This is a genomic window from Paenibacillus brevis, from assembly GCF_018919145.1.
Lineage (GTDB): Bacteria > Bacillota > Bacilli > Paenibacillales > Paenibacillaceae > Fontibacillus > Fontibacillus brevis.
Genome location: NZ_JAHLQJ010000006.1, coordinates 230,487 through 273,198 on the forward strand (window position 1 = coordinate 230,487; position 42,712 = coordinate 273,198).

Genomic DNA, 42,712 nt, shown 5'->3' on the forward strand with positions numbered 1-42,712 from the left:
GTCCGGTACTCATGTAGGTTTTGCCTACACTCCGTTCCTCCTTCGTCGGGTTCTCACAACCTTCTCGGTGCTGAAAAGCTGACTTTTTGAACACGTACTTTAATAAGAATTTCTCAGCACTCATTCGCTTTTATCTCCTTTTTAATTGTTTTTAAGGTATGTTTAAGGTTTATAGTACAAAATAAGATCAAGAAAACAAGTTACCCCTGTAGGAATCAGGGGAAGGAGGGCAAGCGACATGAATGATGAGAAATACAAATCCGGTCAACCTTTCGGGGACGACAGTCAACATAACGATGTGAACGAGCAAGCAGAACCCCAGAAAGAATCGCAAAGCTCCTACTATTACTCCTACGGTCCCTTCCAATCCTACGGAAGCGAGAAGCGTGAAAATCCGCTGGATTCGATTCTTGAACAGCAGCGGGAAGCAGAGGATGTAGAGATCACTAGACCGCAACCGGTTCGTCCGATTCCTTCTATGCAAGAGGAGGTTCGCCGGACAGACGGGCTGGGCAGCTTCGGTAGTCAGGGAGGCGGAAGCAGCAGCACTCCTCCTGCGAAGCATTCGGGAAATTGGCAGTTCAATGCAAAGGCTCCGAAGAAGACATCCTTTAAATCTATTGCGGCAAGCGTGCTTGCCGGTATGTTGATCATGACCGGCGGTATGATCTATGCAGATCGAACGAATCTGTTCACCGGTGATCAGGCTTCAGTTCCGGCGTCGGCAGTGCAGTCTACAGCACAAAGCGCAGGAAGCGGAAGCTCATCCTCTTCGCAAGCAACACAAGCTTCTTATGCGATCACTAATCCTGGCGATGTTACGAATGTAGTGAACCAGGCTGGTCCAGCGGTAGTGAAAATCGAGACCTTGGTAAGCTCCAGCAAGCAGAGCTCAAGCACCAGCCCGTATGGCAGCAACGATCCGTTCTACCGTTTCTTCTTCGGGGACGATTACTACGGAGGCAGTCAGGACAATGGCTCAGGCAGCCAAGGCAACGGCTCGGGAAGCCAGGGCGGCTCTTCCGATCAACTGGTGCCGACAGGGATTGGATCCGGCTTTATTTTTGAAAATACCGGCTATATTTTAACCAACGAACATGTGGTTCATAATGCGGATGTAGTGCAGGTTACCGTACAGGGAACCGAAAAGCCTTATGAAGCCAAGGTGCTCGGCACGAGCTATGAATTGGACCTGGCCGTGTTGAAGATTGAAGGAGAAAGTAATTTCCCTTCGATTCCGCTAGCTAATTCTGATGATGCTTCGGTGGGCGAATGGCTGGTTGCGATCGGGAACCCGCAGGGCTTTGATCATACGGTTACTACCGGGGTGCTTAGCGCCAAGGAACGCAGCATTACGATCTCAGGAGAAAATGGCGAGAAGGATCGTGAATATGAACATCTGCTGCAAACCGATGCTTCGATTAACCCAGGGAACTCGGGTGGTCCGCTGCTGAATCTGAATGGCGAAGTCGTCGGCATTAATGTGGCTGTCAGCTCGGATTCTCAAGGGATCGGCTTCGCTATTCCTACCAGCACCATTTCTGAAGTATTGGACAAATTGAAGAATAACGAAGAGATTCCGCAAAAACCGGTACCGTTCATTGGAGCAACGCTGATGACGATGACGGATGAGGTTGCGAGACAAATGGGAACCGATGTGAAGGAAGGCTCTGTCGTATCGGATATCGTCTACAAATCGCCAGCTTATCTTGCGGATCTGCGTCCTTACGACATTATTACGGGAGCAGACGGTAAGAGCTTTGCTACCAAGGAATCTCTGATTGAATATATTCAGAGTCAAGAGGTTGGCACCGAGGTCACGTTCAATATTGTGAGAGATGACCGCAAACTGGATTTGAAGATTACGATCGGTAACAAGAATGATTTTAACCTGGAGTAATGAAAAGGATTAAACGGGCGGCAGGCGGAAGCCTGCCGCTTTTAAAGGTTGTTCAAAAAGTCATCTTTTGATCACGAAGTGTTCCAAGGGGTTGACTCGACGTCGAATCTTGCGTTCACCCTCGAAGTCCGGTACTCATGTAGGTTCTGCCTACACTCCGTTCCTCCTTCTTCAGGTTCTCGCAACCTTCTTGGCGCTGAAAAGCTGACTTTTTGAACACGCACTTTTAGCGATGATCTGATAAAATAATTGTATTGAACATGAGGACGAAGGGGAGATAAGCATGAGATCATCCATTCTGGTCATAGATGATGATGAAAAGATTACCTCCATGCTGCGGCGCGGGCTAGCATTTGAGGGTTATGACGTACATACGGCCCGTAATGGAGCGGAGGGCTTATCCACGGTCATGGCGGCAGATCCGGATCTGATTATTCTGGATGTCATGATGCCGCAGATGGATGGCTTCGAGGTATGCCGCAGGCTGCGTGAAGGGGGGAGTACCGTGCCTGTCCTGATGCTGACGGCCAAGGATGAAGTGGAGAACCGGGTAAAGGGCTTGGATACCGGGGCGGACGATTATCTCGTCAAGCCGTTTGCGCTAGAGGAGCTTCTGGCCCGGGTGCGTGCGCTGCTGCGGCGTAAGGAGACGAAGCCGGATGAGACCGCCGGACAGCGTCTCACCTTCGAAGATATCATTATGGACATGGATTCACGGGAAGTGCTGAGAGGCGGTCAGCGCCTGGAATTGACGGCGAAGGAGTTCGACCTGCTGCATCTGTTCATGCAGAATCCAAAGCGTCTTTTGACCCGGGATTTGATTATGGATAAAATATGGGGCTACGATTATAGCGGCGAGTCGAATGTGTTGGAGGTTTATATTGCCATGCTGCGGCAGAAGACAGAGGAATATGGCGGCAAGCGCCTTATTCAGACAATCCGCGGCGCGGGTTATATTTTGAGAGGGGATTCCTAGGCATGTCTATAAAATGGCGGCTGACCGCATGGTATACGAGTATTCTAGCCGTTATGCTGGTGTTGTTTGGAGCTTCAATCTACGGCTTTGTCCGTTTTTATACGTATGGAGAGGTAAAGAATCGGTTGGTTGAACAGGCGGAACGCATTGTGAACTCGCAGAACTTCAGCCTAACTCAGGGACTTGACTTTTACCTTGAGCCCTCCCAAGCTCAGCGGCTTGAGGATGCGCAGTTGTATGTCCAGATTCATAATTATACGAAGGGGAATTCACGATTCTCACGCAATATGCTGGACCGGGAGCTGGTGTTCCCTGTTCCAGATGTGAGCTCGGCTTCTAATAGCAACGGCTTTCAGAATATGACGATAAGCGGCTACTCCTTTATCCTGTACCAGGTCCCGATTCATTTGAACGGTAACGTCATCGGTCTTGTGCAACTGGGTGCCTATACCGGGGCGGAGGACCGGCTGCTGGAGCGGATGAAATCAATTCTGTTTATTGGCGGAACAATCTCGGTTGTGCTGGCCAGTACATTCGGGTTGTTCCTTGCCCGCAAATCCATGGAACCGATCGGCAAGGTGATCGAAGCGGCAAACGGCATTCAGACCGGCAACGATCTTAGTGTGCGTATTGATTATGAGGGGCCTCATGATGAGATCGGGGGCCTGATTGGGACGGTCAATTCGATGCTGGGACGGATGGAGGGCTTCTATAATAATTTGGATGAGGCTTATTCCACGCAGCGCAGATTTGTCTCGGATGCTTCCCATGAATTGAGAACCCCCTTGACCACGATTCGCGGCAATGTGGATCTGCTCAAAAAGATATGGAAATCCGAGGAAGATGAGACGTCGGGAATGGATGCTCAGGCCATTCGGAAGCTGTCGCTCGAAGCGGTTACCGATATTGCCGGGGAATCGGAGCGAATGAGCAGATTGGTCAATGATATGCTGTCACTGGCGCGGGCGGATGCCGGGCAAATTATGGCGAAGGAAATGCTGCCGCTTGAGCCGCTCGTGGAGGAAGTGATTCGGCGTGCTCAGTTCCTCCCAAGGAATGCAACCTGGATTCAGGGCGATATGAGCATGCTTGGGTCCGTCTCGGTGAACGGAAACAAGGATTATTTGCAGCAAATGTTATTTATTTTTATAGAGAATGCCTTTAAGTATACACCTTCCGGTAGCGTAACGATGGATGTGATCCGGGCAGATGAACAGATAGGCCTGCGGATTTCGGATACAGGCATCGGCATGGACCGAAGCGAGGTGCCGCATATCTTTGAACGCTTCTATCGGGCGGATCCTTCCCGCGGAGTAACTCCGGGCACGGGCCTGGGATTGTCGATTGCCAAATGGATTATTGACGAGCATGAGGGCTCCGTGGAAGTGCTTACCCGCCTTGGTGAAGGCACGACATTTGTGATCTGGCTTCCGGCCGTCTTTCACGCTCTTCCAGAATAAGCTATAATGGAGAGGCTTCAAGGCCTCTCTCTTTTATTATGGAGAAGAAGGTACAATAAGCAAGGAGGTTAGGAATCATGGAAGTCTTAAAAATCTCGCCGCGCGGCTATTGTTACGGAGTTGTCGATGCTATGGTGCTCGCCAGACAAGCAGCCAAGAATCTCGACTTGCCGCGCCCGATCTATATACTCGGCATGATTGTGCACAATAGTCATGTCACCCAGTCCTTCGAGGATGAAGGCATTATTACGCTGGATGGCCCGAATCGGATGGAAATTCTAAGTCAGGTTACCAAGGGGACGGTAATCTTTACCGCGCATGGGGTATCGCCTGAAGTGCGCAAGCTGGCACGGGATAAAGGCCTGACTACCGTTGATGCAACTTGTCCCGATGTGACCAAGACGCATGTGCTGATCGAAGAGAAGGTAGCCGACGGATACGAGATCATTTATATCGGCAAAAAGGGCCACCCCGAGCCGGAAGGCGCAGTAGGAGCCGCTCCTGGAAAGGTGCACTTGATCGAGAAGGAAGAAGAAATCGAGAGTCTGGAGGTTCATGCGGACCGGATTGTTATTACGAACCAGACCACGATGAGTCAGTGGGATATCAAGCATATTATGAAAAAGCTGCTTGAAAAATTTCCGAGCGCCGAAGTGCATAACGAAATTTGCATGGCAACTCAGGTTCGTCAAGAGGCGGTAGCGGAGCAGGCAGGACAGGCGGACCTGGTCATTGTGGTCGGGGACCCGCGAAGCAATAACTCCAATCGGCTGGCTCAGGTATCCGAGGAGATTGCTGGTGTCAAAGCTTACCGGATTGCAGATGTTACCGAGCTGAAGCTGGAGTGGCTCCAAGGCATCGAGAAAGTGGCAGTTACCTCGGGTGCTTCGACACCCACACCTATCACGAAGGAAGTGATTACGTTTCTGGAGCAATATGATCCAAATGATTCAGCAACCTGGGAGATCGTGCGGACCGTAAATATGTCGAAGCTCCTGCCGCCAGTAAAAGCAACTACGAAGAAAGAATAGCGGAATTGAACTATGCTTGTACGCTAAGGGCAACGTGTAAAGTGTCCTTACGATCACTGTTGTTCGTTGATTTCTCCGATTGAACCGAGCCGTATATGGTGGGAATTTGCTCACAGAAGACGAATGCTTACGAGCTTATGCTCTTCTACTAGGTATTTTAGTTCAACTTATAAATCATAGCCGTCCTGTCCTTGTCGCAGGGCGGCTTTCTTTTTCCAGAATTTAAGGGGCTTGTTTCTCTCTCTGATCATGTTATACTAGGAAAGAAGAAAAAGTTACAGATTTGTAACTAATCAGCACTTTCAAGGAGATGACATGATGAGAAGAACAGGAATGAAGAAATACTTGCTTACTGGCGGTTTGTCGGCCATTCTGACGGCTAGTCTTGTCCTGCCAGCTTCGGCGGCACCGGATCATAGAGATACCTCCAACAGATCGAATGAGAATCGGGCAGCGGCTTGTTACTCCATAACGTGGTCAAAGGATGCAAAGCAATCCATAGATTGGGGCAGCAATGGGGACAAGCAATCTATTCAAAAGGCATCCCTCAAGATTCAATCTAACACGGGCGGCTTCGCTAAATGGTGGAACTGGAATTTGGGAGACTCCGGTAACTCTGGTAATACAAATAACTCGGGTAACACGAATAACCCTGGTGATACTAATAACACGAATAACTCCGGAAATTCAGGTAATTCCGATAACTCGGGTACAACGAATCAGGACAATTCTGGAACGACTGCTGCAGATAAATCGCAATTTGCTTCAGAGGTCATTAAGCTTGTAAATCAGGAGCGCGCCAAACAAGGATTGCAGTCGCTCACGGGAGATTCGGCACTGAACAACATGGCATTAGTGAAGGCCAAGGATATGAACGATAATAATTATTTTAGCCACACTTCACCAACCTACGGTTCTCCGTTTGAAATGATGAAGTCGTTCGATATCAGCTATAGATATGCAGGCGAGAACATTGCCATGGGTCAGAAGACGCCTACGGACGTTGTGAATGCCTGGATGAACAGTGAAGGCCACCGTGCTAATATTCTGAGCGCCAATTTTACACTAATCGGTGTTGGATACTATAATGGCTACTGGGTGCAGGAGTTTGTAGGTAGATAACAATAAATAGGTGAAATAGTTTACGAGTTTTACTTATATGGTATATAATGGAATAGGTGAAGCACACCCTTATGTTCGCGTTAGTGAATGATAGAGGTGTGCTTTTTTATATGAAATAAGAATTGGGTCCACAATGATTGATTGCGAGGAGGGGGGATGAATAATGGCAATGGATACTTAGGTAAAAGTGTTAAAAGGGCATACATACTAAAGGTGTAAGAATAGGCGAATGAATTGTTACTCTCAAATGAAAGGACAAGTGATAGTTTTGAAAAAAATGGTTGTATCTCTTTTGATTGTTGCTCTAATGTTACCTGGATTAAAGACTGTTTCGGCTGCTCAAGGCTTTGATAAAAATATTGTGGGTAGTCCAAAACTTGCTGTACTCGTGGATGGTAAGAAAATCATATTTCAAGGTGGCGACCCTTTCCCCGAAAATGGACGTGTTCAGGTTCCTCTACGAGGAGTAGGGGAAGCCCTTGGTGCTGAAGTCGATTATGACGGAGTCGGTAAAAAGGTGAAGTATATTAGAGATAAAAAGTCTATTGAACTCACCCTTGGTAGCAAGGAAGCTATTGTGGATGGACATGTTGTTAAGATGGATACGGCAGCTAAAGCTATACAAGGACGTACTTTTGTTCCACTTCGTTTTGTAAGCGAAAATCTGGGCAAAACGGTGAAATGGGATGCGGTGGGGAATTGGGTTTGGATTGGGAGTCAGGAGATTCCGGATATTACCGAAGTTACAGAACTTGAGGACATCAAGCCTTATCGACATTATTACCAAGGATACGAATATATGTCGCAAGTTGATGGCAAAGATCTTGACTTTGCAAGAGTTATTGACGGTAATGCAACACCTGTTCAGTTGAGAAAACTCACAATTATGGATATATGGATGGTATCAGATGGAAAAAATGATGGAATTCGGGTGAGATACAGAGGGCCTGATAAGCTTACTATCTTTTTTCTTCAGGGTAATGGGGATATCCGAAGACGTGATGCTTTTGTTGTCGATCAAGGGGACGGCACTTATATAGGCCAATTCCCAATAGTAAGTTCACCAGATAATCACTATAAATATGGTGGTGATTGGAAAAATTTTAAGATTAAAGATATCAACTACTTTTTTTTTCAAGTAACAAGTGATCCGGACGATAGTATTCGTCTATTTTCTAATCCGTTTAAGTAAGTTTCAATAACTCGGAATGAAAGGAATGGGTGTGTGTTTTTCTTTCAAAAAAGACGGCTCCTTTGTATTTTGGTAGGAATTATTTTACTTGGATTTTTTAACGAAGGTATTGTCGAAGCAGCAGCTGGGGTACAAGGACCAGTAGTATTGCAGCCTTCAAAGAGTGGGCAAAACGAAAACATCATATACTCTGTTGGATTAGGACGTGTAGATACTTGGACTAACTCAGCTGGAGATTATATTGCAGATCCATATCTAGGGGCTGTAGTTAAACCAGGAACTGTTTACCCAGAAGCACACTATGATTGGGAGTACCAGTTCGTTTATCCTGGAAGGAAAATTAAATCTATCGAGGCTGCGACATTGAATACTTTAGATATTCCAGGTGAAACTCTCCCGTGGGCAAAGGCCATGTTCGAAACGGCAAGATATGGTCAAACATGGGACTATTATTATCCAATGTTTGCAACAGTCATAAGCGTTGATACAAAAAGCAAGAAAGGCCTTGGGACAGATACGGCATCCATAACTATCAACGAGAGCTTTGTTATTCCCACAACAGGTAAAACGCCAGAGCGCCTAGATACTAGTGGGTTAGCAAATGGTGTTGTAGGAGAGAGATACTACTTTCCAATTCTATTTAAGGCCGAACTTGAGCCGCTTGGTGGAAAAGCAATCGTTAAGCATTTTAAGACAGACAACACCTCTTTGAATGGTAGTGCTGGTTTCAAAGACTACGAGGTGGCTTTGGAGCTTAGTAAGGCTTACTCCTTTCCTCCCTCACCTGATACTGCGAATTACAAGTACAAGTATTACAAAAAGAAAGTCGATGGCGATCCTTCTTCTGAAAACATAACATATGGTGATCCGATGGCGATTATATACGATGGCAAGTATGGCACGTACAATATTAATTTATACTATGAAGGCTCTGGGGGGACACCGACAGACCCACCACCTCCAGGGGGGGATTGTACCGCCCCCACTCCAACAGGACAAGTCATTGAGATGCCATTAACCTCGCCAGATACCAGCGCAGTAATCAAGGCGGATAGCCGCGGCAGTGAGCGTTTCAATGTCTCGGACGGGATTCCTACTACAGAGAGTCTATATGGAAATGTGCTTTCCAAGAGTTACTTACATAAAAACAAATTTGTCCAGTATAGCGGAAAGTGTACTTTTAATATTCAGGTAAACCGGGAATTTACCTTAAAATGGGATCCAGGAAAGGAAGAGCTTGGGCCAGACGGTAAGACGGAAATTACGGTTCCCGATCCGCAAGAGGAGACAGAGACGCTCACTCAAACGCACACGATTGAAAGGGAATATTCGTTCTGGACCATTGAGAACCTTGAGGTTTACAAGATTGATGAGGCCAAGCTCTGGAATTATGCTTTTAATGGCGGTGGCATCACCATATCACCAAGCGGGTATTTACCTCCTGTGTTTTCAAGCTCAGAGACACATGGATTTACGCCGCCAAGTCCACCTGCTTCGATAGACGCTCCGTCTGGATCTAAGTCAGGAGGGAAGGATCGTCCTGATTTGTCCGGCGAGGATTTAAAATCATTTGCGGAAGCGGAGGTCGATCCTGTTAAGGTGAGGAATGATACTCTTACCTTCAATGGCAGCACCATTATGAATGGTTCAGAAACTGCTCGAGCCGGTCCAACGCCGTCACAAATTCCAACCTCCCCGGCTATTGGTGAGAATGTCCTGTATAGCCCTAGAAATGTGATACCTACAAGTAAAACGAATAAGGCGAGTCAGTCGAGCACGGGAACGATCTATTACGGTTTGATGAGCGGAAATATTAACGGCGGTTCGGATCAGAGCTATCCGATTTACGGAATCAACTCGATCACGGTTCATACCCCGGTGGTGATGTACGCGAGCATCTCTGATGATGCGGAGCACAATCAGAAGACGGTGCCTGCGGCGGGAAGATCCGCACTTATTCTGGAGCGCTCCTTCACGGTATCATTACCGAATAGCGGACAGCATCAAAGCTATTTGGGATACGGCTACAATAACTATCTGAAGTACATAGGCAGTAAGCAGATCCGCTTTCCATTTGATGTGTATGGAGGCGTGAATCAGCAGCAATTTATTCCAAAGAACACTTGGATCGAGGTTGAAAAGGAGAAGGAGAGCTTCGTGTTCTATCTTCCGGTATGGGTAGATGAAGGTTTCTATGAGGTTGAGATGCGGACGATCGCCCATAATGCCCCCACTGGAGCGACTGCTCAGAGCAAGGCCAATCTGGATGTGCAGCACCACATTGCGGAGGACCGCGTTGCTGTTGATGTCGTCGGTCGTCTGTATGATCTCCGGATTACGGATATCGCAGACTATAACTGGGAAAGTGTATTCAGACAGAGTGCAGGCTCGGCGCTTCCCACAGGAGTATCCTACTGGGTCGGTATGAATGGAATCGATGGGGCCTCCCGAGGGCTTGGACAGAAATATACACTTCCTATTGCCCCTGGCAGCCATCCAATCTACAGAAATGTGACCGTAAAGACCGGGTATCATTTCAAATTCGAGTTGAAGACCAAAGGCAATATGTTTGGACTGCAGGACCGGATTCGAATCACTCCCAGTTTCTATTTTGTGAACAGCAAGAGTGGACAGCGACAGCCTGTTGATCTTTACTATCATGCGGGAAATAACCGTTTCGTGAAAGTTGGTTCCTCTGCTGATCAGCTTCAGCGATATGTCGTCCTGAATGATCGTTTGCGCAATGTGCCGGTTCAGGAGCTTACGGATACAGCTTTGTACAAATATGATCATGACTATACATTTGCCCAGATTTCCGGAATTAGCCGCCTGAAATATATTGAGAACTACATCAACAAATACAGTATGCAAAAGACTCAGGTAGGCAGTCTCAGTCTGATAGAGTTGAATGAGCGTATCCGCACTTACATCGGACCTAAGAGCGCAATTCCAGCGGGCGTGGACGCTGCCCGGGCGAATGCTTCGATTCAGAAGTGGTATGGAGAATACAGTCTTCCCGCTACCGTATACGCCGTAGCTAAAGGCGTTACTCCCGCAGAGTATGGAAGAACGCATCAAGGCCTGACAGATAGTTCGCCGATTTTTTTAAAGGAGGGCCATATCGTTGTGAACTTCAATCTGGAGACAATCCGGGAGGGAAATAGCAGTCAGCCCCATTTGCAATACATCCGTGCGCCTCTGATGAACCAATGGACACAGATGGAAGGATTTCTGAGAACTACCCAGGATTCCTATGGCCGTTCCTTTGCAGTGATGGACGGGGATGTAATATTTTATGAAGCGGGTCAATCCAGTCAGGATGATTTCCGCTCAATGGTCATTCATTAAGGATAAGCCCGGAGCAACCCGATATTTAGCGGTTTGTTCCGGGTCTTTTTGCTGAATAGGCTTGACGAAACAGGAATAAATCGCTATAGTTACTTTAGTAATTAAAAGCTTGAAAGCGAACAAGCGTCTAAGTACAACAGTTATGAATTGCATAAATAGATGCCACCAAGTCAAATGGAGAGGATGAGTAAAATGATCGTTATTACATCGAATCAGACACCGGAGGAACGCGTACAGGAGATTATTTCCGTAATTGAAAAAGAGGGACTGCAAGTACATGTGTCCAGAGGAACCGACCGGACGGTAATCGGCTTGATCGGATCCATTCAGCCACAGCTTGCAGAGCACCTGCGCCAGATGAAGGGCGTTGAAAATGTCATTAAAATTACGAAATCCTATAAGCTGGCTAGCCGGGACTTCCATCCGGAGAATACGGTCATTCAAATCGGCGATGTTCGCATTGGCGGCGGAGATCTCGTCGTTATGGGCGGTCCGTGTGCTGTAGAATCGCCAGAGCAGATCGATGAGATTGCAAGACTGGTTAAGGCGGCAGGCGGACAGGTATTGCGCGGAGGTGCCTTCAAGCCTCGTACGGGTCCGTACAGCTTCCAGGGAATTGGTGTTGAAGGTCTTGTGATGATGGCGGAAGCCGGTAAAAAGCATGGGCTGCTGACGATTACCGAGGTCATGACGCCAGAGTATGTGGATGTCTGTGCCGAGTATGCGGATATTCTGCAGGTGGGCACACGCAACATGCAGAACTTTGATCTGCTTCGCAAGCTGGGAGAGTGCGGGAAGCCGGTGTTGCTCAAGCGCGGTTTCAGCGCAACCTATGATGAGTTCCTGAATGCAGCCGAGTACATCCTGGCCGGCGGGAATCCGAATGTGATGCTCTGTGAACGGGGAATCCGAACCTTTGAGACATATACTCGTAATACGCTGGATTTATCGGCAATTCCGGTACTTCAAAGCTTGAGCCACCTTCCTGTCATCTCTGACCCGAGCCATGGCACGGGGCGCCGGGAATTGGTCGAACCGATGACCAAGGCTTCTGTTGCGGCAGGAGCAGATGGGCTTATCATTGAAATGCATACCGATCCGGATAATTCCATGACAGGGGATGGTGTCCAGTCGCTATTCCCGGATCAATTTGCAGGTCTGTTGCGTGATCTTGAGAAGCTGGCGCCAATCGTTGGCAAGCGTTTCGAGACGCCTAAGGAGACTGTTCAAATCTAACCAAAATACCAATGTTTTCAAGCCCCTTCGGCTTTGCCGCGAAGGGGCTTTATACTTTTTGTGCACAAGTTTGTACTGTGTGTTATAAAACCTAACATAACGTATAAAAATACCTTACATGACTATTGACGGTTTTTTCTCCCGGTTCTATAATGACGACAGATTAAACAAAAAAGGATGAACGTTAAACCGGAAGTGAAGATTTAATGTTCGTGATTTGGGGAGGAATACAGTATGTCATTAGAGTTGGTAATGAAAACAATTCAAGAAAAGCAAATTGAATGGGTCGATTTTCGGTTTGTTGACTTGTCCGGTCGCGCACACCACATAACCGTTCCGGCGAAAGAAGTTGACGAAGATACATTTGTGAATGGTGTAGCCTTTGACGGCTCCTCAATTCCGGGATTCCGTGGAATTGAAGAATCCGATATGGTCATGATGCCGGATCATGGTGCTGTATTCGTAGATCCATTTACCGCACATCCGACATTGAACGTGTTCTGTGATATTTTTACACCGGACGGAGACAGATATGAGAGAGATCCGCGGAGCGTAGCGGTACGTGCCGAAGAATACCTCAAAGCAAGCGGAGTAGGTACAGCAGCGTACTTTGCACCGGAGTCTGAATTCTTCATCTTTGACGACGTTCGATATGACAGCAAAATAAATACTACCTTCTACTCAGTCGATTCCGAAGAAGCGATCTGGAATACGGGCCGTACCGAGGAAGGCGGCAATCTTGGCAACAAAATTCCTGTAAAGGGCGGTTATGTACCGGTTGCTCCAATGGACAAACAGCAGGACATCCGCAGCGAAATGTGCCGCTTGCTTGATGAAGCGGGCATCCGCGTGGAGCGTCACCACCACGAAGTAGCAACTGCGGGTCAGGCTGAGATTAACTTCCGTTTCGACACATTGCTAAAAACGGCAGACAATCTGCTGGTCTATAAATATATCGTGCATAACACGGCCGCCCAGTTCGGCAAGACGGCAACCTTCATGCCTAAGCCGTTGTTCGGAGACAATGGCAGCGGGATGCATGTGCACCAATCGATCTTCAACGGGGACATTCCATTGTTCTACGAGAAAGGTGCTTATGCCAATCTGAGTGAAACCGCACTGCATTATATCGGCGGAATTCTCCATCATGCTCCGGCGATCATTGCTTTTACTAACCCGAGCACCAATTCTTACAAGCGTCTGGTTCCTGGATATGAGGCTCCGGTCAACCTGGTATTCTCCAAGGGGAACCGTTCTGCAGCAATCCGGATTCCGGTTGCGGCAGTAACTCCTAAGGGCTGCCGCATCGAGTTCCGTACGCCGGACTCCACGGCAAACCCATACCTCGCCTTCTCCGCTATGCTGATGGCTGGCTTGGATGGGATCAAGAAGAAGATCGATCCGAGAAAAGAAGGCTACGGCCCTTACGATAAGAACATTTACGAATTGTCCCGGGCCGAGAAAGCCGAAATCCGCAGTGTGCCGGGCTCCCTGGATGAAGCGCTTGATGCGCTCGAAGCGGATTGTGAATTTTTGACAGAAGGCGGCGTATTCACGAAGGCATTTATCGATAACTTTATTGAAATGAAACGCGGTGAAGCAAGAGCGGTAGGCATCCGCGTCCATCCTTACGAATTCGGTCTTTACTACGATCTGTAGGCCGGTATATACACCAAGGGATTTTCATAACAGCAGGCTAGCCTGTTGAACAAGGAGAAATAGCCGTGTCAGGGAGTGCTCCCTGCACGGCTATTTCGTTGTACAGAGCAGTTCAAGAGACGGCTCCAGGTATATCTGTAGTAATCGGGTAATCAGGTTCTGTATAATGAGAGGATAAATTCAAGCTACGGATCAGGTTGCCGTACGGCTGTTGGAGCCTATTCGATAGGATTTGATGGGCGGACGGGCATCTACAGGAGGTCAAGGTATGATTTTGGAGGTTATTGCAACCTGTGCGGAGGATGCGGTAGTAGCGGAAGCGCATGGCGCGGATCGGCTGGAATTGGTGACGGCCATAACGGAGGGCGGGTTGACGCCGGGTATTGGCCTAGTGCGTGAGGTTGTGAAATCGGTAAAGATTCCGGTTCATGTGATGGTCCGGCCGCATAGCCGCTCCTTCCTGTACAATGAGGGGGATGTACGGACGATGGAGGAAGAGGCGCGAGCAATAGAAGATGCGGGAGCAGCGGGTATTGTCTTTGGAGCTCTAACAGCAGATCGCAAGATCGATGAGGCTGCCTTGGCAAGAATATTAGCAGTATCGGGGGATATGAATGTAACGTTCCACCGTGCCTTTGACGAGCTGAGCAGCCTCCCGGAAGGCCTGAGCACCCTATTGCGGTACCCCCGGGTGAATCGGGTATTGACCTCAGGCGGACCTTTACCTGCACCTCAAGCGGCTTCCGAAATCCGGCAACTGGTGGAACTGGCTTGCGGCAGTTCGCTTGTGATCTTGGCGGGTTATGGGCTGACCTTGGAAACGGTGGACCGCTTTATTGCGGAAACGAAGGTATCCGAAGTTCATTTCGGTTCAGATATTCGCTTCGGGAGAAAAGGGTTGTCTCCTATCGACCCGGACAGGCTGAGCGCGTTGTCCAGCCGCTTGAAACTTTACTATTAGTGCGTGTTCAAAAAGTCACCCGCCGCAAGATTCCCGGATGACAATCTCCGGCTCCACCATAATACTGCCTGTCTCAGCTTCGGTATGAATAAAATCATAGAGCAGGGCTGCCGCCAGCTTGCCGATCTTATCCTTATTTTGGCGGACCGTGGACAGGCTGGGGGTGGTGTACTTACATGCTTCAATATCATCACAGCCCATGATCGCAACATCGTGCGGAATTTGGTAATGATACTCCTTCAACGCCTGCATAGCCCCGATTGCCAGTAAATCTGAAGCGGCGAACAAAGCCTGTGGCACGCTGCCGGCTTGGATCATGGCCTTCATCACCTGATATCCGCTCTCCTCATAGAAGCTATCTCCGTTCACGAACCAGCTTTTATTCACGGCCAGGCCGAAGCTTTCAAGCGCATCGGTATACCCCTTTTCCCGCAAATTAGAGATTTTAGATGTCATTGTGCTCCCGATATATCCAAATTCACGGTATCCCAGCAAGTAAAAATGCTCGACCGCTTTATAAGACATTTTATAGTTATCCGACATGATATAACCTGATCTCTTTCCCTGTAGTTCAAGATCGATGCCCATGCATGGAATTTCACTTCGATCCAGCTCATCAATCGCAGGCTCTACATCCTGTCCGGATATGATCAGGCAGCCGTCGATCTGATACTGGCGGCACCGGGTCAGATAATCTCCGTGGGAGGAGTCCGAGTTCTCGTTCGTCAGGAACAGGAGGTCATAGCCCAGGAATCCGATCTGGCGTTTGAATGAGGACAGTACTTCTGCAAAGAAAGGGTGGCTGAAGTCAATATTTTGTCTGCCTGCGAAAATAACGCCAATCAATCTGGAGGAGGAACGCTCCTGCAGCTTAGCTGATTTGGTTGGCACATACCCGGTATCCCGAATGATTTGAAGGACCCTGCTCTTGGTTTCGTCCGAAATATCGCTATAGTTGTTCAGGATCTTGGATACGGTCGAGACAGAGACGCCGGCTATTTCGGCAATCGTTTTGATATTCATAGCTCATCCACCAATTTTAGAATTTACGAAAATATTTTCGTTAATTTCAGTGTAGATCATAATACCAACTACGTCAAATACATAGTTCGAAGTTGTCAAATAGTATTTACAAGCTGCCGCAATTAATGCCATAATAAAACTGGGCGAAACCGATTTCGGAAATGAGCTAAATTAGCATGCGTTTTATTAAAACAACGAAAATATTTCGAAAACGGATTGAGAGGAGTCTAACAATGAAGAATCGGGAATGGTTTTTTCAAGGAGACCAAGGAGAGTTTGCGCTGGAGCAGCCTGAGCGGAATACGGGCTTGTATTTTCCGTTGGTGAATGAGGCGGGAATGATGTCGGCCATCACACCGAACCTGCACGGGCAAGTCACTTCAGGGCATAATACATTTTTGACCGAGCCGGTATCTGTAATGGATCTGCATAATTCGAAAGCATCACGGAATTTCTGGGTGTACATCCAAGGGGAAGGAGCCTGGTCTGTCAGCGGGTATTCAGCCAAGCAGCAAAGCAATTTATATGCCGAAGAAAAGGAGGCTAGCTCCGTAGAAGCCGGTTTTCTGTGGCATAAGGTAACCCGTGAGCATCGTACAATTGGACTTAAGGCAGAGACGATCAACTTTGTTCCGATGACAGACGACAAGGTGGAGTTGATGAAGGTCACGCTGACCAACCAGGGCAAAGAGCCGCTAACACTGACCCCCACGGGGGCGATCCCGATCTATGGGCGTTCAGCGGATGATCTGCGCGACCATCGCCATGTCACCTCCCTGCTGCACAGGCTGTTTGTATCGGAGTTTGGTCTCGAAGTACAGCCTGCACTTTCTTTTGATGAACGCGGGCACCGGGTGAATAAAGTGACTTATAGCGTGCTGGGCGCAGAGGCTTCCGGCAGAGCTCCTATCGGACTATTTCCGGAAACAGAGAGCTTTATTGGTGAAGGAGGAGCCCTGGACTGGCCGGAGTCGGTGGTAGCTAATGCCCAGCCGGCTTCAGTTGCGGGCAATCAATTGGAAGGATATGAAGCTATCGGGGCGATTCGCTTCAACACGATAAAGCTGGAGCCGGGGCAATCGGCGGCTTATGTCATGGCTATGCTGATCACAGACGATCGTCTTGATGTCCCGAGAATCGCGGCAGATTACTTGTCCGGCCAGGCGTTTGACACTTTATTGGAACAAAATCGGAGCTACTGGCAGGAGAAGCTGGGCACGCTTGCTTTCAACTCCGGGGACGAAAGTCATGATCTGTGGATGAAATGGGTCACGCTCCAGCCGGTACTCCGCAGATTGTATGGCAATTCCTTCTTGCCCTATCACGATTATGGCCGCGGCGGCCGGGGCTGGCGGGATCTGTGGCAGGATTGCCTTGCCTTGATGGTGATGGAGCCGGAGGAAGTTCGGGATCTCCTGCTGAACAACTATGCAGGGGTGCGTATCGACGGCAGTAATGCGACGATTATCGGAAGCAAGCCCGGCGAATTTGTGGCAGACCGGAACAATATTCCGCGCGTCTGGATGGATCATGGGGCATGGCCTTTATTGACAACACTGCTATACATCCACCAAAGCGGTGATGTGGAGCTTCTGCTGCAGCCGCAGACCTACTTCCGTGATCTATTCGTGAAGCGTTGCAAGGATCGGGATACAAGCTGGACCCCAGAGCAGGGCAACAAGCTGCTGACCCGCGATGGACAAATTTATGAGGGAAGCTTGCTGGAGCATATTTTGCTGCAGAATATGACGACCTTCTTCCATGTTGGCGAACACGGTAATATCCTGCTTGAAGGGGCGGATTGGAACGACGGTCTGGATATGGCGACCAAGCGCGGTGAGAGCGTAGCGTTCACGGCCTTCTATGCGAGCAACCTGCTTGAAATATCTGAGCTGCTGCTTGCACTGCAAGCACGCGGACAGGAAACCATTGAGATTGCGGAAGAAATGCTGGTATTATTCGACTCGATCACGGATGAGGCTGTATCGTATGATAGCATCTCCGAGAAGCGTTCCTTGCTGGACCGGTATTATGAACGTGTGGTACCATCGATATCAGGCAAGAAGGTTAGCTTGAGTATTAGCGAAGCCGCCGCCGACCTGAAGCGTAAAGCCGCTTGGCTTACCGATCATCTTCGCGGGAATGAATGGATTCATAACCAGGAAGGCCATGAATGGTTTAACGGCTATTATAATAATGACGGAGAGCGCGTGGAAGGGGATCATCCGGAAGGAGTCCGCATGACTCTGACCGGGCAGGTATTCCCTGTCATGGGAGGCATCGCGACAGATGATCAGGTTGGGAAGATCGTTCGAGCCGTAGACCGCTATTTGAAGGATGCGAATATCGGATACCGGCTGAATTCCCGCTTTGGCGGGATCCAGCAAAATCTGGGGCGGGCATTCGGTTTTGCCTTCGGACATAAGGAGAACGGCGCCATGTTCAGTCATATGACCGTCATGTACGCTAATGCACTCTATAAGCGGGGCTTCGTCAAGGAAGGCTATGAGGTGCTGAATTCGATCTATACCCTGTCCAGTGATTTTGAGAAGAGCCGGATGTATCCTGGGGTGCCTGAATATATCAATGAAAAAGGCCGCGGAATGTATACGTATCTGACGGGTTCTGCGAGCTGGCTGCTGTTGACTCAGCTCACCGAAGTCTTCGGCGTTAAGGGGCATTATGGTGATTTGGTTCTGGAGCCGAAGCTTGTTGCTTCCCAATTTGATGAATCCGGACGTGCTGCCGTGGAGACTTTATTTGCAGGCGTACTGTTGAAGGTGAGCTACATCAATAAGACGAATGCAGATTACGGTGACTATAAGATTGGTTCAGTAACCTTGAACCGCAACGCTGTCCATTATGAAGGTGCAGAGGGCCGGGTTTCGGTCGCACGCTCGCTGCTTGCATCGCTTCCTGCGGGGCAAGTGCATGAAATTGAAGTGACATTAGTCTAAAATCTATTATCCCTTACAGGAAACCCTGGCGGCTTTTGATGGCTTCCGGGGTTTCTATTCTGATAAGAAAGAAGGAGACCTCAGAAATGGCGTACCAATTAACGAATGGAATTCTCACTGTCGATATTGCCAAGCCCGGGGAAGGCTATCGCGAGACTCGTTTTGAATGGAATGGATTGATTACGGACATCACCCTGCTTGATGGAGGACACAGCTTCTGTACCTCGGAGAATCCGACCCAAGGGCAAGGCGGGGGAATGGGGCTTTGCCATGAATTTGGTATCAAGGAGGCTATTGGGTACCAGGACACGAAGCCAGGGGAGCAATTTCCCAAGCTGGGCGTGGGGCTGCTGACGCGTACGGATGAAGGGCCGTATTTATTTTATAAAGATTATCCGGTTCAGCCCTTTAAAGTTGAGATCGTACGGGAAAGTCCGGAAGAGATGATCTTCAGAACCCTGCCGGAGGAATGCGGAGGATATGCAGCGTTATTGGAGAAGAAAATTTCCATCGACGGGCAAAGGCTGTCCATAGAGTACAGTCTGCACAATACAGGCCAGAAGAAGCTGTCTACAGAGGAGTATTGCCACAACTTTCTGAATATTAACGGTTACTCCATGGGGCCCGATTATAGGCTGGAGTTTCCGGTAAACCTACAGCCTGAGGCCGACGATAATAAGACGCTTCAGGAATTGATGTTCGATGCAGGAAAGGTGATATGGGGGAAAATACCCGAGCGTGAATTCTATTTCCGGACAGGGGGATATGATGGAACTCGGGAACCCTATTTGTGGGAGCTATCCCATCTTCCTAGCGGGGCAGGGGTAAGGGAGATCAGCCGACTGGAGGTATCTTATGCAGCGGTGTGGGGGCGGCGCTATGTTGTCTCGCCGGAAATCTTCTACAGGGTTGAAGCGGAACCGGGAGAATGCATCAAGTGGACCAGAACGTATGAATTTTTCTCCGAAAATACAAAATAGCCCATTCGCTGTGTTAAAATAAAGCGTTAATGTGTCAATTCTGCAAATTATTGATGTTCTAGAGAAATATCGTCTTGCTGGAAAAAAGAATAGTTGCTATGATAATCCTAAAACTTTGACCAGGCTTGACACGGAAGAGAAGGGATGGGAGCAATGACAAAGAGAGCTTACAATTTCAATGCGGGACCGGCTGCCCTGCCGCTTGCAGTACTTGAGCGTGCACAGGCACAGTTTGTTGATTTCAAGGAGACAGGCATGTCTATTATGGAGATGTCTCACCGAGGCAAAGTATATGAAGAGGTACATCATGAGGCGTCCAGCCGTTTGCTTGGGTTGCTGGGTAATCCGAAAGGCTACAAAGTATTGTTCCTCCAAGGCGGAGCGACTACCCAATTTGCGATGATCCCGATGAATCTATTGTCTGAAGGAAAGACAGCTGGCTATGTGAAAACCGGCAGTTGGGCAAACAAGGCAATCAAAGAAGCTAAACTGATTGGAAGCACGTTCATTGCAGCCTCCTCCGAAGAGGACAAGTATATGTCCACTCCGGATGTCAGCAAGCTGAACTTGCCGGATAATACAGCTTACTTGCACCTTACTTCCAATGAGACCATTGAAGGGACCCAGTTCCGTCAGTTCCCGGATACAGGCAGTGTTCCGTTGATTGCGGATATGTCTAGCGATATCCTGTGTCGTCCGTTTGACCTGAATCAATTTGGACTCGTCTATGCCGGTGCTCAGAAAAACCTGGGTCCTTCCGGTGTGACCGTGGTCATTGCCCGTGAGGAGCTGCTGCAGAATTCTCCGGCTCATTTGCCAACCTACTTCCGTTATGACACCCATGCGGAGAATGACTCGCTCTATAACACGCCGCCTTCCTTCGGAATCTACATGGTGAACGAAGTGCTTAAGTGGATTGAAGAGCAAGGAGCACTTGCAGGAATTGAAGCGAAGAATCAGACTAAGGCTGACCTGCTGTACGGAACGATCGATCAAAGCGGCGGTTTCTACCGGGGATGTGCAAATCCGAAGGACCGTTCGATCATGAACGTAACCTTCCGTCTCGGCTCGGAGGAGCTGGAGAAGCAATTCATCAAGCAGTCGGAAGCAGAAGGCTTCGTAGGACTTAAGGGCCACCGCAGTGTAGGGGGCTTGCGTGCTTCTATCTATAATGCGGTTCCTTATGAGAGTGTAAAGGCTCTGACCGACTTTATGGCTGAGTTCCAGAAACAGCATGGTTAAGGTATAATAAGAGAATGACCGAAGCGGCAGCAGAAGGCTTCCTTCAGGGCTGCCGCTTTTATTTTGGAGCTTCTCCAAGACGGGAAATACATTCTCCGAGGTGTTGATCAGCATGGCATTGCATATTGTACTTGTAGAACCTGAAATCCCGGCTAACACCGGTAATATTGCGCGAACCTGTGCGGCAACAGGAATCCATTTGCATCTGGTACGGCCGCTTGGCTTTCGGACAGATGACGCGACCTTGAAGCGTGCGGGATTGGATTACTGGTATGCGGTTCATATCGAATATCACGATTCCTTCCGTGAAGTGGAGGAGAAATATGCCGGAAGCCGTTTCTTCTTTGCGACGACCAAAGCGAAGAAGCGGTTTACGGATTTTGAATTTCAGGACGGCGACTTTTTTGTGTTCGGCAAGGAGACCAAGGGGCTTCCTCCGGAAATTTTGGCTGCACATCCTGACACGCTGATGCGGATGCCGATGACGGATAAGGTGAGATCGTTGAATCTGTCCAATTCCGCGGCAATCATTGTGTACGAGGCGTTAAGACAGCTGGATTATCCGGGAATGGAATAAAATCTGTCGATTGTTAGCGAAGAAGCAGGAATCCTGTAAAATGTATCGAATTGATAGTATAGAAGATAGGTATTTTGCTCTATTTTTACATAACTTATGTTACAGGAGAGGTGTTACACTGTATGAAGCCTGCTGGTGTGGTTCGTAAAGTGGACCAACTGGGAAGAATCGTCTTACCCAAATCGCTGCGAAAGAGATATCAAATGAATGAAGGGGATCCTGTAGAAATTCTGGTACAAGGTGACCACATCATATTGGAAAGATACCGTCCGAAGTGTGTTTTCTGTGGATCCATGGAGCAGGTCGCTGAATTCAAGGAGCGCTCCATTTGCACACAATGCTTGCACGAAATGAATCAGCTTGCTTAGGACTGATGAGGTCCTAGGAAATAAATAAGCTTCCCGCCAAGGGAAGCTTATTTATATTCATAGAGATCTTTTGGAACTACTTCGTATAGTCCGTGTTCAAAAAGTCAGCTTTTCAGCACCGAGAAGGTTGCGAGAACCCGAAGAAGGAGGAACGGAGTGTAGGCAGAACCTACATGAGTACCGGACTTCTAGGGTGAACGCAAGATTCGATGTCGAATCAACCACTTGATTTACTTCGTGATCAAAAGATGACTTTTTGAACCACCTCTCATAGACCTTTTGTTTTATCGTCGTTGTAGGAAGAGGTTAAAATACCGCATAGAAACAAAGCAAGAACTAGTGTGATAATCCAAAATGTTAGCGAGAAAGACACGGTCACACACCTCCGAAATAATCCGACATTCCTTCCCTTATTATACCCTCGATTATTTAAAAAATAAATCAATTATTGATATATATCACAATCGTCTTTAAATCTTTAGTTCCAATCCCCTACTTGAAGAACAGAAAATGGGTAGGGACCGGACGAAGCTGCCCGTCGGAAGGCTTGTTGACAACCTTTCCGTTGACGACAAGCGAAGACGAGCCTCCGCCATCCAGATTATAGGCATCCTGGACACCCAGATTAAACAGCTTGGCTTGTACCTCCTCAAGCGTAGCTCCGGAGCTTCCTTTCTCATCCCGTCCGTCAATGACAAGGATGAGCAGCTGCTCATCCTTATAATTGCCAATGACCGTACGCGGCGCTCGAAGCGGGGACTTCTTCCACTTGTCAGGTATCGTTACCTTTACACCATTATTCAGGAGAATAGGTACAAAGGTTGCGCCGAACAGCGGCTGAAGCTTATCCAGCTCCTCCTTCTGCTTGAACTTGCCTCCGATTAATTGTCCGGAGTGGTTCATGCCTACGAAGAACAAATCCTTGAAGGTTGGTTGAAAGCCGCTCAAATAGTTGCCGTCAAGCATAGTCGTGCTCATAGGATAACGCTTGCCGTCAGAATCGGCAAAGCCCCCCGCATTGATTCCGGCTACGGCACCGTACCGCTTGGCGGCCTGCAGCGTGGTCTCTGCTCCTCCAAACACATCCTTCCCGAGTGTCATCTTCATCGCATCGGGGGATTTTAGCTTTACTTTCATCACGTAGCCCTTGTAGGTTCCGGGGTTGATCTTATAGAGCTCGATTCTTAAATTATCGCTTTGAATGGTCTGATAAGGCGTGCCCAGCTTGGCAGTAATCCGTTTATTATAGATCACTTCCGGGCGATCCGCTGTATAAGCAGCAGTCTTCTTGATGGATGCCATCGTTTCGGTTGTCTTATGATACAGCTCAGCGGTCTCCTTCAAGGAAGAAGCCGTCAGCTTGGCAGCCTCCTCCGCTTGGGCGAGGTCTTTGCCGATAATGCTAGTTACCTCAGGAATGTTTGTATCCTGTGTAAGTCCCTCTACGTCTGTTGTCCAATCTATGCCGGCTCCTCCAATCAGCAAGGCAAGCACCAGCCCGAGCAGCGGCCCTGTTGCCAGCAGGAAGAAGCGATTAATTCGTTTGGTATCCGCCATCATTTAAGCAGGTCCATCTTCTTCTGAAGTTCAGCAAGCTGCTTTTGTACCTGACTTAGCTGGGTATACAGCTGGTTGCTGTTATCCGTCTTGCTCGTAGTGTTATCTTTGGTGAATTCCAGCAATTCATTGAAGCTCTGGACCTGGGATTCAAGCTCGTCCACTTCCTTAGCAAGCTCGTCCAGCTGTGCCGAATACTCGGTTCTCATCGCTTCGGTACGTGCAGCCATGGCCGCATCCAATTCTAGCAGCATCGTTTCTTTTAAATGGTTGCTATACATATACGCGCCGGTTCCCCCTGCTCCGATCAAAATGATCCAGATCAGGATTACGGCAAGCGGAGAAATTCGTTTTTTCTTGCTTCGGGAAAGGGTCTCGGCGCTGTCACTCGGGTTGTAAGACATGAGATCACCTCTGGGTTGTTATTTCCAGTCTACATTCTATCATGCACCTTCTCTCAGTGCAAAAGGATTGCAAGTTTCATAGAATAGAAGCATTTCAAGTACAATTTGTAAGGACAAATTATACTCAGGTACAATCGTTGTAATGATCATAGACGGGAGGAAGCGACATGGAGCAATGGCTGGAGGAATTCATGTCCGGCTGGCCAGCTGAACAGAGACGTGAAGTGGCGGAGCATCTGGAAGAGGGGCGTTTTATCTCATTCACGGATGGAAGAAGCTCTATCAGCACTGAGGAGAATATTCTGGATTGGGCTCCCGCATGGGAAAAGGAGGATGAACGCAGATTATTGTTATTAAAGGATGAGGCGGAGAGAAAATCATTACCGGCAGTAAGGCTGAAGCTGCCGTCGGGCCTTCAACCATCAGTTCTTCGGAAGGCGGTGCTGCTTAGAGGGGTGGCCGTAGGGAGTGAGTCAGAGCGAGAGGATGTAATCTTACTCCAATTCGAGAGTCTTAGCCCGGAGCAAATTGCCGAAGGGCTGGAACGCCTTGAGGAAGAAATCAACTCGTTCACAGCCCGTTACGAATCATGACCCTTCCTCGGACTTGGCTGTGGCAATCAAGCTCAGCCCCTCAAGGACTTCCGCATATTGAGACAGCGCGTCGATGCCGGAAGGCGTTAGGGCGTATTGCCCGTGGCTGACGCGAATGAACCATCCATAATAATTGCTGCGCAGGATGCTCGCAGCATTCCCGACACCGCTGGCATCCCTAACCTCGCGTGGCGCAATTCCCTGATGATCCCGCATGACAAGCGCCATCCGAAGAGCCTTTTCCCGATAGGCGGTTACGAGCTTCGTGCCGTGGCTCCCGCCAACATTGTAATCCCCGCTTCGTTCATGAAACTCGTTGAGCAGACGCTCGGAGCGCCGCTTGATTACCTTGGCAGCCGGTACAATAACCTGATCGCCGGGGGAGCAGAGAATTTCGATAAACGGAGGCTTTGTCTTGTAATGGGTAACAGCTATCAATCCCAGCCCGAGCCGGCGGCATAGCAGGGTGATCTCGTTCCACCGCTGATTATGGGCTCCGCGTTTGCTCCGGTTACGTTCTACGGCCAGATAGACTTCGCTGCTAAGCTTCTGGCGCTCCAGCCCCTGCAGCAAAAGAGGCAAATTGAAGGTCTTTTTTATTTCGACGATCAGGAGCTCCGGACGCTCCGGATGAACACCTACCAGGTCACAGTGCTTAACTTCACTCTTAATCGAATACCCCTTCTGCTCAAAAAATGCCTTCAGAGGAGCATATAATTCGGTTTCGTACTGGACTGCCATTTGTACCCAACTTCCTTTTATCCTTTTCTATGGAGCAACTGTATAAGTTGAGCTAAAGAGCTACGTAGAAAGGGCATAAGTGTGAAGTGTGCTGTAGAAGCGTAAGCGTTCGCCTTTGTGAGCGGATTTCTACTATGTGATGGCTTAGTTCAATCATAGAAATCCGCGAACAACAGCGATCGTAAGAACACTTCACACGTTGCCTCCAGCGTAGAATCATTAGTTCAACTTCCATTGCACTAGAAAATTATATCATATCCCAAGGTCAACTTATCCGCTCCCTTTGCATAGGATTGTATTACTTGAGACATAAGCCCGGCTTCATCAGCCGCCAGATCACTTGAGGATAGATGCTAACCACACCTAGCGGAGTACAGGAGGTAGCGAGCATGGAAATTTTTGAACGCATATCAGCTTATCGGGCGGAAAGTGAATCGTTGACATGGAACGGTACATTCAAGGACTATATCGAGTTGCTGGTCAAGGATCCATCCCCTGCCATGACGGCACATGCCCGGGTGTATGCCATGATTGAATCCTACGGGGTGGAGGAAAGGGATGGCCGCAAGCAGTATAAATTTTTTGAACAGGAAATATTCGGACTGGATCGTGCGGTTGAAAAGCTGGTCGAGGAATACTTCCATTCCGCGGCGCGAAGGCTGGACGTACGCAAACGGATTCTGCTGCTTATGGGACCGGTCAGCGGCGGTAAATCAACAATTGTTACCTTGCTAAAACGTGGGCTGGAGAAGTTCTCGCGCACGGAAAAGGGAGCGGTCTATGCGATATCCGGCTGCCCGATGCATGAAGATCCGCTTCATTTGGTTCCCCATGAGCTTCGGCCTGAGGTGGAACAGGCGCTGGGGGTTCGGATCGAAGGTAATTTATGCCCGGTATGCCAGCTCCGCTTGAGAAACGAGTACAAAAACGACATCGAGCAGGTGGCGGTAGAACGAGTGCTGCTATCCGAAGACAACCGGGTTGGGATCGGGACCTTTAGCCCGTCGGATCCGAAGTCCCAGGATATTGCCGATCTGACGGGAAGCATTGATTTCTCCACGATTACAGAGTATGGATCCGAGTCAGACCCCCGTGCATACCGGTTTGATGGCGAATTGAACAAAGCGAATCGCGGACTGATGGAATTTCAGGAAATGCTGAAATGCGACGAGAAATTTCTGTGGAACCTGCTCTCACTGACCCAGGAAGGGAACTTCAAGGCCGGCAGATTTGCTCTTATTTCGGCCGACGAGCTGATCATCGCTCATACGAACGAATCGGAGTACAAAGCGTTTATTGCCAACAAAAAAAATGAGGCGCTGCAATCCCGCATGATTGTTATGCCGATTCCATATAATCTCAAGGTCTCTGAGGAGGAGAAGATTTACGCCAAGCTGATTGGGCAGAGCGATATGAATCACGTGCATATTGCCCCGCATGCGCTACGCGCGGCAGCTATTTTCTCTATCCTTACTCGCCTGAAAGAGACGAAAAAGCAAGGCGTCGATCTCGTAAAGAAGATGCGGCTTTATGACGGTGAAGAGGTAGAGGGGTATAAGGATGCAGACTTGAAGGAACTGCAAAGCGAGTACCTGGAAGAGGGAATGTCCGGGGTAGATCCCCGTTATGTGATTAACCGGATTTCCAGCGCGCTGATCAAGCAGGATTTGCACTGCATGGGGGCGCTCGACATTTTGCGGGCGATCAAGGATGGTCTTGACCAGCATGCCTCGATTACGAAGGAGGAGCGGGAGCGCTATCTCAATTATATTAGCATTGCCCGTAAGGAATATGATGAGCTTGCCAAGAAAGAGGTTCAGAAAGCCTTTGTCTATTCTTTTGATGAGTCGGCAAAGACCCTGTTCGAGAATTATCTGGACAATATCGAGGCCTTCTGCAACTGGACGAAAATTCGTGATCCGCTGACCGATGAGGAGATGGAGCCGGACGAGAGGCTGATGCGCTCGATCGAAGAGCAGATCGGCATCTCGGAAAATGCCAAGAAGGCCTTCCGGGAAGAAATCCTGATTCGGATTTCGGCCTATTCCCGCAAGGGCAAGAAATTTGAGTACAATCATCACGACAGGCTGAGAGAAGCGATCGAGAAGAAGCTGTTTGCGGATTTGAAGGACATCGTCAAAATCACCACTTCAACTAAAACGCCAGATGAAAAACAGTTGAAGCGGATTAACGAGGTATCGAAGCGGCTGATCGATGAGCATGGCTATTGCCCGGTCTGCGCGAATGAGCTGTTACGTTATGTAGGAAGTCTGCTGAACCGCTAATGAATAGACCAAGGGCCAGTTGATCCTGAAGAGGATGAACTGGCTTTTTAGCGTTACTTTTTTCGCCATGCCCCGAAATACAGCGGCCGCTTGAGCAGCATGACAGGTGAATATACCATTTTTACAATTCGTGTAGAGATCCATTGGCATAACAGAGCAAGAACGATGATACTCCAGTCAATGACGACAGCTGTAAGCAGAAAAATGACGGCATTCATCCAGAACAGGGTTGATCCGGGATTGACTTTGCGCCGCCTTGCGAGCGCAAGCGCGACGAAGCCGATCCCCCCATTGGTAAACCTTTCGCGCAGCAATACCGAGATTCCTGCGCCAAGAAAGACAGAGCCGGCCATCAAATCCAGCCATACATTTGAAAAGGGAGAGTGAAGATAAACCTGAAAAAAATTAACCGATACCGCCGTTGTGGTGATGACGATGATCGTCCCTACAGCACTGACCTTTCCCAAATGATGCACAGCGAGCAGGAGGAATAGAATATTGGTGGCCCAGAGTCCGATGCTGACCGGGAGCTGCAGACTATGGTAGAGTAAAATGGCGAGCCCGGCACAGCCTCCGGCAGGGATCGCATGCGGAAATAAAAATACACCCATGGCAAAGCCCTGGATCAGAGAGCCAGCCAGGATATGAATGTTTTTTTGCCATAGCCGCCGGAAAAAGCGTGCTCGGGAGTTGTAAGTAATCGTTGTCACGGAAATCACCCTTCGGGGATGGATTTTCAGGCTAGTCCTCCTATACAACTTATGAGCAGGGGAATGAGGCGATGCATGAAGGGGATAAATTTCAAGGTTTGTACATATGAAAAGCAGGGATCAAGGTGTCTGTAATGGAATGTTTGATCAATGAGGAGGGGAAGTCATGGCGAAGCAAGCAGGAGAGATAACCGTAAAAATTATATTGAGTATTGTAGCTGTTTGCGGAATTGCCCTTGCAGGTCTTGTCATATATGGGTTCACTGCACTAATGGGAATTGATCCATTCTATTCGGCACTTATTTTGATGGGTACAGGGGCAACGGCTATATTTGTAATTTTATTTATGTTCATAACGTCACGTCTTCATCGGATCCTGAGGTGGTCTTTGCTGGGAGTTATCATCATTGCGGCGCTGGCCTCGGCAGGACATGAGGGCTGGAAAGCCTACTATAACAGCATTCCTGTAGTTAGTGATCAGGAAGTGGATATGGATCATTATATGCCTTTTCGAGAGGGCAGCAAGCTGGCTGAACTGAGTGAGCCTGCCGCTTTGAAGCTGACATCAGAGCTTCCAAGGCTTGACGGGGCGACAGCTCTTTATCCGCTGTATGCGGCATTTGCGCAGGCTGTGTATCCTGAACAGGAATATTCCTACAAGGATAGCGAAGTGATGGTGAACACTACGCCTGAAGCGTATGAAAATTTGATCGAGGGCGAGGTGGATCTTATTTTTGCCGCTGCTCCGTCAGAGCCGCAGAAGGCAGCGGCCCGCAGAAACGGACTGGAACTGAAGCTGACTCCGATCGGACGGGAGGCATTTGTGTTTTTTGTGAATGCGGACAACCCGGTGCAGGGATTGACGACGGAACAGCTTCTCGGCATCTATTCGGGCGAGATCACGAACTGGAGCGAGGTTGGCGGAGAGAATAAAGAAATACGCGCTTTTCAAAGACCGGAGGGAAGCGGAAGTCAGACGATGCTGCAAAAGATCATGGAAGGGCGGGAGCTGGCAGAGGCGCCAAGCGAGGATGTGGTGTCCGGCATGGGCGGCATCATTCAGAGGACGTCGGATTACCGGAACCATAAGAATGCGCTGGGCTTTTCATTCCTGTTCTATGCGACTGAAATGGTACGGAATGGAGATATCCGCTTGCTGGAGATAGATGGAGTCATCCCGAATCGGGTGACCATTGCTAACGGCGACTACCCGCTGGCTTCGGAGTTTTATGCCGTGACGGCGGGGAGCGACAATCCGAACGTCGATAAGCTGATTGAATGGGTCCTCTCTCCGCAAGGGCAGGAGCTGATCGAGAAGACAGGGTATACGCCGGTGGAACAGAGACGATAGTGTTAATGGATTCGTAGTAGATGAATTATATCAAACAGATGCACGCAAGGGAGAGGTTAAAGTGTCCGCAGGCACATTGTATATAAACGGGAAATGGACAAGATTAGCTGATACTGGAGTCTTGAATGCTGCAGATGCGGTGTATGTAGAGGAAGGCCGGATCAAGGCCATTGGCAGAAAAGAGGATCTGAAGCTCCAGCTCGCAGGACGGCATGTCCGGACGGTTGATTGGGAAGGTGCGGTCGTGCTGCCCGGATTGAGCGATGCCCATATGCATCTGTCGATGCATGGCATGAAGCTGGATATGCTCGATTTCAGCGGTGCTGCCTCCAAGGAGGAGATGCTGCGCCTCCTGCGTGAACGGGCCGAATTAACGCCGCCGGGAGAATGGATTCTGGGGCTGAACTGGAATGAGAACAACTTCACACCTGCTGAAGCCCCGACGCTGGAGGAGCTGAATGCCGTCAGCGAGCGTCATCCGATCTTTCTGATGCGGACATGCTTTCATGCTTATCTCGCCAATACAGAGGCATATCATAGAGCAGGCATTGCGGCAGACACGCCAGATCCGGAGTCAGGGGCCTTCGGCCGGGACGAGTCGGGACAATTGAATGGCTGGATTTATGAAGAAGCATCCGCCGCTTTCACGAAGGTGCAGCCGGAACCGGATTATACGGTGAAAAAAGATGCTATCCGCCGCGCATGGCTCGATGCTTTGCGCCTGGGGCTAACCGCTGCGCATACCGAGGATTTGCGCTTCCTGGGCAGCATCGAGACGATGCTGCAAATCTGTCATGAGCTGCGGGAGGAGGAAGGCATTGCCTTCCGGACCCACCAGCTCATCTACTATCCGTTCCTTGCAGAAGCACAGGAACGGGGACTTCGCGCCGGCGCCGGGGATGAGTGGCTGCGCATCGGTGCGGTCAAGCTCTTCGCCGACGGGGCGATCGGCGGCCGCACGGCGCTGCTGCAGGCGCCGTACAGCGATGCTCCGCAGACCCGGGGCATGGCGATCCACTCCGAGGAAGGGATCGCTGCCATTGTCCGCGAAGCGCGCTGGCAGGGCTTCCCCATCGCCGTGCACGCGATCGGCGACGGAGCCGCCGATCTGACGCTGCGGGCGATGGAGCAGCTCCCGCTGGCGCAGGACAGCCGGCTTCCCGACCGGCTGATCCATGCCCAGGTGCTGGATGCGGGGCTGGTGCGCCGGATGGCGGCGCTCCCGCTGGCGGCAGACATCCAGCCGCGGTTCGTGGCCAGCGATTTCCCTTGGGTGCTGGACCGGGTGGGTCCGCAGCGTACGGAATACCTGTACGCGTGGAAGAAGTTAAGCGCAGCGGGGATTGTATGCGCAGGCGGCAGCGATGCGCCGATTGAGCCGCTTTGCCCGCTGCTTGGAATGCATGCGGCGGTTACCCGCCGCAAGCCGGAGGAAGACCATGAGGGCTACTTGCCCGAAGAGAAGCTGACGACGGCTGAAGCGCTCGCGCTATTTACGAGCGGCAGCGCATTTGCCGCCGGAGAAGTCCGCGAGCGCGGCTCAATAGAAGTCGGTAAATTCGCCGATTTCACCGTGCTGGACCGTGAGCTTGAAGGAGATCCTCAGCAACTGCTGGATGCCCAAGTGAGAATGACGATTGTGAACGGGGAAATCGGCTATCAGGCTTAACATAAACTCTTGCTCGACTTGCTTCACGAAGAACCGGATCAGATCTTTGATCCGGTTCTTTTTTTTATAAAGAAGAAGCTGCATACCATCTCGATTGACATGAAAAATGAATGATGTTAGTATGTGTTTAATAAATACTTAACTATATTCAATAAATATTAAATGAAAATTAAACTACCTAAGGAGAAGCTATGGATAATGGACTGATCAAGCAAAAAATGAAATTCGGATATTGGGAACCCCTTGAATTTATCGCAGCCCTAACGATGACTGCCAAGGCAGAGTATATTCCCGGAATAGCCCGTGAAATTCAATTCGTCCCGGATCAGCAGTTTTCGGAGATGCTGGAGCTGGTTCATGCACGGCTCTCGCCCCATATCAAGCGGGAGATGTCCCGTTACTTCGGAAAATCGATGGTATATGACCGTTTGGACGCTGTGCTTAGTCAGGTGTTTTACGACGATGATGAGGTCGAGACTGCGGAGGCTTATCTTGCAAGGTATCAGGAACAGGATTCGCTTCTTCTGGCAGCCATGCTGGCGGAATCTATGTATGCTCATGTACAGCCGGATTGGCGGGGGGAGCATTCCTTTGACGAGGTGAGCGTAGAGCGAGAGTTATTGGTTTCTCTCGTTCAGTCCCATTTGCTGGCGGATGAAGAATACCATGCTGATCTGCTGGAGGCCGTGAAGTTTCCCGAGGAATTCAAGCAAAGAACGCTCTTGCTGCTGAAAGCTTTTTTGGAGCATGGATTTACCCTTTTAGGTGATCAGCTGGGAGAGCTGGGCAGAGAGGGGGCTGCTGCATTTGAGACCTATTTCCTTGCGGAGCCTGAGAAGGCCTTCCTCGAAATTGCCAATTCTGGTCCGGAGCTGGTCGTCAAGCCTACGCGGGTCCATGTCAGCTATATCTCGCAGATCAGAGTCGACTTCCGTCACTTCAATGAGGAGGATCATCCAAGCTGGTTAATTCTAGGTCATCGCAATCACGCTTTGGCTTTGCAGCGGGAAGATAAGGAGACCATGGAGCAGTTCCTCAAGGTCATCTCCGATAAACGTCGTCTGGAGATCATAGAATTGCTTAAGCATGGCAACCGGTACGGCGGGGAGCTTGCACAGCTGTTATCACTGACTCCTGCCGCGATTAACTACCATACGAACCTGTTGATTGATCTCGGCTTAATCCGGATTACCCGAGCAGACAATCGCATTTACTATGTGCTTGACCGAGACCGGCTCGGCTCGTTTATGGATCTAAGCAAAGATATGCTGTTGCGGTGAAAGGGGGCGCGAATCGTGCAGGAGATATTGTATGAGGCAGAGCGAGTCAGCATGATTTATAAAAAGGGAAAATATAAAGCGAATAAGGAGATCTCTCTGCAGATCAGACGCGGAGAGATCGTCGGGGTGCTCGGACCGAATGGCGCCGGCAAATCAACGTTAATCAAGCAGCTGGTCGGTCATCTTAAGCCTACAGAAGGAAGAGTGCTCTACAACGGGATTGATGTTTACAAGCAGACTAGGACGGTTGCCGGCCAGGTAGCTTATTTTGCCCAGGAGCCCCATGTTCTGAATGCTCTCACCGCCAGAGAGGCGCTTGTATTTACCGGTCAACTCCGGGGAATGCCTAAGTCCCGGGCTATGCGGGAGGCGGATGAGCTGCTGGAGCGATTTGAGATTCCCGAGGCCAGAGATAAACAGCTTAAGAGACTGTCAGGAGGCCAAAAAAGAATGATCGGGATCGGTACGGCTCTGATCGGCCATTCCCCCGTCCTTATTCTTGACGAGCCTACAAATGAGCTTGATCCCGCTAAACGCCGCCTCGTCTGGGAGCTGATCAGCGAATATAATCTCGAAGGAGCTACCGTCATTCTGGTCACCCATAATGTTCTGGAAGCCGAGCAGGTCGTTGACCGGGTCGCCGTCATTAATCATGGACGCTTGCTTGCGCTCGATAGTGTGGCCAAGCTCAAGCAGCGTGTGGATCAGCGGCTTAAATTCGAGATTCAAACGGCGTATGGAGCTAGTGACGAGGTTGAAGAAGTCCTGAAAGGGTGGGGAATTATTCAGCGGCACGGAGCCAATCGAATGAATCTGCTGGTGAACAAAGAAGAGGCCGGAGATGTGCTGAACATGATTATATCCAGTGAGGATCTGCCCGTTGATGAATTCTCGGTGCTGCCCCCAAGCCTTGAAGATGTTTATTTTCATATTGATCATGAAGGCAAAGAGGGGGCGGGCGCATGAATACGTTGATGCCATCTGCAGATACAGGGCTGCCGCAGATATCCGGCAGATTCGCTCGCTGGCGTCTGGAAGTATCCATATTGTTCCGGATTCAGTTTGCAACCGTGAAGGACAGCTGGATGTGGATTATTCTGATGGCTACGCTCTACCCGCTGGCAACCTTTCTGTTTATGCGGTTCTACACCGTGAATCCCAGCGAAGAAATGATTGTTCAGATCATTGCGGGCAACCTGGTATTTGGGCTGGTTGTTATGGGCATGAATTCACTCGGGCAAGAGATTGCTATGCAGAAGCACCAGAATCACTTTACTTTCTATGCGTCGTTGCCGATATCCAAGCAAAACTTTGTGATCGCGAATCTGCTGAGGGGGCTGATGAACACGGTTCCCTCCCTGTTGATCCTGGGGGTGCTGACGCAAGTAATCTATGATATTCAGCTTACGCTGTCTCCCGGATTGCTGCCGGTCATGGTCTTGAGTCTGACAAGCGTAGTTGGCATAGGCATCTTACTCGGGTTCTGGTCGCCCACCTTTCAATTTACCAATATGCTATGCCAGGCGTTAATGATGGTCATATCGTTTCTCTCGCCGGTTATGGTGACGATGGAACAACTCCCCTATCCGTTGCAATGGCTGGCTTATGTAATGCCTACCACGTATGCGGCGGATGCCATGCGGACCATTCTGACAGCGGGTTGGACAACAGGGGTTATGCTGGATTGCCTGGTCATGCTGGCCTTTACGATGATTTCTCTGTTTGCCGTTCATCGGTTGATCGGGTGGAGGGTTAGCGATTAGCATTATTATAGAAAATAAACGATTAAACGAGCAGCAGCCCTGGATCATTTTTGATCCAGGGCTGCTGCTTCATGTCTTAAGGCAATTTTCTGCCGCGTGAGCTGATATATAGCGAGTACCATTCTTCACGGGTCAAGCGCAGCGTAGCCGCCTCCCGGCAGGCGCGGATCCGGTCAGTGTTGATCGTGCCGATCACAGGCTGGATTCCGGCAGGGTGGGTCATCAGCCAGGCAAGCACAATCGCCTCGGCGGTCGTGCCCTTTTCCTTAGCCAGTTGTTGTACCAGCTCAGCTGTCTTCACGACGCTTTCAGGCTGATCCGTGAGCGAGCGTCCGGAATAGATGCCTTGAGCCAACGGGCCCCAGGATTGAAGCTGAATATTTTCCATGCGGCAGAATTCCAGCGTTCCTTCCGGGAACACATTTTGCTTGGCTTCTTCCTGGTTAATATGCGTTCCAACCTCCAGGAATCCGAGTTTCCGCAGGCTCATTTCAAGCTGGTTCGCAACGAACGGCTCCTTGCAATAACGTTGAAGCAGCTTGATTTGGCCTTGTCCCATATTGGACACGCCGAAATGCCGAACCTTGCCTGATGCCTTCAGCTTATGGAAAGCGGAGGCAACCTCCTCCGGCTCCATGAGCGCATCAGGACGGTGAAGGAGCAGAATATCGAGATATTCTGTACCCAAGCGGCTTAGAATACCGTCAACACTGTTCAGGATGTGCTGCTCCGAAAAATCAAAGCGGTGCGGTCCTTGCTCATCCTCGAACCGGATTCCGCATTTGGACTGGAGGATGATCTTCTCACGAAGATCGGGCTGATTGCTCAGAACGCGGCTGAACACCTGTTCCGCTTTGCCGGCAGTATAAATATCAGCATGATCGAACATATTGATGCCGATTTCCAAAGCAGCTTCAACCGCAGCTTGTCCTTCTTTGTAGTGCGCTTCTGTAATCGGGCTGTTCTTGTCCCAGTCTCCGCCCATACGCATGCAGCCAAGCACAAGCTGACTGGCGGGAATACCGTGCTGCTGTAAAGGGATTGTTTTCATCGTATTCCTCCTATTTTCTTCTAGACCTCTATTATAACGCTATTCGCATGCAAAAAAAGCAGTCTGACCACAAATGAGGAAAGACTGCTTTTCATTAATGTTAGTGGAACTCAAGATTGTAAGCCGGGGTGACCTGTGAAGTATACCAATACTTCAAATCGCTGCTACAAAATTTTCCGATAATGCTTCTCCCCGTCATAGCTGAACAGCGCCGTTTTGCCCTCCACCACAGTTTGCAAGTGGACGCTCTTGCCCCAAAGGCGGTAGACGTACGGCAGGGTTCGCTCCAAATATTTCAGATCCAGCTCAATGCCCTCGTACTGATGCTTTAGAAGCAGTTCGCCGGCACGTTGATAATCGCCATCCGCTACGACGATGTAAGGGGAACCGCCGTTTACCTTGGACAAGGCAAGCTGATCGCGGACATGCTCCCAGGACTTGTCAGTGATCTTCCACTCCGGTCCTTGCTTCTCGAAAATGTACAAATCCAGGTCACGGACCAATTCCTTTGTTAAATAGCTGCGAAGGAAGGAAATGTCCGAATCCAGCTCCCGGACCTCAAATATTTTCTCGCGTCCCTTCCCGGGCTCGCGCCCCAATCGAACCTGCTCCTCCTCGGTAGGACGGTCCCAGCGCCGCTCGATATCCTCGAAAATCTTCAGTCCAAGGTAGTAAGGATTGAGGCTTTGCTGGGAGGGCTGAACAACAGATGCATTCAGCTTGGCAAATTCAATCGTCTCCTCGCTGGTCAAATCCATTTCCCGGAGAATACGCTGATGCCAATACGAAGCCCAGCCTTCGTTCATAATCTTTGTCTCCATTTGCGGCCAGAAGTAGAGCATCTCCTCGCGAAGCATGCTCATGATGTCCCGCTGCCAATCCTCGAGCGCTTCCGAGTATTCCTGAATAAACCAGACGATATCCTTCTCCGGCTTGGGCGGAAAGCTGATGGACACATCCGGCCCTCCCGATTTGCCGGGTGGAGATTTTGGCTTCTCCTCTTCTATAGAATCCAGGCTCCACAGATCATCATAAGGGCCGCTGGGTGAGAAGCCGTGCAAGGCCTCCTTGCTCCGGCGAAGCTGCTCTTCCAGTTGTCTTCGCTTATCGTAGCGCATGGGGCGGATCAATTGGGGATCCACATGCTCCTGAATGCCGAGCACAGCGTCAATGAAGGACTCCACGGTTGCGGCTCCGTACTGCAGCTCGTATTTGCTGATCCGCTCTGCGGTTGCGGACATGCTCTCGACCATGTCCCGGTTCGTGTTCGAGAACCGGGCATTGTTCTTGAAGAAGTCGCAGTGGGCCAGCACATGGGCGACAATCAGCTTGTTCTGAATGAGGGAATTCCCCTCCAGCAGAAAAGCATAGCAAGGATTGGAATTGATCACCAGCTCATATATTTTGCTCAGACCGAAGTCGTACTGCATCTTCATTTTATTGAACATTTTGCCGAAGCTCCAATGACTGAAGCGGGTAGGCATACCATAAGCGCCAAAGGTATAGATGATGTCGGCAGGGCAGATCTCGTACCGCATCGGATAGTAGTCCAGCCCGAAACCGTCTGCGATCTCCATAATTTCTGCGATGGCATACTCCAGTTGCGTCATCTCATTACTCAAGACAGCGCCCCCTTTTCCCGTTTATGGAAAAATTGCTTCAACGCACTGTATACTTCGCCTTTTTCCCTGATGACATAGTACATGAACCGGTCTTGCTTCAAATTCCGGTATGCCGACATCAGCGTGCTGCCCCGGTTGTACTGGTTCACCTCACCATAGCCGAACATATTGGTTCGGGCCAGAAGCTCCTGAATCAGCTTGAGACAGCGTTCATTATCGGAGGTGAGATTATCTCCGTCAGAGAAATGAAACGGGTAGATGTTATAGCTGGAAGGAGGGTAGCGTTCATCAATGATTTCCAGCGCTTTCTGATAGACCGAGGAGCAGATCGTACCGCCGCTCTCGCCGCGTGTGAAGAAGTCCTGCTCGGTTACCTCCTTGGCTTCTGTATGATGGGCCAGGAAGACAATCTCAACCTTTTCGTATTGCCTGCGCAAAAACCGGGTCATCCAGAAAAAGAAGCTGCGCGCGCAGTACTTTTCGAAGCTGCCCATGCTGCCGCTTGTATCCATCATGGCAATGATGACTGCGTTAGAACGCGGAATCATGATGTCTTCCCAGGTTTTGAAGCGAAGGTCATCCGGGGAAATGCCGTGGATGCCCGGGGTGCCGGCGGTCGCATTGCGCCGCAGATTCTCTAGAATCGTCCGTTTCTTATCAATGTTGGACATCAGCCCTTTTTTGCGAATATCGTTGAAGCGGAAGGAAGCGGCGTCGAGCTCCTTTTTATCCTTGTCTTCAATAAAGGGCAGCTCAAGCTCATCGAATATAAGATTCTCTAAATCCTCCATGCTGACCTCTGCTTCAACATAGTCAACCCCGGGCTGATCGCCGGCCTTATCTCCTTTACCGCCCTTACCGCCTTCCTTGGGGTTATCCTTTGCCAGTATATCGCCCACCTGGCTGTCGCCATCTCCTTGACCGACATGCTTCTGCTTCTGAAAATTATGAATGAAACGATATTCCTCCAGATTCCGCAGAGGAACCTTGATAATCTGCTTTCCGTCCGACATAATAATGTTCTCTTCCGTCACGAGGTCGGGTAAATTTTGCTTGATGACTTCCCGCACTTTCTCCTGGTGCCGCTGCTGATCCTGGTAGCCTTTGCGGTGCAGGGACCAATCCTCCTTGGAGACGACGAAATTGTAAGCATTCGGATTCGTTGATGACATTGTCAGCACCTCCCAATATCATGATCTAGCGGAGTGTTTGTAACTAAAGTATATTCGCGGGGAGGCCTGATATGTGAAAAGCCCTTCGCAGCAGCCGCGGAATCTGAAGCACCGCAGGCTGCCATGAAGGGCAGAGAAGAAGAACAATTTTTCCATTATGATTGAGTTATGGACTTGGTAAACAGAATGCCGATGGTCTTGGCTCCGCAATGGCTGGAAATCACGCATCCCGCATTGGAGATGGCAATTTCCCGGGCTTGGGTTGCATCGGCAAGCGCAGCCTCCAGTTGTACCGCATCCTCGTCAGCCAAGGAATGCGTAATAAAAATGAGATCATTGTCCATTTCCGGAATCCGGGCCAGTGCGTTCTGAAGCAGCTGATCCATCGCTTTCTCCCGGCTGCCGCGCACTTTATAGGCCGGAGTCATTTTACCGTCGATTACCTTGATCACAGGACGGATTCGCAGGAGGCTGCCAACCAGATTCTGCATGCCCGAACAGCGCCCCCCTTTGTATAAGTAATCCAAAGAGTCAATTACGAACTCGGTCTCGACTTGAGGGCGGACGGCTTCGAGCATGGTCAAAATATCCGTTGCGGATTTTCCGTCTTCTGCGGCGCGTACGGCCTTCATCACTTGCAGCCCGATTCCGGATGACAGGTTCAGCGAGTCAAAGACATGGACTTGTCCTTCGGGAAACTCTTCTGCAGCGATGAGGGCATTTTGGTATGTTGAAGACAACTCGGATGAGAGGCTGATATAGATAATGGATCTGCCTTCCGCAATATAAGGCGAGAAGGCAGCTATGAAATCAGCCGGTGAAGGAGCAGCTGTCTTGGGCAACCGCCCGGTTGCCGCAACCTGATCATATAATTCGGGAACCTGAAGATCTACACCGTCCCGGTATGTAGCATCCCCGAATGTGACGTAAAGCGGTACGATTCCGATATCGTATTTTTCGATCCATTCTGGAGGAAGATCACAGGTGCTGTCCGCAAAAAACTTAATCGTCCCCATAAAGATTAGAACCTCCTTTGTCACAGGTCATGCGCTCAAAGTGTGTGTTCAAAAAGTCAGTTTTTCAGCACCGAGAAGGTTGCGAGAACCCGAAGAAGGAGGAACGGAGTGTAGGCAGAACCTACATGAGCGAAATGCTTCCAAAGGAAGCATGCCTCGTAAGCATCCGCTTGGACTTCGAGGGTGAACGCAAGATTCGGCGCCGAATCAACCCCTTGGAACACTTCGTGATCAAAAGATGACTTTTTGAACAACCTCTTAAAGGGATCAAGACTTGCGCATGTACATAATAGCTACCGTATGAGGACCGCAATGGCTGGAGATCACGCACCCGGCTTCTGCCAGCGCAACCTCGCGCACACCGGTCTGTTCCCGCAGAATAGCAGCCAGCTTCTGTGCAGCTTCTTCGGCCATCGTATGGGCGACGATAATCAGGTCGTCATCCATGTGATCCTTCTGCGCAAGCGCATTATCCAACATTTGCTGAATGGCTTTCTCTTGCTTGCCCCGTACCTTATAGGCCGGAATGATCGTTCCATGAACCAGCTTCAGAACGGGCCGGATTTGCAGCAGGCTGCCAATGAAATTTTGCATGCCGGAGCAGCGGCCGCCCTTATATAGATATTCCAAGGTATCAATTACAAATTCTGTCTCCACTCGGCTGCGGCAGTCTTCCAGTAGAGCTACGATTTCCTTGCCGCTCTTGCCTTGCTGTGCCGCGCCGACTGCCTTCATGACCAATAAGCCGATACCGCTGCATAGATTCAGGGAATCGACCACATGTACACGCCCTTCCGGGAATTCACCAGCTGCCAGCAGGGCATTCTGATAAGTCGAAGACAGGTGCGAGGAAATACTCAGATAAACGACTTCTTCACCGCGTTCAATGTAAGGAGCAAACGCATCCATAAAGTCCTTCGGTGACGGAGCAGTCGTCTTGGGCAGAGAACCGATCGCGTCAACCTTGCTATACAATTGCTCTGGTGTAATATCCAGTCCGTCCCTGTAAGTATGATCATCAAAAACAACATAGAGCGGAATGATGCCGATCTGATGCTCGCTGGCCCAGCCTGTCGGCAAATCAGAGGTGCTGTCCGCAAAAATTTTGACTTTTGACATACGTCTCTCCTTGCTATCATATAATCCAAATTCTATTCTAACAAAAAAGAATGCGGTTTAACATCTTTTAAATTGTGTTAGAGTAAAAGGTGAATGCCAGAATCCCTTACATATATTAGGAGGTGCTTGAATTATGAATCGGAAAATGGCGGCAACCGGAGCATTCCTTATGTTGCTCTCCGTCGCTCTGGGCGCCTTTGGCGCACATGTACTGGAGCCGATCATCGGACCGGATGCAGTGGGAACCTATGAGACCGGTGTACATTATCATATGATTCACGGGATCGCAATGATACTTGCGGCCGCAGCTTCGGGCTTGGGAGGAGATCACGATCGGCTGCGCTGGGCGGGCCGGCTGTTTCTCATCGGCATCGTGCTTTTTTCCGGAAGCCTGTACCTGCTCTCCACAGCAGGGTGGAGCTGGCTTGGTCCGGTTACTCCGTTAGGCGGGGTAGCCTTCCTGGCAGGATGGCTGATGCTTGCGGTTGGCGTGCTGAAGAAAAGCTAATCTATTAAATAAGGATGCCCCGATATTCACATGGATGGAATATCGGGGCATTCATATTAGATAAATGAAGTTCTTATTTGATATCGATAAAATCGATAATCTCATTTAATCTGAAGGTATACACGCGCTTCTCATCAACATGATACACATTGATCGTGGAAGTATCGGACATGTAATTCAAGATTCTGCAAGGAATGCTGACCCGTTCCCCTTGCCGATGAACAAGCAGGCGGACCAGCCGATTTTCAATAATAAACTTTTGGATCCAAAGTGTAAACTCTTCATTTTTGGCAAATTCGTCGAACGAGGTTTGCTTGCTGCTGTCCTGAGACAGCTCAGCCTTGGCAGGGCTGGGGTTTTTGCCGCTACTTGCTTTGGAGGAGGAGGCTTTAGTCTGTTCTTCATCTTTTGCTACATTCAATCTCTTGTACGATCTGGATATGATGGATTGCTTCTTTGTGGAGAGCAGAGATTCGATAATCGCTCCAAGCTCGATTCCTGAGTTGACTTTATAATCAATAATATGTCCGCTTTGATTGAGTGATTGCAGCAGCAATTGCAGTGCCTTCGCGTTGGTCTCGCTGCGGACTAGAATTTCAACGTTGAACAAGAAGCCAAGATCTTCCTTTGTGCTTGATGCCTTCGCTGTATTGCCTTCTTTTGGTTTTTCATTCTTCTGATTTTCCATATTGCCCCCAGCATTCTTGATAGGTTTCGCATTCAATATCATAGCACCAGTGGCAGGACATTCCTAGTCCTTCGACGATCAAATACAAAAAAATTAAGATTTTTCTTACTATAAGTAGTTTTGATCAGATTACTCAACAATTTTCGATTTGATTCAGCACCTTTCTTGCGATTTCATCGCAGGGATGCCGGACCTGATTTTTCCTTTTTCAACGGAAATGGAGTATAATATTGACAAGAATACAGCTTGTTTAGGCTCAACCTTGTACGGGTATATTTACACTATTGAGCTCTTGATCATTATCGAAAGCGAGGGGTTTGAAATGGCTAAAGCCGATGCAAAATCTTCAAGCAAAACGAAACAATCAAGTCTGGAACAAGTCCTTAATGAACAGGTGGCCAACCTGAATGTTCTTTATGTGAAGCTGCATAATTATCACTGGTATGTGAAGGGCGAGAACTTCTTCACCCTGCATGAGAAATTTGAAGAATTGTATAACGATGTTACCGAAAAGATGGACGCCCTTGCCGAACGCTTGCTTACAATCAAGGGCAGTCCTTCGGCAACCCTGAAGGAATACCTGGAGATTGCAACGATTCAGGAAGCGACCGGTCAAGAGGATTCACGGACAATGGTGCAGCAGCTGATTGAAGATCTGGCTACTCTTTCAGAATCGTTCCTTGAAGGGATCGAGCTTGCTGACAAGGAAGGCGATGAACCGACAGCAGACTTATTGACCGGCTTCAAGGGCGATGTCGAGAAGCATATGTGGATGCTGAGATCATATCTCGATTAACCGCAGAATGAGGGACTTGAAGATGGCTTGACCGCTATGGTCAAGCCTCTTCTGCTAATCGACAAGATCCTCCGGGACTCTGTCTGGTTCCGTTGATTAAGCAAGTAAAGTAGGTTAGAATGTTATGAGAGTGACTGATAATCAATGATAATCATCTAGAATTATTCTAATTTGATAATCATTATGTTATAATGACTTCAAATTGTAAAGGATAGCTCAAATGATGAACGAAGGGAGCAATAGGCATGGCAACGAATTTTGTTGTAGAAGGTTTGAAAGCAGAAATCGAGGGGAAAGAGATTCTGAAAGGGATCAACCTTGAAATAAAAGGCGGAGAGATTCATGCGATTATGGG

At 49.4% G+C, this 42,712-nt stretch carries 35 protein-coding genes and 1 pseudogene; 25 read left to right on the plus strand and 11 right to left on the minus strand.

Annotated features, from left to right (window positions below):
- Positions 1–238 precede the first annotated feature (238 nt).
- The 10 genes from KQJ23_RS09095 to KQJ23_RS09140 all read left to right on the plus strand — a co-directional run bounded on the left by KQJ23_RS09095 (position 239) and on the right by KQJ23_RS09140 (position 14,885).
- Entirely contained in the window at positions 239–1,900 is a 1,662-nt protein-coding gene (locus KQJ23_RS09095; RefSeq protein WP_216478519.1) for a S1C family serine protease, read from the plus strand.
- Between the two features lie 283 nt (positions 1,901–2,183).
- Positions 2,184–2,876, plus strand: a complete 693-nt coding sequence (locus KQJ23_RS09100) for a response regulator transcription factor (RefSeq protein ID WP_216478520.1) — start codon at positions 2,184–2,186, stop codon at positions 2,874–2,876.
- A 2-nt stretch (positions 2,877–2,878) separates the two neighbouring features.
- Positions 2,879–4,336, plus strand: coding sequence for a sensor histidine kinase (locus KQJ23_RS09105; RefSeq protein ID WP_216478521.1), 1,458 nt, complete (start codon positions 2,879–2,881; stop codon positions 4,334–4,336).
- A gap of 77 nt (positions 4,337–4,413) precedes the next feature.
- Positions 4,414–5,367, plus strand: a complete 954-nt coding sequence (locus tag KQJ23_RS09110) for a 4-hydroxy-3-methylbut-2-enyl diphosphate reductase (RefSeq protein ID WP_216478522.1) — start codon at positions 4,414–4,416, stop codon at positions 5,365–5,367.
- Between the two features lie 318 nt (positions 5,368–5,685).
- Positions 5,686–6,489, plus strand: coding sequence for a CAP domain-containing protein (locus KQJ23_RS09115; RefSeq protein WP_216478523.1), 804 nt, complete (start codon positions 5,686–5,688; stop codon positions 6,487–6,489).
- A 247-nt stretch (positions 6,490–6,736) separates the two neighbouring features.
- Positions 6,737–7,681: a stalk domain-containing protein gene (locus tag KQJ23_RS09120; protein ID WP_216478524.1), complete on the plus strand. Its 945-nt coding sequence runs from the start codon at positions 6,737–6,739 to the stop codon at positions 7,679–7,681.
- Positions 7,682–8,551: 870 nt separating this feature from the next.
- Positions 8,552–11,029: a DUF5704 domain-containing protein gene (locus tag KQJ23_RS09125; protein ID WP_249529615.1), complete on the plus strand. Its 2,478-nt coding sequence runs from the start codon at positions 8,552–8,554 to the stop codon at positions 11,027–11,029.
- 192 nt (positions 11,030–11,221) lie between these two features.
- Positions 11,222–12,265 carry a 3-deoxy-7-phosphoheptulonate synthase gene (gene aroF / locus KQJ23_RS09130; protein ID WP_212940864.1) on the plus strand — a complete coding sequence of 348 codons (1,044 nt, stop codon included), beginning with the start codon at positions 11,222–11,224 and terminating at the stop codon, positions 12,263–12,265.
- Positions 12,266–12,499: 234 nt separating this feature from the next.
- Positions 12,500–13,924, plus strand: coding sequence for a type I glutamate--ammonia ligase (glnA, locus tag KQJ23_RS09135; protein ID WP_216478525.1), 1,425 nt, complete (start codon positions 12,500–12,502; stop codon positions 13,922–13,924).
- Between the two features lie 268 nt (positions 13,925–14,192).
- Positions 14,193–14,885 carry a copper homeostasis protein CutC gene (locus tag KQJ23_RS09140; protein WP_216478526.1) on the plus strand — a complete coding sequence of 231 codons (693 nt, stop codon included), beginning with the start codon at positions 14,193–14,195 and terminating at the stop codon, positions 14,883–14,885.
- Positions 14,886–14,900: 15 nt separating this feature from the next.
- On the opposite strand, the gene KQJ23_RS09145 is transcribed toward KQJ23_RS09140, so the two are convergent.
- Positions 14,901–15,908 carry a LacI family DNA-binding transcriptional regulator gene (locus tag KQJ23_RS09145; protein ID WP_216478527.1) on the minus strand — a complete coding sequence of 336 codons (1,008 nt, stop codon included), beginning with the start codon at positions 15,906–15,908 and terminating at the stop codon, positions 14,901–14,903.
- 233 nt (positions 15,909–16,141) lie between these two features.
- On the opposite strand from KQJ23_RS09145, the gene KQJ23_RS09150 reads away from it, so the two are divergent.
- The 5 genes from KQJ23_RS09150 to KQJ23_RS09170 all read left to right on the plus strand — a co-directional run bounded on the left by KQJ23_RS09150 (position 16,142) and on the right by KQJ23_RS09170 (position 22,032).
- Positions 16,142–18,865, plus strand: a complete 2,724-nt coding sequence (locus KQJ23_RS09150; RefSeq protein WP_216478528.1) for a GH36-type glycosyl hydrolase domain-containing protein — start codon at positions 16,142–16,144, stop codon at positions 18,863–18,865.
- 86 nt (positions 18,866–18,951) lie between these two features.
- Positions 18,952–19,845 (plus strand): hypothetical protein, encoded by an 894-nt coding sequence (locus KQJ23_RS09155; RefSeq protein ID WP_216478529.1) that lies wholly within the window; start codon positions 18,952–18,954, stop codon positions 19,843–19,845.
- 153 nt (positions 19,846–19,998) lie between these two features.
- Positions 19,999–21,087: a 3-phosphoserine/phosphohydroxythreonine transaminase gene (gene serC, locus KQJ23_RS09160; protein ID WP_216478530.1), complete on the plus strand. Its 1,089-nt coding sequence runs from the start codon at positions 19,999–20,001 to the stop codon at positions 21,085–21,087.
- Between the two features lie 112 nt (positions 21,088–21,199).
- Positions 21,200–21,664, plus strand: a complete 465-nt coding sequence (gene trmL, locus KQJ23_RS09165) for a tRNA (uridine(34)/cytosine(34)/5-carboxymethylaminomethyluridine(34)-2'-O)-methyltransferase TrmL (protein WP_044477665.1) — start codon at positions 21,200–21,202, stop codon at positions 21,662–21,664.
- 122 nt (positions 21,665–21,786) lie between these two features.
- Entirely contained in the window at positions 21,787–22,032 is a 246-nt protein-coding gene (locus KQJ23_RS09170) for an AbrB/MazE/SpoVT family DNA-binding domain-containing protein (RefSeq protein ID WP_212940875.1), read from the plus strand.
- Between the two features lie 492 nt (positions 22,033–22,524).
- Here KQJ23_RS09170 and KQJ23_RS09175 read toward each other — a convergent pair whose 3' ends face one another.
- Both KQJ23_RS09175 and KQJ23_RS09180 read right to left on the minus strand, forming a co-directional pair.
- A complete protein-coding gene (locus KQJ23_RS09175; RefSeq protein ID WP_216478531.1) occupies positions 22,525–23,592 on the minus strand; it encodes a phosphodiester glycosidase family protein in 1,068 nt (355 codons plus the stop codon).
- A complete protein-coding gene (locus KQJ23_RS09180; RefSeq protein WP_216478532.1) occupies positions 23,589–23,993 on the minus strand; it encodes a hypothetical protein in 405 nt (134 codons plus the stop codon). Before KQJ23_RS09180 ends, KQJ23_RS09175 begins: the two co-directional genes overlap by 4 nt.
- Before the next feature lie 167 nt (positions 23,994–24,160).
- Here KQJ23_RS09180 and KQJ23_RS09185 point away from each other — a divergent pair, with 167 nt between their 5' ends.
- The gene (locus tag KQJ23_RS09185) at positions 24,161–24,586 is read left to right on the plus strand and encodes a hypothetical protein (protein ID WP_216478533.1); all 426 of its coding nucleotides are present in this window, start codon (positions 24,161–24,163) and stop codon (positions 24,584–24,586) included.
- Here KQJ23_RS09185 and KQJ23_RS09190 read toward each other — a convergent pair.
- Positions 24,581–25,327 carry a DUF2161 family putative PD-(D/E)XK-type phosphodiesterase gene (locus KQJ23_RS09190; RefSeq protein WP_216478534.1) on the minus strand — a complete coding sequence of 249 codons (747 nt, stop codon included), beginning with the start codon at positions 25,325–25,327 and terminating at the stop codon, positions 24,581–24,583. The genes KQJ23_RS09185 and KQJ23_RS09190 overlap by 6 nt on opposite strands.
- Before the next feature lie 389 nt (positions 25,328–25,716).
- Between KQJ23_RS09190 and KQJ23_RS09195 the strand changes: the two genes are divergently transcribed.
- Complete coding sequence (locus tag KQJ23_RS09195) at positions 25,717–27,612, plus strand: PrkA family serine protein kinase (RefSeq protein ID WP_216478535.1); 1,896 nt, start codon at positions 25,717–25,719, stop codon at positions 27,610–27,612.
- 53 nt (positions 27,613–27,665) lie between these two features.
- Here the strand turns inward: KQJ23_RS09195 and KQJ23_RS09200 are convergent, their stop codons facing one another.
- Positions 27,666–28,322, minus strand: coding sequence for a YitT family protein (locus KQJ23_RS09200; RefSeq protein ID WP_346779368.1), 657 nt, complete (start codon positions 28,320–28,322; stop codon positions 27,666–27,668).
- A gap of 166 nt (positions 28,323–28,488) precedes the next feature.
- On the opposite strand from KQJ23_RS09200, the gene KQJ23_RS09205 reads away from it, so the two are divergent.
- The 5 genes from KQJ23_RS09205 to KQJ23_RS09225 all read left to right on the plus strand — a co-directional run bounded on the left by KQJ23_RS09205 (position 28,489) and on the right by KQJ23_RS09225 (position 34,385).
- Positions 28,489–29,673, plus strand: a complete 1,185-nt coding sequence (locus KQJ23_RS09205) for a PstS family phosphate ABC transporter substrate-binding protein (protein WP_216478536.1) — start codon at positions 28,489–28,491, stop codon at positions 29,671–29,673.
- Between the two features lie 121 nt (positions 29,674–29,794).
- On the plus strand, positions 29,795–31,342 hold the full coding sequence (locus tag KQJ23_RS09210) for an amidohydrolase (RefSeq protein WP_430522291.1): 1,548 nt from the start codon (positions 29,795–29,797) through the stop codon (positions 31,340–31,342).
- A gap of 191 nt (positions 31,343–31,533) precedes the next feature.
- A complete protein-coding gene (locus KQJ23_RS09215) occupies positions 31,534–32,622 on the plus strand; it encodes an ArsR/SmtB family transcription factor (RefSeq protein WP_216478537.1) in 1,089 nt (362 codons plus the stop codon).
- 15 nt (positions 32,623–32,637) lie between these two features.
- Positions 32,638–33,588 carry an ABC transporter ATP-binding protein gene (locus KQJ23_RS09220; protein WP_216478538.1) on the plus strand — a complete coding sequence of 317 codons (951 nt, stop codon included), beginning with the start codon at positions 32,638–32,640 and terminating at the stop codon, positions 33,586–33,588.
- Positions 33,585–34,385 carry an ABC transporter permease gene (locus KQJ23_RS09225; protein ID WP_216478539.1) on the plus strand — a complete coding sequence of 267 codons (801 nt, stop codon included), beginning with the start codon at positions 33,585–33,587 and terminating at the stop codon, positions 34,383–34,385. Before KQJ23_RS09220 ends, KQJ23_RS09225 begins: the two co-directional genes overlap by 4 nt.
- A 76-nt stretch (positions 34,386–34,461) precedes the next feature.
- On the opposite strand, the gene KQJ23_RS09230 is transcribed toward KQJ23_RS09225, so the two are convergent.
- From KQJ23_RS09230 to KQJ23_RS09250, 5 genes are all read right to left on the minus strand, one after another.
- Positions 34,462–35,436, minus strand: a complete 975-nt coding sequence (locus tag KQJ23_RS09230) for an aldo/keto reductase (RefSeq protein WP_216478540.1) — start codon at positions 35,434–35,436, stop codon at positions 34,462–34,464.
- Positions 35,437–35,600: 164 nt separating this feature from the next.
- On the minus strand, positions 35,601–37,046 hold the full coding sequence (locus KQJ23_RS09235) for a SpoVR family protein (RefSeq protein WP_216478559.1): 1,446 nt from the start codon (positions 37,044–37,046) through the stop codon (positions 35,601–35,603).
- Between the two features lie 8 nt (positions 37,047–37,054).
- The gene (yhbH, locus tag KQJ23_RS09240; protein ID WP_216478541.1) at positions 37,055–38,230 is read right to left on the minus strand and encodes a sporulation protein YhbH; all 1,176 of its coding nucleotides are present in this window, start codon (positions 38,228–38,230) and stop codon (positions 37,055–37,057) included.
- 155 nt (positions 38,231–38,385) lie between these two features.
- The gene (locus KQJ23_RS09245) at positions 38,386–39,246 is read right to left on the minus strand and encodes a DegV family protein (protein ID WP_216478542.1); all 861 of its coding nucleotides are present in this window, start codon (positions 39,244–39,246) and stop codon (positions 38,386–38,388) included.
- 267 nt (positions 39,247–39,513) lie between these two features.
- Complete coding sequence (locus KQJ23_RS09250) at positions 39,514–40,365, minus strand: DegV family protein (RefSeq protein ID WP_216478543.1); 852 nt, start codon at positions 40,363–40,365, stop codon at positions 39,514–39,516.
- Positions 40,366–40,498: 133 nt separating this feature from the next.
- Here KQJ23_RS09250 and KQJ23_RS09255 point away from each other — a divergent pair, with 133 nt between their 5' ends.
- Entirely contained in the window at positions 40,499–40,873 is a 375-nt protein-coding gene (locus tag KQJ23_RS09255) for a DUF423 domain-containing protein (RefSeq protein WP_216478544.1), read from the plus strand.
- A 73-nt stretch (positions 40,874–40,946) separates the two neighbouring features.
- Here the strand turns inward: KQJ23_RS09255 and KQJ23_RS09260 are convergent, their stop codons facing one another.
- Complete coding sequence (locus KQJ23_RS09260; protein ID WP_249529616.1) at positions 40,947–41,561, minus strand: hypothetical protein; 615 nt, start codon at positions 41,559–41,561, stop codon at positions 40,947–40,949.
- A gap of 322 nt (positions 41,562–41,883) precedes the next feature.
- On the opposite strand from KQJ23_RS09260, the gene KQJ23_RS09265 reads away from it, so the two are divergent.
- Together KQJ23_RS09265 and KQJ23_RS09270 are read left to right on the plus strand one after the other, a co-directional pair.
- A complete protein-coding gene (locus KQJ23_RS09265) occupies positions 41,884–42,357 on the plus strand; it encodes a Dps family protein (protein WP_216478545.1) in 474 nt (157 codons plus the stop codon).
- A 245-nt stretch (positions 42,358–42,602) separates the two neighbouring features.
- A pseudogene (locus tag KQJ23_RS09270) lies at positions 42,603–42,712 on the plus strand (ABC transporter ATP-binding protein); the annotation flags it as partial.

Coding starts and splice junctions, on each gene's coding strand:
- KQJ23_RS09095 (WP_216478519.1), top strand. CDS start 239: ATGAATGATGAGAAATACAAATCCGGTCAACCTTTCGGGGACGACAGT.
- KQJ23_RS09100 (WP_216478520.1), top strand. CDS start 2,184: ATGAGATCATCCATTCTGGTCATAGATGATGATGAAAAGATTACCTCC.
- KQJ23_RS09105 (WP_216478521.1), top strand. CDS start 2,879: ATGTCTATAAAATGGCGGCTGACCGCATGGTATACGAGTATTCTAGCC.
- KQJ23_RS09110 (WP_216478522.1), top strand. CDS start 4,414: ATGGAAGTCTTAAAAATCTCGCCGCGCGGCTATTGTTACGGAGTTGTC.
- KQJ23_RS09115 (WP_216478523.1), top strand. CDS start 5,686: ATGAGAAGAACAGGAATGAAGAAATACTTGCTTACTGGCGGTTTGTCG.
- KQJ23_RS09120 (WP_216478524.1), top strand. CDS start 6,737: ATGAAAGGACAAGTGATAGTTTTGAAAAAAATGGTTGTATCTCTTTTG.
- KQJ23_RS09125 (WP_249529615.1), top strand. CDS start 8,552: ATGGCGATTATATACGATGGCAAGTATGGCACGTACAATATTAATTTA.
- aroF (WP_212940864.1), top strand. CDS start 11,222: ATGATCGTTATTACATCGAATCAGACACCGGAGGAACGCGTACAGGAG.
- glnA (WP_216478525.1), top strand. CDS start 12,500: ATGTCATTAGAGTTGGTAATGAAAACAATTCAAGAAAAGCAAATTGAA.
- KQJ23_RS09140 (WP_216478526.1), top strand. CDS start 14,193: ATGATTTTGGAGGTTATTGCAACCTGTGCGGAGGATGCGGTAGTAGCG.
- KQJ23_RS09145 (WP_216478527.1), bottom strand. CDS start 15,908: ATGAATATCAAAACGATTGCCGAAATAGCCGGCGTCTCTGTCTCGACC.
- KQJ23_RS09150 (WP_216478528.1), top strand. CDS start 16,142: ATGAAGAATCGGGAATGGTTTTTTCAAGGAGACCAAGGAGAGTTTGCG.
- KQJ23_RS09155 (WP_216478529.1), top strand. CDS start 18,952: ATGGCGTACCAATTAACGAATGGAATTCTCACTGTCGATATTGCCAAG.
- serC (WP_216478530.1), top strand. CDS start 19,999: ATGACAAAGAGAGCTTACAATTTCAATGCGGGACCGGCTGCCCTGCCG.
- trmL (WP_044477665.1), top strand. CDS start 21,200: ATGGCATTGCATATTGTACTTGTAGAACCTGAAATCCCGGCTAACACC.
- KQJ23_RS09170 (WP_212940875.1), top strand. CDS start 21,787: ATGAAGCCTGCTGGTGTGGTTCGTAAAGTGGACCAACTGGGAAGAATC.
- KQJ23_RS09175 (WP_216478531.1), bottom strand. CDS start 23,592: ATGATGGCGGATACCAAACGAATTAATCGCTTCTTCCTGCTGGCAACA.
- KQJ23_RS09180 (WP_216478532.1), bottom strand. CDS start 23,993: ATGTCTTACAACCCGAGTGACAGCGCCGAGACCCTTTCCCGAAGCAAG.
- KQJ23_RS09185 (WP_216478533.1), top strand. CDS start 24,161: ATGGAGCAATGGCTGGAGGAATTCATGTCCGGCTGGCCAGCTGAACAG.
- KQJ23_RS09190 (WP_216478534.1), bottom strand. CDS start 25,327: ATGGCAGTCCAGTACGAAACCGAATTATATGCTCCTCTGAAGGCATTT.
- KQJ23_RS09195 (WP_216478535.1), top strand. CDS start 25,717: ATGGAAATTTTTGAACGCATATCAGCTTATCGGGCGGAAAGTGAATCG.
- KQJ23_RS09205 (WP_216478536.1), top strand. CDS start 28,489: ATGGCGAAGCAAGCAGGAGAGATAACCGTAAAAATTATATTGAGTATT.
- KQJ23_RS09215 (WP_216478537.1), top strand. CDS start 31,534: ATGGATAATGGACTGATCAAGCAAAAAATGAAATTCGGATATTGGGAA.
- KQJ23_RS09225 (WP_216478539.1), top strand. CDS start 33,585: ATGAATACGTTGATGCCATCTGCAGATACAGGGCTGCCGCAGATATCC.
- KQJ23_RS09230 (WP_216478540.1), bottom strand. CDS start 35,436: ATGAAAACAATCCCTTTACAGCAGCACGGTATTCCCGCCAGTCAGCTT.
- KQJ23_RS09235 (WP_216478559.1), bottom strand. CDS start 37,046: ATGACGCAACTGGAGTATGCCATCGCAGAAATTATGGAGATCGCAGAC.
- yhbH (WP_216478541.1), bottom strand. CDS start 38,230: ATGTCATCAACGAATCCGAATGCTTACAATTTCGTCGTCTCCAAGGAG.
- KQJ23_RS09245 (WP_216478542.1), bottom strand. CDS start 39,246: ATGGGGACGATTAAGTTTTTTGCGGACAGCACCTGTGATCTTCCTCCA.
- KQJ23_RS09250 (WP_216478543.1), bottom strand. CDS start 40,365: ATGTCAAAAGTCAAAATTTTTGCGGACAGCACCTCTGATTTGCCGACA.
- KQJ23_RS09255 (WP_216478544.1), top strand. CDS start 40,499: ATGAATCGGAAAATGGCGGCAACCGGAGCATTCCTTATGTTGCTCTCC.
- KQJ23_RS09260 (WP_249529616.1), bottom strand. CDS start 41,561: ATGGAAAATCAGAAGAATGAAAAACCAAAAGAAGGCAATACAGCGAAG.
- KQJ23_RS09265 (WP_216478545.1), top strand. CDS start 41,884: ATGGCTAAAGCCGATGCAAAATCTTCAAGCAAAACGAAACAATCAAGT.